Here is a 57,671-nt window from a genome sequence, read left to right on the forward strand (position 1 = left end):
CGCATCTTCCATAGCACTTTTTGCCCGTGTAGGCGGTGGTATTTACACCAAAGCTGCCGATGTTGGAGCCGATTTAGTTGGTAAAGTAGAAGCAGGAATACCTGAAGATCACCCATTGAACCCTGCAACCATTGCAGATAATGTGGGGGATAATGTAGGGGATGTGGCCGGAATGGGTGCCGACCTTTTTGAATCCTATGTAGGTTCTATAATTGGTACTATGGTATTGGGTGCGGTTTTTGCCGGATTGCCGGAATTTCAAGCTGCTTTTGATGGCCTTGGTGCCGTATATTTACCTCTGGCCTTAGCTGCCATAGGTATCATAATGTCAATCATCGGTACATTCTTCGTACGGGTTAAAGATGGAGGAAACCCTCAAACCGCATTGAATATTGGTGAGTTTGGATCAGCTGGTTTAATGTTGATTGCTTCATACTTTATCATCAACGCAATGTTGCCCGAATCTTGGGTGGAAGGCGGGAAAGAGTTTACAGCTATGGGAGTTTTCTGGGCGACTATTGCTGGACTTGTTGCTGGACTTTTGGTAGGTAAGGTTACCGAATACTATACAGGAACAGGAAAAAAACCCGTAAACTCCATTGTACGTCAATCAGAAACAGGGTCTGCAACTAACATTATTGCAGGTCTTGGTGTTGGAATGATGTCCACGGCCATCCCAATTATTTTGATTGCTGCAGCAATTTTGGTATCTCACTACTTCGCTGGTCTGTACGGAATTGCCATTGCGGCCGTAGGGATGTTGGCGAACACTGGTATTCAGCTTGCAGTTGATGCTTATGGACCTATCTCGGACAATGCAGGAGGTATTGCGGAAATGGCCGAATTGCCAAGTGAAGTCCGTGAGCGTACCGATAAATTGGATGCTGTTGGAAACACCACAGCGGCCATTGGTAAAGGTTTTGCCATTGCGTCTGCTGCATTGACCGCACTTGCACTTTTCGCAGCCTTTATGAAGACAGCTGGAGTTACATCCATTGATGTGTCACAGCCTGATATTATGGCGGGACTCTTGGTAGGAGGTATGCTTCCGTTTGTGTTCTCCGCTCTTTCCATGAATGCGGTGGGTAGAGCTGCCATGTCCATGATTGAGGAAGTACGCCGTCAGTTTAAGGATATTCCAGAATTGAAAGCTGCCTTGGCCGTTATGCGTAAGTATGATTCGGACCTTTCCAAAGCAAGCAAAGAGGATATGGAGACTTTTGAAGCCGCAGATGGTAAAGCAGAATATCAAAAATGTGTGGAGATTTCCACACAGGCATCCATCAAGGAAATGGTGTTGCCGGGATTGTTGGCCATCGCCGTTCCAGTTGCCGTAGGGTTTATTGGCGGAGCTGAGATGTTGGGCGGACTTTTGGCAGGTGTAACCACCGCTGGAGTTTTAATGGCCATATTCCAATCCAATGCTGGAGGTGCTTGGGACAATGCCAAAAAGACCATTGAAAGCGAAGGCCGTAAAGGTAGCGATGCCCATAAAGCAGCCGTCGTAGGTGATACTGTTGGTGATCCTTTTAAGGATACGTCGGGTCCTTCCTTGAATATTTTACTCAAATTGATGTCAGTTGTGGCCTTGGTGATAGCTCCTAGTTTGGTGAGCCTTGCTCCAGCTGATGAAGTAGGTATGATGAAAGCGGATGGTACTATGATCACCATTACAGAAGAGGGCATGAAAGAAACAAAGGCTGTTGAAAAACAGATCCGAGTAGAGGTAAGCAATACTGAAGATGGAGCTTACAAAGCAGTTGTTACTTCTAGTGCAAAAGTTAATGGGGAAGTAGTGGAGGAAACCAAAGAGCTTATGGCCGACACCAAAGAAGAACTAGAAAAAAAGATACAAGCATATAAGAGTGCCGAGGCAAAGGATTAGCTCGCGCTTTATAGCAAAGCTGGAAAAACCACGCCCAATGGCGTGGTTTTTTTATGCTGTCACATCGAGCGCAGTCGAGATATATTAGTTTAATTTAAACGTAATGGGAATGGAATACGGTACCTTAACAGGTGTTCCTCTTTGTTTTCCCGGCTCTAGTCTCGGTAATTTTGAAATAATTCGTGCGGCCTCCTTTTCCAGACTTTCGTGAGGCCCTTTTAGTCTTACATTCCCAATGCTACCATCTTTTTGTACTGTAAAAATAACGCTTACCCTGCCTTGAAGTCCCATTTCTTGGGCAATTTCCGGATAACGGAAGTTTTTGCGAATGTGTTTTAGCATCTGTGATTGAAAACACGCTCGCTTGTCTTTTTCGGTCTTTTCATTTTCACAACCAGGAAAAATGGGGGCGTTTTCAATCAGGACAAAAGGGATTTCTTCTGGAATGTCGTTGTCTGCAACTTCAATACTTTCAACGGGAGCAATTTCGGTGTCTTGATCAGGCTCCGAAGCTTCTATTACAGTTTCTTCAATATCATCTTCGTCATCCGCAATTTCAATTTTTGGTGGTGTTTTTATTTTAGGTTTGGGTGGGTCAGGTAGTTTCAGTTTCAGAATGGTCGCATCTTCGATTAATTCTTCATCAACTTTTAAACCACTAACATCCCACGAATCATTGTTGTGATAGGTTTTCCATTCCAAGGCCAAATAGGCCATCAGAAGTACCAAGGTCATCCCTACAAAAAAGAAGAGTAGGCTGTTTCGTCTTACATCAAGTTGTGGATTTTTTTTCGGTTCCATAATTTTCAAAGTTTTTGGCCTAAAAAGGCATAGTTAATAGCAGTGGGCTCATCCCAATCCTAAACTACTTTGAAAAAGAACCAAAGTAAACCACTAATGAGCGAACGGGTTATTTGGTTGAGGGAAATGGAAAACTAATTTTTATTCCACTACGGCCTGATAGATTAAAGCCCGTAATTTTCCATGATCATCAATATCCCCCGAGGGAATCAATTGTGTAAAGTAAACCACTACCAATTCTTCTTTTGGGTCTACCCAATAGGAGGAATGATAAGCACCACCCCATCCATATTCACCAACGGATCCTGGGGTGCCCCTAGCTCCTAAATCTTCCACAATGGAAAAACCCAAGCCAAACCCAGTGCCTCCCACCCATGGAAAGGTTGCTTTGCCCAAGTGATTTACCGTCATAAGTTCAACGGTTTTTGGGGAAAGGATGCGTTTTCCATTCAATGTTCCTTTGTTGAGCATCATCTGCAGGAATTTAGCATAGTCCATTGAGGTACTTAAAAGTCCAGCTCCACCGGAAAAACTCTTTCGAGGGCCTTCCACATAAGCGCCTTGCCCAACCATGCCACCAGGGTTAGGTGCGCGCTCCAAACCATTCTCTGAGGGGGAATACACTACGGCCAAACGTTCTTTTTTAGCTTCGGGAAGGTAAAAATGAGTATCGGTCATACCCAATGGGTCAAGAATGTTTTCTTGTAAAAAAACATCTAAAGTTTTTCCTGAAACCACTTCGATCAAAGCACCAAGAATATCGGTGTTGTAACCGTAAACAAATTGTTCCCCAGGTTGCGACTCAAAAGGCAGGTCTGCCATTCGGGTTACTGTGGCCAAGATAGGTTCTTCCCGATCGGCAAAATACCATCCTTGGATTTCAGCTTTTTCCCAGAGATCGGCTGCGGTTCCTTCCCCATAAGAAACCCCAGAGGTATGAGTTAGTAAATCGCGGATGGTAATGGGTCTATTGGCTTTAACAATGTCGTAGGAGCCATCATCCTTACTTACGGCAACCTTGGTTTCCATAAAAGCGGGAATATATTTTCCGACCGGGTCGGTAATCAATAGTTTCCCTTTTTCTTGAAGCATCATAATACCTGCACTTACAATGGCTTTGGTCTGGGAGGCTATCCTGAACATGGAATTATTGGTCATGGGAATATCGTTCTCTAAATCATTCTTCCCAAAAGATTCAAAATAGGCAACCTTGCCTTTTCGAGCTACAAGAATTGTGGCTCCCGGTAATTCATCCTCATGAATATAATCCTGAAAGGTTTGGGATAAAATTTCCAAACGTTCGGAAGACATACCCGCTTCTTCGGGCGAAACTTTGATGAGTTCTTGGGCATTAGTGGTAAAAAAGAGGAGGAATGCAAACAGTAAAGTTGCATATTTGGTTGGTTGCATTGTTTTCATGTGACTTAATATTGGTTTGTTTAGCGTGCAAAAGCATCTAAATATACCTAATATTTTGTCCGCAAAGAAGAATTGGGAAAGGTAGTCGAGTAAAAAAGTCCCTACTCGAACAATCCATGGATTTCCCCATCAATACGGTTGATGACTTCGCCCAAATCTTCCGGATTGTCCACAAAGTCAAGATTGTCCACATCAAAAATCAACAGTTTCCCTTTTTCATAGGTGTTTACCCATGCTTCGTAGCGTTCGTTCAAGCGGCTGAGATAATCAATGGAAATGGAATTTTCGTAATCACGACCACGTTTGTGGATTTGGCTAACCAAGTTGGGGATGGAACTACGCAAGTAAATTAAAAGGTCCGGGGGCTGTACCAAGCTTTCCATTAACTCAAAAAGACCTTTGTAATTTTCAAAATCACGGTTGGTCATAAGGCCCATGGCATGCAGGTTGGGGGCAAAAATATGGGCATCCTCATAAATCGTCCGATCTTGGATCACACTCTTTCCACTTTCCCTGATCTTTAAAATTTGACGGTATCTACTGTTCAAAAAGTAAATCTGGAGGTTAAAGCTCCAACGTTCCATCTGGGTGTAAAAATCGTCCAGATAGGGATTGTCCACTACATCCTCAAAATGGGCTTCCCATTTATAATGTTTTGCAAGTAAGTTTGTTAAAGTCGTTTTTCCAGCGCCAATATTTCCTGCTACAGCAATATGCATGGGGTGTAAGTGTTTTAAGTTGGTGTTTATTGATCAGGGAGTTTTTAATCATCGCAATATACAAAGTATATCCGCTTGAAGAAAAAAAACTGGTTCAAATGGATGATCTTGCATTGGCTGCAAACAAAGTTTTATAATATGTTCCAAATACGTACTTTTGCGCTTCAGAACGAGGAAAGATTTGACTGATTGCAACCTCGGCACCTTTAATTGGGTACACGAAAAATGCTAAAGCAGTTCATGCCAGCTCCAGTTGGCATCTCTTCATCAAGGGTTTGGAACTTCTTCGCACTTTTTTGTCAAATCTTCAATTTTAAAAAAGAAAAATGGCGTATTTGTTTACATCAGAATCCGTTAGTGAGGGACATCCAGATAAGATTGCGGATCAGATAAGTGATGCATTGCTGGATAATTTTTTGGCCTTTGACCCCGAGAGTAAAGTGGCGTGCGAAACTTTGGTAACCACAGGTCAGGTAGTTTTGGCCGGCGAGGTGAAAAGTCATACCTATGTGGACCTACAGAGCATAGCCAGGGAAGTGATCAACAAAATCGGCTACACCAAGGGAGAATATAAATTCAGTGGCGATTCTTGCGGGGTTATTTCATTGATTCACGAGCAATCGCAGGACATCAATCAAGGAGTTGATCGCGGTACCAAAGAAGAGCAAGGTGCGGGCGACCAAGGAATGATGTTTGGTTATGCTACCACGGAAACTAACAACTATATGCCTTTGGCATTGGATATTTCACACAAAATTTTGGAGGTGTTGGCCGGTCTGAGAAGAGAAGGAGCCCGAATTCCATATTTGCGTCCCGATGCAAAAGCGCAGGTAACCATTGAGTATTCGGATGATAACATACCGCAACGGATAGATACCATTGTGGTGTCCACTCAGCATGATGAGTTTGACTCCGACGAAGCCATGTTGGCCAAGATAAAGGACGATATCATCAATATTTTGATTCCTGAAGTGAAAAAATTATTGCCTGAGAGCATTCAAAAATTATTTACGGACAACATCAATTACCACATCAACCCAACTGGAAAGTTTGTGATTGGAGGACCGCACGGTGATGCTGGTCTTACGGGAAGAAAGATTGTGGTGGACACCTACGGTGGAAAAGGTGCCCACGGAGGTGGTGCTTTTAGTGGAAAAGATCCGAGCAAGGTAGACCGAAGTGCTGCCTATGCAGCCCGGCACATGGCCAAAAACTTGGTAGCTGCCGGTGTTGCAGGAGAAATTTTAGTGCAGGTGAGCTATGCCATTGGAGTGGTTGAGCCCACATCTATTTTTGTAGATACCTATAAATCTTCCCATGTGGATATGTCGGATGGCGAGATTGCCAAAAAAGCATCGGAATTGTTCGATATGCGACCTTTTGCCATTGAAGAACGCTTAAAACTTCGGAATCCTATTTATTCGGAAACGGCTGCTTACGGTCACATGGGTAAACAATCCAGAACCGTTACCAAGGTTTTTGAATCTCCTTACAATGGAAGAATTGAAAAAGAAGTGGAACTTTTCACTTGGGAGAAATTGGATATGGTGGACAAGGTGAAAGAAACCTTTGGTTTATAGGTTTAAGCTATTTCATTGAATAAAAAAGGAGGCTGTCTTTAGTTGGATTTTGGTCAACCTGAACTTGATTCAGGTTCTCATACTGATTTGTTTGAGATTCTGAAATGAATTCAGAATAACGCATTTCCATACTTTTTGGATAGCTTTTTTATTGGCATACTCCCGTGAACTTTAGTAGCTTTAGCATATCAAAAAGAGAACATATGAGAAGTTCCGTTAGAATCCTGTTTCTAAGTATTTTAATGTTGTTTGTAACCGTGAGTTGCAAAAAAACGGTAAAGACCGAAGTCCAAGAGGTTGATACTTATGTAGCTGAGAATTACACCAAAAAAGAAGTGGACATTGAAATGCGGGACGGGATAAAACTGCATACCACCATTTACTCCCCGAAGGATACTTCCAAAGCGTACCCCATCATTATGCAACGTACGCCCTACAGCTCCAGACCTTATGGAGAGGGTAATTTTAGAACCAAAATAGGTCCTAACGAGCATTTGATGAAAGAAGGGAACATCATCGTTTACCAAGATGTTAGGGGAAGATGGCTCAGCGAGGGACATTACGAAAATATGCGAGCCTACATTCCGAATAAAACTTCCGATGACCAAGTGGATGAAAGCTCTGATACCTACGATACTATTGAATGGTTGGTGAACAATGTGGAAAACAACAATGGCAATGTGGGTGTTTGGGGAATATCGTATCCAGGATTTTATGCTACTTATGCTACCGTGGATGCGCATCCAGCGTTGAAAGCCGCTTCACCACAGGCCAGTATAGGGGACTTCTTTTTTGATGACTTTCACCACAATGGTGCTTATTTGTTGAGCTATTTCAGGGCAACTTCTTTGTTTGGAACACCGCGTCCCAATGGTGACCAGCCCATTGATACAGCTTGGTATACCTTGCCAGAACTTCCAACGGAAGACCAATACCAATTCTTTTTGGATGCGGGGCCGCTCAAAAATTTGGATTACTTTTTTGAATACGAAACCGCCGACACCCCTACAATGCGTCCCGAAGGAGTTACCGATGATTTCTTTTGGAACGAATTGAAGGAACATCCGAATTATGATGCTATGTGGCAAAGTAGGGGACTTATTCAGCACTTGAAAGATGTGAAGAGCAGCGTGGCCACGATGGTAGTGGGAGGTTGGTTTGATGCTGAAGATCTTTATGGGCCTTTGGAAACCTATAAAAACATTGAAAAGTACAACGAGAACAATTACAATACTATGGTCTTTGGACCTTGGGACCACGGAGCTTGGGCCAGGGACAAACAGCGCAATGCTGTGGGAAACTACTATTTTGGGGATTCCATTTCTTGGTTTTTTCAAGAAGAAATTGAGACGAAGTTCTTCAACCACTTCCTTAAAGGAGAAGGCGATAAGAATTCGGGATTACCCGAGGCTTATGTGTTTGATACCGGTAGAAAAGAATGGAAAAAGTATGATGACTGGCCACCAGAGAACGCCACCAAACAAACTATGTACCTGTCCGAAGATCAAGAACTCACTTCGGAACAAAAAGGAACCACGGGAATTCAATTTATTAGTAATATAAAAAAACCTGTTCCCTATTCCGAAGATGTAAAGACAGTTTTCACCCCAAGAAAGTATATGACCGATGATCAGCGTTTTGCCGCCCGTCGTTCCGATGTGCTGGTTTTTGAAACCGATGTGATGGAGGAAGACCTCACTTTGGCAGGAGATATTTTGGCTAAACTTAAAGTGGCCACCACGGGCACGGCTGCCGATTGGATTGTCAAGGTCATCGATGTGCACCCAGGGGATACAGAGACAAACGAAGAAATGCAGGACCACCTCAAAATGAGCAATTACCATTTAATGGTAAGGAGCGAGGTGCTCCGTGGTCGCTTCAGGAACAGTTTTTCGGAGCCAGAGCCATTTACGCCCAACAAAAAGACGGATGTGAACATCAAGCTTCAGGATGTGTTCCACACCATCAAGAAAGGACATAAACTACAAATTCAGGTGCAGAGTACCTGGTTCCCGCTTATCGATTTAAACCCACAGACCTATGTGGAGAATATCTTTAAGGCGGATGAGTCTGATTTCAAAACACAGACGCATACCGTTTTCACAGATTCCAGTGTTGAGTTTACCGTGTTGAAATAAATAGTAGAAGTTCGTGGACAGGCTCATGTGATGAAATTTTCCTAAAAGATTAGGAAAATCAAATTTTCCATCAGTATATTTGTCGTTCGAAGTTCAAACAAGTATTGATTAGTTATCAAGAAAGGTGGAGGGAGTAGACCCTTTGAAACCTTAGCAACCCTTGGCCCCCTAGTGTCGAGAAGGTGCTACATTCTATCCCAGTTGGGTATAGATAACGACAATCGACCATTTTCGATTTCATTTTCTTATAACTTTTTGATTTTCTTACGCCCACGGGCTAAGAGTTTGACTTTTTAATTTTTCGTTTTAACAATTAAAAAAACAAAGTCATGAGCGATCAAAAATTTTCTACCAATGCCCTGCACGCAGGACACGATGTAACAGCAAACGGAGGAACAAGAGCGGTGCCCATTTATCAGAGTTCTGCCTATGTGTTCAACGATTCCGACCATGCTGCCAACCTTTTTTCCTTGGCAGAGTTCGGTAACATTTACACTCGTATCAATAACCCGACCAATGATATTCTTGAGCAACGATTGGCCGCTTTGGAAGGTGGAATTGCCTCAGTCGTCACAGCTTCGGGCACCGGAGCTATAAACACGGCATTGTTGGTGTTGCTCAAGGCCGGGGACCACATTGTGGCTTCCAATAGTTTGTATGGAGGTACGTACAACCTTTTTAGCGTTACCCTGCCTCGTTTGGGAATCACCACAACATTTATAGATCCATCGGACCCGTCCAATTTTGGTAAAGCCGTAAAAGAGAATACCAGAGCTTTCTTTGTGGAATCCTTGGGCAACCCAAAGTTGGATGTACTGGATTTAAAAGCAATCTCCAAAGAAGCAAAAGCAGCGCAGGTACCATTTATTGTGGATAATACCGTTGCTTCACCAGCACTATTGAACCCAATCGAACACGGGGCCAATATCGTCATTCATTCCCTTACCAAATACATCAATGGCAACGGGACGGCTCTGGGTGGAGCTATAATAGATGCAGGTAATTTTGATTGGGCCAGTGGTAAGTTCCCGGAATTCACTGAACCTTCTCCGGGATATCACGGATTGGTCTATCACGATGCACTTGGAGCCGCGGCATATATTGCCAAGGTCCGGGTGGAAGGATTACGGGATCACGGGGCATGCTTGAGCCCTTTTAATGCCTTTCAGATTATTCAAGGATTGGAAACCTTGGAAATTCGCATGAAAAAGCATAGTGAAAATGCCCTGGCATTGGCACAATGGCTGGAAACCAGGGATGAGGTTGAGTGGGTAAACTATCCAGGGTTGGATTCCAATACCTATAAAGCCTTGGCAGATGAATACTTGCCCAATGGACAAAGTGGTATTGTTACCTTTGGTGTCAAGGGAGGGTATGAGGCCGCCAAGAAGATAGCCGACGAGACCAAACTATTTTCGTTGTTGGCCAATATTGGCGATACAAAATCCTTGATCATCCATCCTGCGAGTACAACGCACCAACAGTTGAGTGCAGAAGATCAGGGATCCGCAGGGGTAACCCAAGATTTGATCCGATTGTCCGTAGGCTTGGAAGATTTGTCCGATTTAAAGGCAGATTTAAAAAATGCCTTTGCAAGTCTTTAATCGGAGTTAATAATGTGATGGAATAGCTATGTTAAAGTATCTGAAAATAGAAAGGTTTAAAACACTGAGTGGCAGCGAGCAGGAAATAGAGTTATCCTACCAGACATTTGGGAAACCCTTGCATACGGCACCTATAATCTTGGTAAACCACGCGCTCACCGGTAATTCCAATGTGGCTGGGAAAGATGGATGGTGGTCCGATCTGATCGGGGATGGAAAATGTATCGATACAGAGAAGTACACCATTGTATCCTTTAATATTCCGGGCAATGGTTTCGATGGATTTATTATCGAAAACTATAAAGACTTTGTAGCCGGAGACATCGCCAGAATGTTTCTCTGGGGATTGGAGCAATTAAAGATCGATAAATTGTTCGCCATTATCGGCGGCTCTTTGGGAGGTGGCATTGCTTGGGAAATGGCCGCCATCAATACAAATATTACGGAACACTTGATTCCTGTGGCGTCTGATTGGAAATCTACGGATTGGTTGATTGCCAATTGTCAGATTCAAGAGCAGTTCTTGGTCAATTCCAAACAACCCGTACACGATGCCCGTATGCACGCTATGTTGTGCTATCGTACTCCGGAATCGTTCAAAGAACGATTCAAAAGAAGTACCAACGAGGAGCTTCAGGTGTTCAACGTGGAATCTTGGTTGATGCACCATGGTGAAAAACTGCAAGAGCGTTTTCAGTTGTCCGCATATAAGTTGATGAACCAATTGTTGAAATCCATCGACATTACCCGTAATGGGGAAGAAGCCTTTAAGGCTTTGCAGGACAGTGACACCAAAATTCATATCATCGGGGTAAATTCCGATTTGTTTTTCACAGCAGAAGAAAACAAAGAGACGTTTAAAAGGTTGGCCCAGGCCAACACCAACGTAACCTATGGCGAGGTGCAGTCCGTACACGGTCACGATGCCTTTTTGATGGAGTTCGAACAATTGGAAAAATTGTTGGAGACTGTTTTTCACACGAACACCGAGCGCATCAAAATTTTAAAGTTTGGTGGAAAATCTCTGGCCAACGGAGAAGGTATTGAGCGCGTGTTGAATATCATCAGGAAAAGGCATCAAGAAGAAGAGCATTTCGCAGTGGTAGTTTCTGCCAGAGGAAAGGCGACGGACCAATTGGAAAGCTTGCTCGACAAAGCAGCCAAGGGAGCTGATTTTCAGTCGGACTTAAAAAAGTTCACCAACTATCAGAAAAACAATTTTGTTGGTCTAGATATTGATGAGGAACTGACCACCATTGAAAAAATATTGAACGGGGTTTCCTTAACAGGGGATTACAGCCTCAAAACCAAGGATGAAGTATTGTCCTTCGGCGAACTGATATCAGGTAAATATGTGACTGCTGCGTTGAACGCAAAGGGAATCAAAGCAGAGCTCTTGGATTCTCGTAAACTCATCAAAACTGATGATAGTTATAGCAATGCGGAGGTAGATGAGGGACTTTCCAAAGAAAATGTGATTCGATATTTCCACAACCTGAAAGCTGGGACCATTTCTGTTGTTACCGGTTTTATCGCTTCCAACAAAGAAGGGGCGACCACTACTTTGGGAAGAAATGGAACCAACTATTCAGCAGCCCTGTTGGCCAACTTTTTGGACGCTGGCGAGCTAATCAACTATACCCACGTGGACGGTATTTTTACTGCCAATCCAGATTTGGTGCAAGATGCCAAGTTGATTGATGTGATTTCCTATGGCGAGGCGAACGAATTAGCCAATTTTGGCGCCAACATTCTGCACGCGAAGACCATAATTCCGTTGATCGAGAAAAATATTCCATTGCGCATATGCAACACCTTCAACGATGAAAGCGAAGGAACATTGATAGGGCCAAAAACTGACAATGGCGGAATTAAATCCCTTTCGGTGCTCGATAACATGGCCCTGATCAATTTGGAGGGTAGGGGACTGCTCGGAAAAGTGGGTGTCGACATGCGGATTTTTAGAGCTTTGGGCCAAAATGGCATTAGTGTCGGAATTGTTTCCCAAGGATCTTCGGAACGGGGCATTGGCCTTGTTGTGGACGAATCCAAAGCCGATAAGGCCAAAAAAGTGCTGGACCAAGAATTCGAGACGGATTATTCATCGCAAGACATCAACCAGATTTCGGTAGTTAAGGATGTCTCCGTTATCTCCATCGTTGGGATGGATTTGAGCAGCTTCCACAAACCGTTCAATGCATTGGCGAAAAACCAAATCACGCCCTTGCTGTTCAACAACACGGTTACTGGCAAGAATGTGAGTATGGTGGTGAAGAAATCCGATTTGAACAAGGCCATCAATGTGATTCATGGGCAGATCTTCGGAATTGCGAGGAAAATCAATCTGGCATTGTTTGGACATGGCAATGTAGGAGGCACGCTGATCAGTCAGGTTTTGGATTCAAAAAGCAGTATTGAGGAAAGAAAAAGTATTGACTTAAAAGTGTTTGCCGTAGCAAATTCCAAAAAAGTACTTTTGGATGCTTCAGGAGTTGGTGCCGATTGGAAAGAACGTTTGGAAAAAGAGGGGCAACCCTATCAAATTGAAGATATTATAGCCTTTGCGAAACAATATCATTTGGAAAACCTGATCGCGGTGGACAATACGGCGAGCAATACATTTGTAGAGCAATACGAATTATTGATCGAGCACGGCTTCGACTTGGTTTCATCAAACAAGATTGCAAACACGCTGAGTTTTGAGAAATATAAATCGATTAGGAAGTGTTTGGATAAAAATCAAAAGCAATATCTCTACGAGACCAATGTAGGGGCAGGGTTGCCTCTAATTGATACCATCAAATTGTTACACCTTTCCGGAGAAAATATTACGCGAATCAAAGGAGTATTCTCTGGATCATTAAGTTATATTTTCAATACCTTTTCAGAGAAGGATGTTTCTTTTTCAGAAATTGTAAAGGAAGCTATGGAAAGCGGCTTTACCGAACCTGATCCAAGGGAAGATTTATCTGGTAATGATGTGGGAAGGAAATTGTTGATTTTGGCTAGGGAACTAGATCTTCAAAATGAGTTTTCCGATATTGATGTACAAAACCTGATTCCCGAAGAGCTTCAAACCTTGGATTTTGAAAAATTCATGGAACGCATCGGGGAAATGGATAAAATCTATAAGGAGGTCAAAGAGGGCCAAGAACAAGGGCACGTGTTGCGCTATGTGGGTGATTTGCATGGTGATTTACAGCAAGATAAGGGTGTTTTGGAGGTGAAATTGATTTCTGCGCCCAAAGAAAGTGCCTTGGGGCAGGTAAAAGGTTCCGATTCCATTATTGAGATCTATACGGAGTCCTACGGGGAGCATCCCTTGGTGATTCAAGGAGCTGGAGCTGGGGCGGCCGTAACGGCAAGAGGCGTATTTGGAGATATTTTAAGAATAGCAGAAAAGATATAACTTCGACTACGCTCAGTTACCGTGTTTTGGGTGCTGGTGGCTGAGCGTAGTCGAAGTCACCAATAATAATAAGTAATGGAGAAGAAAAAATTCGAGACAGAAGCGATAAGAACACAAATGGAGCGCAGTCAAAATTTGGAACATTCCAGTCCAATTTACATGACATCGAGCTTTGTTTTCGAAGATGCTGAAGATATGCGCGCATCTTTTGCGGAGGAAAAGGACCGGAATATTTATTCCAGATATTCCAATCCCAATTCGAACGAACTAATCGAAAAAGTGTGCAAGATGGAAGGTGCGGAGAATGGTTTTGCCTATGCCTCGGGCATGGCAGCAGTTTTTTCCACCTTGGCGGCCTTGCTGGATGCCGGCGATCATGTAATATCATCCAAGAGTATTTTTGGTTCTACCCATACCCTGTTCACACAGTTTTTTCCGAAGTGGAATATTGGCACCAGTTATTTTGATGCCAATGACCTTTCCACTATTGAAGGATTGATCCAACCCAATACCAAGATCCTTTATGCTGAAACACCGACCAACCCCGGAGTGGATGTGCTGGATTTGGAAGTTTTGGGGAAAATCGCCAAAAAACATGGACTCATATTTATTATCGACAACTGTTTTGCGACCCCTTACTTACAGCAACCTATAAAATTTGGTGCTGATTTAGTGATTCACTCAGGAACCAAGTTAATGGATGGTCAAGGAAGAGTGCTTGCTGGAATCACGGTAGGGAGCGGTGAGTTGATGGATAAAGTATATCGTTTTTCCCGTATCACCGGCCCTGCATTGTCACCGTTCAACGCGTGGGTGCTGTCCCGCAGTTTGGAAACCTTGGCGATTCGAGTGGACAGGCATTGTGAAAACGCCTTGAAATTGGCGACCTATTTGGAAGGTCATGATAAGATTGAATGGGTGAAATATCCATTTTTAAAATCCCATCCAAAACATGAAGTCGCCAAAAAACAAATGAAAGCTGGTGGTTGTGTTGTTGCTTTTGAGGTAAAAGGAGGTCTGGACGCAGGCAGGGAATTCTTCAATAGTATTGAACTATTATCCTTATCTGCCAATTTGGGTGATGCCCGAAGCATTGTTACCCACCCCGCATCCACCACGCACAGTAAGCTCACCACAGAAGAACGTAAGGCCGTGGGAATCTCCGATGGAATGGTCCGGGTGTCCGTGGGCCTAGAGCATATCGATGATATTATTGCTGACATTGAGCAGGCTTTAGGATAACCTTTCTTAAAATTGGTTTTAGAGGTAGATTGTTAATTTTCCCTATATTCGTGCGATGCTCTCCAAGAAGACAAAATACGGACTCAAAGCACTTACCTATCTTGCAAAAGTCGAGGGACGGGAACCTGTCCAAATCGCCGAAATAGCCAAGCAAGAGAATATTTCCCAAAAGTTTTTGGAAAGTATTTTGCTCACGCTCCGCAGAAATGGACTTTTGGGCTCTAAAAAAGGTAAGGGTGGGGGGTACTACCTAATTAAGGACCCAGAAGACATACTCATGACCACCGTAATGCGGGTTTTGGAAGGACCAATTGCGATGGTTCCCTGTGTGAGCTTAAATTTCTACGAAAAATGTGATGACTGTCCGGATGAGGTGGAGTGCTCTGTTCATAAGCTAATGCTTCAAGTAAGAGACAGTGCACTGGATGTCTACCGGAACAATACGCTAGCCGATTTACTTTAATTCGTTCTTCAATTAAGGAATTTCAGATTCAAAATTCTCAAAATTCGCTATTTAACATCGATAATCTACTAAAACTATAGGGTAAAAGTAAATTTATGATTCATTTTGCTTTTTGTTCTGAAAAATAATTTTACTTTTGAAATTCCTACTAATCAAGTAGGGTAATAAAAGAATGTAAATGATTACTGATCAGTTGATAATAAAAAGCGACAAGGAGCAAAGTACTTATGCAAAGGACAACGCTTCGGAAAGCCCCAAAAGAAGTGTCGTAAAATCCATAAGTTGGAGAATTGTGGGAACTCTGGATACTATATTGATATCTTGGGTCGTAACAGGGACCTTAAGTATGGCTTTTTCAATTGGATTGGTGGAACTGGTCACCAAAATGGTGCTTTATTTTTTTCACGAGAGAATATGGAACTCCATCAAATGGGGTAAATAAAATTAATGGCAATGGCATTGACGCAAGAAGAAATACAGAATTTGAACCGCCAGTTTAAGGGCATTCCGCCAGAGGAAATCATATCATGGGCAATAAGTCATGGTAAAAAATCCGTGGTCACCACTAATTTTAGACCTTATGAAGTGGCCATCCTCCATGCAGTTACCGAAGTGGATAAAAGCATTCCGGTAATATGGTGCGATACGGGCTACAATACACCTCAAACCTATAAACATGCCGAAGAGTTGATTTCCAGATTGGGACTCAACATAAAATTATATGTACCAAAACAGACAAGTTCCCACCGCGATGCAGTTATGGGGATTCCACAAATAGATGATCCTTTGCACAAAGAGTTTACAGAACAGGTGAAGTTGGAACCTTTCCGCAGGGCAATGGCCGAGCACAAACCAGATGTTTGGTTCACAAACCTACGCAAAGGTCAAACCGCCCACAGGGATTCCTTGGATGTTTTGAGTTTGAGCAAAGACGGCGTACTTAAAGTGAGCCCATTTTACCATTGGAGCGATACCCAGTTGGATGCTTATTTAAAAGCACAGGGTTTGCCGAACGAACATAAATATTTTGATCCGACTAAAGTATTGGCGAATCGCGAATGTGGTTTGCATACCTAATAAAATAGTAATTGTCCCTTGAGCATAAGCACGAGGTAAAAACAAAATTGAACTTTGAGTACACTTACAGAAGAAATAAAAAAACCAGAGACCTTGAACGGTGTTGAAAGACCAAACGCAAATGCTCTGGAACATGAGGCAATTTATATTATGCGCGAAGTGGCGGCACAGTTTGAAAAACCTGTACTGTTGTTTTCCGGAGGAAAAGATTCCATCACATTGGTACGTTTGGCCCAAAAAGCATTTTGGCCCGCCAAAATACCTTTTCCCTTAATGCATATCGATACGGGCCACAACTTTCCCGAAACCATCGAGTTTAGGGACAGATTGGTAGAAGAACTAGGTGTGGAACTGATTGTACGAAACGTTCAGGACTCCATTGATGAGGGAAAAGTAGTTGAAGAGACTGGTAAATATGCCAGCAGGAATATGTTGCAGACCACAACCCTGTTGGATGCCATTGAAGAATTTAAGTTCGATGCCTGTATAGGAGGGGCCCGAAGAGATGAGGAAAAGGCAAGAGCCAAAGAGCGTATTTTTTCAGTGCGTGACGATTTTGGACAATGGGACGAAAAGAACCAGCGACCAGAATTGTTCGATATGCTCAACGGTGAAATCGAAATAGGACAAAATGTACGAGTGTTCCCAATAAGCAACTGGACAGAATTGGATGTTTGGAGCTATATCCAAAAAGAAAACATAGAAATTCCATCCATTTACTTTGCACACAAAAGGAACACCTTCCTGCGGGATGGTTTGATTTGGTCTGCCGAGGATGATGTGGTTTTTAGGGCCGATGATGAGCAAGTGGAAGAACGAATGGTACGTTTTAGAACCGTGGGAGATATGAGCTGTACCGCAGCAGTGGAATCCCATGCCGACACCATAGATAAGGTAGTCTCCGAAATCAGGGACTCCAGAATCTCGGAAAGGGGAGCTCGAATTGATGACAAACGTTCCGAAGCCGCCATGGAAAAGCGGAAGCAACAAGGTTATTTCTAAAAAACAAAAGTCATTTCCACGAAGGTGGAAATCTAAAAAGACAAAGCATTGGAAGTATTAAAAATAGCAACAGCAGGAAGTGTAGATGACGGTAAAAGTACCTTGATCGGAAGATTGTTGTACGATACAAAATCAATGACCGACGATAAATTGGAGGCCATTGAAAGAACCAGCAAACAAAAAGGATACGATTATCTTGATTTTTCTTTGGCCACTGATGGTTTGGTAGCAGAAAGAGAACAGGGTATCACTATCGATGTAGCCCATATTTACTTTTCCACACCAACCAAAAGTTACATCATTGCCGATACTCCCGGACACGTGGAGTACACGCGAAATATGGTTACCGGAGCTTCTACTTCTCAAGCATCCATTATTTTGATTGATGCTCGAAAAGGAGTGATTGAGCAAACACACCGTCACTTTTTTATCAATAACCTTTTGAGGGTGAAAGATGTGATTGTTGCCATCAACAAAATGGACTTGGTGGATTTTTCCGAAGAAACCTATAACAAAATCAAGGCCGATTTTTCAGAATTGATGGGGAAAAGGGATTATCAAGATCAAAATATAACCTTCATACCCGTTAGTGCCTTAAAGGGTGACAACGTGGTGAATCGTTCCAAGCAAACGCCTTGGTACAAAGGCCAAACACTCTTGGAGCATCTGGAGGAGTTGGACCAGAAGGATATTTATAACACGGGTACTCCACGTTTTCCCGTGCAGTATGTAATTCGTCCAAAAACTGAAGATTTTCACGATTTTCGTGGTTTTGCTGGAAAAGTATATGGCGGAGAGCTTAGTGTAGGCGACGAAGTAGTGGTATTGCCATCGATGACACAGTCCAAAATAAAGGCCATTTATTTTTATGATAAGGAATACCAAACAGCACCAAGACGATCCTCGGTTACCATTACTTTGGAAGATGAGGTGAATGTAAGTCGAGGGGATATGTTGGTAAAAGCCGGTGATTTGCCCACTGTGGATAAACAATTGACCGCTACCGTATCTTGGATGGACAGTGACAACTTTACACCAGGTGGAAAGTACATGCTTCAACATGGGGTGAATAAAGTACTCGCCAAGGTGGATGCCATTGAGCATAGGATTCATCCAGATTATTCCGGAATTGAAGAAAATGTAACTTCACTTCAAATGAATGATATTGCCAAAGTGCGCTTTAAATTGAACAAACCTATTTTTTATGATAGGTTCAAAGATCACCGTACCAACGGTTCTTTCATTATAATCGACAGTCGAACAAACACAACAGCAGGCGTAGGATTTATTGAATAATATTCTTTTACCTCGGTAGGAGAAAGGGGGTGCTTTTTTAATTAACTCTATAAAATAGATAGGAAAACTAGATTATGAAAAGTTTCAGAACAGAGATAGAAAACCCAGTCGTAGAAAAGGACATCATAGAATTGGAGAAAAAAATCCTAGAGTTCAAAGGTGGAAATGTAGATGAAGAAAAATTCCGAAGTCTTCGTTTGGCCCGTGGTGTTTACGGACAGCGTCAACCAGGGGTACAAATGGTTCGAATAAAGTTGCCTTATGGTAAAGTCACTTCCAATCAATTGCTTAGGATTTCTGATGTTTCTGATGAATATTCCCGTGGACGATTGCATATTACCACCCGTCAAGATATTCAGATTCACTACGTGGATTTGGAACGGACCCCCGAACTTTGGGCGCAATTGGAAAGGGATGAAGTAACCATTCGAGAAGCCTGTGGGAATACTGTTCGTAACGTTACGGCAAGTGAAACGGCAGGTATCGATGTAAACGAGCCCTTTGATGTTTCGCCTTATGCCCATGCCGTGTTCGAGTATTTCCTAAGAAACCCCATTGGGCAGGAAATGGGAAGAAAATTCAAAGTCTCCTTTTCTGCCAGTGATGAAGATACCGGATTGTCCTACATGCATGATCTTGGCTTTATTGCCAAAGAAAAGGATGGCGAAAGAGGCTTTAAAGTAATGTTGGCCGGTGGATTGGGATCGCAGCCACGCCTCGCCGATGAACTGTACAGCTTTTTGCCTACGGATAAAATTATTCCTTTGATGGAAAGCGTAATCCGTGTATTTGATAGATACGGAGAACGTAAGAGTAGGGCAAAAGCCCGTATGAAATTCTTGTTGAAGGATATTGGTCTAGATGGTTTTAAGAAATTGCTCGATGAAGAACAATTGGCCATCCCGCACAAAACCTATCCCATTAACTTTGAAGATTACCCCAAAGTAAACGTTGCTGAGGTCGAAGCTCCGGAAGTTACCATTGAGGACCAAGAAGCTTTCGAACAATGGAAATCCACCAACTTGGTGCCTCAAAAACAAGAAGGTTACGTGGCTATCGGTATCAAAGTGCTATTGGGTGATTTCTATACCGATAAGGCCCGTGAGTTGGCCAAACTGGTGCAGGACTATGCAGCTGGGGAGATTCGTTTGTCCCTCAGACAAAATATATTGATACCCTACGTAAAAGAGGAATTGGTCCCTTTCTTTTACCAAGAATTGAAGAAATCGGGTTTTGCCGAAGCAGGTTATAACAAGGCTTTGGATATCACAGCCTGCCCTGGAACCGATACCTGCAACTTGGGAATTGCCAGTAGTACGGGAATCGCCGATGAGCTGGAAAGAGTTATCAAAGCCGAATACCCACATTACATCAACAATCCAGATGTTGTCATAAAAATCAGTGGTTGTATGAACGCTTGCGGACAGCACAATATGGCCCATATCGGGTTTCAGGGAATGTCCGTGCGTACCAAGGATAAATTGGTGGCACCTGCCCTTCAGGTTTTGTTGGGAGGAGGAAATTATGGCGATGGCAATGCAAGATTTGCCGATAAAGTGGCCAAAATCCCAAGCAAGCGAGGGCCACAGGCCTTGCGTCTTATCTTGGATGATTTTGAAGCCAACGGAAACGGAGCGTCCTTCACCGATTACTACGAGGAAAAAGGACAGCATTATTTTTATGATTTCCTTAAACCTTTGACGGATGTGGACAATCTAACCCAAGAAGATTTTATTGATTGGGGCAACGAGGAAAAATATAAAAAAGAGATAGGAATCGGAGAATGTGCTGGGGTAATCGTAGACTTAGTGGCCACACTCTTCTTTGAGAGTCAAGAGAAAATAGAAAATGCCGAAGAGGCCATCAATGATGGAAAATGGGCAGCAAGTATCTATTACTCCTATCAATCCATTGTAAACTCTGCCAAAGCATTGTTGACAGCAGAGAAAGTTAAGGTCAATACCCATGCAAGTATCATTAGGGATTTTGATAAGCTGTATGTGGAAACAGGAAAAATTGGCTTTGAGGGCGGGTTTGATAAAATAGCCCTTCAATTAAACAAGAACAAACCATCCGAAGCTTTTGCAAAAAGCTATTTAGAAGATGCAAAAAACGTTTTGGAACTGTTGGAAGCATACAGAAAATTAGAGTTGGAACATGCGTAGTGGAAAGTTAACAGTAGTGGGCGCAGGTCCGGGAGATGTGGAATTGATCACCCTAAAAGGGATCAAGGCCCTGCAAAGTGCAGATGTGGTTCTGTACGATGCCTTGGTTGATTCCAGATTATTGGAGCACGCCCCACAAGCGGAGAAAATATTTGTGGGCAAGCGCAAGGGTTGCTATGCCTATCAACAAAAACAAATCAACGATTTGATTGTTGAACGAGCAATCCAAGGATTGCACGTAGTACGACTGAAAGGAGGAGACCCCTTTGTATTTGGTAGAGGGGCCGAAGAGATGGAACATGCATCAGCATTTGGGGTAGAAGTGGCCGTAGTGCCGGGAATTTCATCCTCGGTATCCGTACCGGCATCACAAAATATTCCCGTAACCAAAAGGGGGGCTGCCGAAAGTTTTTGGGTGATAACGGGAACTACCAAGGAACACAAGTTGTCCAGCGATGTATGCTTGGCCGCAAAATCCAGTGCAACGGTAATTATCCTTATGGGAATGTCCAAATTAGGGGAAATCATGCAGCTCTTTAAAGAAGAGGGGAAAAAGGAAACCCCAGTGGCCATCATTCAAAATGGTACCACGGAAAACGAAAAAATCGGTATTGGCACTGTTGCTTCTATTGAGCACAAGGCAAAGGAGCAGCAGCTGTCCAATCCCGCCATTATTGTTATAGGCGAGGTGGTCAACCATCGTCAAAAAATATTGGATATTCAAAATGAATATCAATATCAGGGAAAAAAATTGCTAGAGAAAATATAAAAATTGTCAGGTCGAAGTATGTCACCCTGAGCGCAGTCGAAGGGGACTTCAAGACCATTTTAATAGTAGAATTATGATCAAAACAGATATCATTATAATCGGAGCGGGACCAACAGGGTTGTTTACTGTATTTGAAGCGGGATTGCTCAAACTAAAATGTCATTTAATTGATGCATTGGCACAACCAGGAGGACAATGTTCGGAAATCTATCCGAAGAAACCCATTTATGATATTCCGGCCTACCCAGAGATTTTAGCAGGTACTTTGGTGGATAACCTTATGGAACAAATCAAACCGTTTGAACCTGGTTTTACTTTGGGAGAACGTGCAGAAACTTTGGATAAGCAAGAAGACGGTTCCTATATCGTTACCACAAACAAAGGAACAAAGCATCATGCCCCGATTGTTGTAATTGCGGGCGGACTTGGTTCTTTTGAGCCGCGAAAACCAATGATTCCAAATATTGGATTGTTTGAAAGCAAGGGAGTTGAGTATATGGTCAAAGATCCGGAGCAGTTCCGAGATAAAAAAGTAGTGATTTCCGGTGGAGGCGATTCAGCATTGGATTGGGCCATCTTTTTGGCCGATGTGGCTTCCGAAGTTTCCTTGGTACACCGTAGAAACGAATTCCGTGGTGCGCTCGATTCTGTAGAAAAAGCACGGGAACTGGCCAAATTGGGCAAAATTCAATTGTTCACCAAGGCCGAGGTAAAGGAAATCCATGGTAAGGATGACCTGCATGCCGTAGTGATCAAGTACAACGATGAAGAAAAGGAGTCAACCTATGTGGAAACCGATTTCTTTATCCCATTGTTCGGATTGTCCCCAAAATTGGGGCCATTGGGCAACTGGGGCTTGGAAATAGAGAAAAACGCCATCAAAGTGAACAATGCGAAGGATTATCAGACCAATCTTCCAGGGGTATTTGCCATTGGAGATGTCAACACCTATCCAGGGAAGCTCAAGTTGATCCTATCCGGATTCCACGAAGCGGCCGTAATGTGTCAATTTGCCTATCAAATCATCAATCCAGATAAGCGATTTGTAATGAAATATACCACCGTTGGCGGTGTACAAGGATTTGACGGTTCCAAAAAAGAGGCCAAAAAAGAAGTAGTGCAGAGTATCAATTAATTATTTGTTTTAGAAGAGAGGACGCCTCCCAGAAGCAATTTTGGGGGGTGTCTTTGTTTTTAAAGTATATTTGAATTTTACAAGGAAATGGACAGTCTTTTTACATTGCGCGATTTCTATGGTAAACTAAGTTTGCCCACTCCCGAGAACATAGGGAAAGATATCGGCCATTTCAATGTTTTTAATATTGCCGAGTACCGTACAAGGTTGAGCAAAGGTGAAATGCGGTACGATAGGCGTTCCTATTTCAAGATTAGCCTTATCAATGGAAAAAACCGTGCGGAGTATGCCGACAAGGTGATTCATGTTGAGGACAAGGCCCTTTTGTTTGCCTCGCCCTGGATTCCCTATAATTATGTGCCCCAAGATGAAGACCAATCAGGGTATTTCTGCGTTTTTACCGAAAACTTTTTATCTAAAGATAAAAGCGGAATCATTTTGGAAAAACTGCCCCTGTTTCAACCAGGAGGGTATCCCATACTCAACATCTCGGAGGAAAATTATACGGAACTGGAAAACCTCTTTAAAAAAATAGATAGGGAGCTTTCTTCCGACTACCCATTCAAATTTGATTTGATACGGGCCTATGTGATTGAATTGCTGCACATGGGACAAAAACTACATCCGGTCCAACCCTTGGAAAACGGAAAAAATGCCGCCATCCGTATCACCGATATGTTTGTGGAGCTATTGGAACGACAATTCCCGATAAACACACCAGCGCAAAGATTGTTGTTGAAAACCGCCAATGACTTTGCCGAGCGCTTGGCCGTACATGCCAACCACCTCAATAAAGTACTCAAAGAGACTACCGGCAGCACAACAACTGCGATAATCCATGCAAGAATATTTGAGGAAGCCAAAATACTGCTCAACAACACAGATTGGAACATTTCCGAAATCGCGTTCAGTTTGGGTTTTGAGGAAGTGGCCCATTTTTCCAATTTCTTTAAAAAACATGCGCAGCTATCCCCTTTAAAATTTAGGTCCACCGTCAAAGTTTGATTTTTACAAAAAACAGATTGATGCTTGCAACCCTACTGGGGCATGCACGGCTAATTTTGTTTTAAAATCAAATTGAATATACGCTATGTGTAATAATGGAGCCAACGTCACCCTGAACTTGTTTCAGGGTCACATAAAGATGCTCCTATTCAGTAGGATGAGATGCTGAAACAAGTTCAGCATGACACCAAGAACAACATTACGATATTAAACGGATAATCAGAAAATCAAAAATCAAATAAAATGAGCAAAGAGAAAATTGCATTGGTAACCGGTGGTAGCCGTGGACTGGGTGAGGATATGGCCATCAATTTGGCAAAGAAAGGATTGCATGTTTTGTTGACCTACCACAGTAACAAGGATGAGGCGGACAAAACGGTGAACGAAGTTGAAAAAATCGGTCAAAAAGCCTACGCGCTTCAACTGGATGTTGCCGATAACCAAAGTTTTGATGCCTTTGCGGATGAGGTCAAAAAAGTGATTGATTCCCATTTCGGGGCATCAAAGATTGATTTCTTGATCAACAATGCCGGGATAGGGATCAATGCCCTGATTAGTGAAACCACCGAAGAACAATTCGACACTCTTGTGGACATTCATTTCAAGGGAGCCTTTTTCTTGACCCAAAAACTGTTGCCCATCCTTGCTGATGGTGGAGGCATTGTCAATATTTCCAGCGGATTGGCACGGTTCTCCTTTCCCGGTTATTCGGTTTATGGATCCATGAAAGCGGCCATCGAGGCATTGACCCGATATCAAGCAAAAGAATTGGGAGTACGTCAAATAAGGTCAAATGTGGTTGCCCCTGGGGCCGTTGAAACAGATTTTGGTGGCGGAACCAATAAAAATGATGAAGCCAAAAGGACCGCTATATCCAATTTTACAGCCTTGGGCCGTGTTGGAATTCCTAGTGACATAGGCGGTGTGGTAGCTTTCTTGTGTACGGATGACGCAAAATGGATCAATGCGCAACGCATTGAGGTCTCGGGCGGAATGATGGTCTAAAAAACATCACATAAATTTGATAAAAACGGGTTGAGCGATCAATCCGTTTTTTTATTGTTGGTTTTCTAAAAATTCAGGGGCATTTTTTGCTTTTCACTGGGGAGTACCGTTTCTTTGCAGTTCAGTTCATTTATAAGTTGAAAGTGTTATCAAGAAAGGTGGAGGGATTGGACCCGTTGAAGCCTTAGCAACCCTCGACTTCGAGAAGGTGCTACATTCTACCCTTATCCTGAACGATTCTCGGGAAAGTACGGAGCAACATCCTGCCATTGGGGAAGGATAACGAAAAAATACATTATCAAAGTATTTACCGCACTTTTCTTGATACCATTACAGCCTTTTTTAAAGGAAGAATGTATTATGGAAAAAATTGAAGATATATTGCAGAAACGGATTTTGGTGTTGGATGGGGCCATGGGCACCATGTTGCAACGCTATAAATTCGAAGAGGAAGATTTTAGGGGAGAACGGTTCAAGGATTGGCCCAGTGATTTGCAGGGAAACAACGATTTGTTGTCCTTGACCCGTCCTGAGGCCGTCAAAGATATCCATCGAATGTTTTTGGAAGCAGGTGCGGACATTATTGAAACCAATACATTTTCGGGTACAACCATAGCCATGGCCGATTATGGAATGGAAGAATTGGTGTATGAACTGAATTATGAATCAGCAAAGATTGCAAAGCAAGTAGCAGAGGAATTCACCAAAAAAGACCCGGATAAACCCCGATTTGTGGCAGGGAGCATAGGTCCGACCAACAAAACGGCCAGTATGTCGCCAGATGTTAACGACCCGGGCTATCGTGCCGTTTCTTTTGATGAACTGCGAATAGCGTATAAACAACAAGTAGAGGCCCTGCTGGATGGAGGTTCAGATGTTTTATTGGTAGAAACTATTTTTGATACCCTAAATGCAAAGGCAGCCCTTTTTGCGATTGAAGAGGTAAAGGACGAACGCAATATTGAGATTCCCGTTATGGTTAGTGGTACTATCACTGATGCATCGGGAAGAACTTTGTCCGGACAAACGGCCGAGGCCTTTTTGATTTCTGTTTCCCATATTCCCATTTTGTCCATCGGATTCAATTGTGCCTTGGGGGCCAAACAATTGGTGCCCCATTTGGAGGTGATTTCGGCAAAATCGGAATTTGCCACATCGGCCCACCCCAATGCGGGACTGCCCAACGCCTTTGGAGAGTATGATGAAACACCCGAACAAATGGCTGCTCAAATTAAGGAGTATGTAGAAAAAGGTCTAGTAAACATTGTTGGCGGTTGCTGCGGGACTACCCCAGAACATATAAAAGCTATTGCCGACGTGGTAAAAGATTATAAACCGAGAAAACTTTTGACTCCAGCATAGTTTAAACTTATGGTAAAAGAGAACGAACAAAGATATCTGAAACTTAGTGGACTCGAACCTTTGGTCGTAACCCCGGAAAGCAATTTTATTAATGTAGGGGAACGTACCAATGTGGCAGGTTCCAAAAGGTTCTTGAGACTCATTAAAGAAGAAAAATTTGATGAGGCCCTAGATGTCGCGCGAGATCAAGTGGACGGTGGTGCCCAGATTATTGATGTGAACATGGATGATGGCTTGATAGATGGTAAAAAAGCCATGGTCAGATTCTTGAATCTTATTGTATCAGAGCCTGATATTGCCCGAGTACCCATCATGATAGATAGTTCCAAATGGGAAATTATCGAAGCTGGACTGCAAGTGGTGCAGGGTAAATGTGTGGTGAATTCCATCAGTCTCAAAGAAGGAGAAGAAGAATTTATCCGACATGCCAAATTGATCAAACGATATGGTGCGGCAGTTATTGTTATGGCCTTTGATGAAGTTGGCCAAGCCGATAATTTGGAACGTAGGATTGAAATTGCCAAACGATCTTATGATGTGCTGGTCAACAAGGTAAAATTCCCTCCAGAGGACATTATTTTCGACCTGAATATTTTTCCGGTCGCCACAGGAATGGAGGAACACAGGCGCAACGCTATCGATTTTATAGAAGCAACTCGGTGGGTAAAGGCAAACCTTCCTTATTGCAGTGTCAGTGGGGGAGTGAGCAACGTTTCGTTCTCGTTCAGGGGAAACAATCCTGTACGGGAGGCCATAAATTCAGCCTTTTTGTTCCATGCCATTAAAGCTGGGATGAACATTGGGATTGTAAACCCTACCATGTTGGAGGTCTATGATGATATACCCAAAGACTTGCTCGAACATGTGGAAGATGTACTGTTGGATAGGCGAGACGATGCCACCGAACGCCTATTGGAATTTGCAGAAACCGTTGTGGGAACCGCAAAGGAAAGCAAAGTAGACCTTTCGTGGAGAGAAGAACCGCTACAAGACCGCATTACCCGTGCCCTGGTCAAGGGGATAGACCAATATATTATTGAAGATGTGGAAGAGGCACGTCAAAAGGCAGCCAAACCCTTGCACGTGATTGAAGGGAACTTGATGACGGGCATGAATGTGGTTGGGGACCTGTTCGGAAGCGGAAAAATGTTTCTGCCACAAGTAGTGAAATCCGCAAGGGTGATGAAAAAGGCCGTTGCCTACCTTACCCCGTTTATTGAAGCCGCGAAGGATGAAAAGTCAAAACCGGCCGGAAAGATATTAATGGCGACGGTGAAGGGAGATGTGCACGATATTGGAAAGAATATCGTAAGTGTCGTATTGGCATGTAACAACTATGCCATTGTGGATATGGGAGTGATGGTGCCGCCCGAAAAAATCATCAATAAGGCCAAGGAAGAACAAGTGGACATAATCGGGTTGAGCGGATTGATCACACCTTCTTTGGACGAAATGGTGTTTTTGGCCAAGGAGATGGAGCGCCAGAACTTTGATGTGCCTCTTTTGATCGGGGGAGCAACAACCAGCAAGGCCCACACTGCGGTAAAAATCGACCCGCAATACAGTCAGGCTGTGGTGCACGTCAACGATGCCTCAAGAGCAGTGACGGTGGTAGGTGATTTGCTTCAGGATGAGACTTCCGGTAACTATAAAAAGGCCATCAAGCTGGATTACGAGAGTTTTCGGGACAAATTTTTGAGTAGGACCAGACAGAAGGAATATTTGACCGTGGAGCAGGCAAGGAAGAACAAGCTTCAAATCGAGTGGGATCCATCAGACATAAAAAAACCAAACCAATTGGGGATTGAGGTCTGGGAAGATTTCGATTTAAACAAATTGGAAGAATTTATCGATTGGTCCCCGTTCTTCCGGAGTTGGGACTTGCACGGTAAATATCCCGATATTTTGACCGATGAGGTCGTTGGTGAGCAGGCCAAAGAACTCTTTAAAGATGCCAAAGAGCTTTTGAACCAAGTGTTGGATGAAAAGCTATTGAAGGCCAAGGCCATTTTCGGGTTGTTTCCTGCCAATCAAATTGATGAAGATGACATTGAAGTGCGTTTATCACCTCGAGCGAAGTCGAGAGGTGGTAATCAAAAAGAGGTTTCTTCAGATTTCTCGACTGCGCTCGAAATGACAGATGAAGCAGAAACCTTCATTTTTAGAACTCTTCGTCAACAATTGAAAAAACGTGAAGGAGTTCCCAATATCGCATTGGCTGATTTTATTGCCCCCAAGGATTCCGGAATTCAAGATTACATGGGTTGTTTCTGTGTAAGCACTGGATTTGGAACCCAAGAGTTGGCCGCAGAGTTTGAAAAAAATCACGATGATTACAATTCCATCATGATCAAAGCTTTGGCGGATAGATTTGCAGAAGCTTTTGCGGAATATCTTCATAAAGAAGTTCGGACTAAATATTGGGGCTATGCAGTGGATGAAAATTTGGGCAATACGGAGCTGATCAAAGAAAAATATCGTGGTATCCGACCAGCACCCGGTTACCCTGCCTGTCCCGACCATTTGGAGAAGCTCACTATATGGGAGATGATGGACGTGGAAGAAAAAATAGGGGTAAAACTGACCGATAGTCTGGCCATGTGGCCCGCTGCAAGTGTGAGCGGCTACTATTTTGGACATCCACAGGCCAAATATTTTGGATTGGGAAAAATAAAGCAAGACCAAGTTCAGGATTTTGCGGAGAGAAAAAATATGAAACTGGAGGTGGCCCAAAAATGGCTGGCTCCCAATATTGTTGATCAATAACCAATGAAAATTACCGACTATATAAAAAGGGCGAACGGGGAAACCCTTTTCAGTTTTGAGATTGTGCCACCCATAAAAGGAAAAAGCATTCAAGAGCTCTACAAAAATATTGACCCTTTGATGGAGTTCAAGCCCCCTTTTATTGATGTGACCACCTCTAGGGAAGAATACATTTATAAGGAGAAGGATGGTCTGTTGGATAAAAAACTGACCCGTACACGTCCGGGAACTTTGGGCATCTGTGCCTCATTAAAGCATAAGTACAATGTGGATACCGTTCCCCATGTACTTTGTGGTGGTTTCACGAAGGAAGAAACGGAATACCTTTTAGTGGATTGCCAGTATTTGGAGATAGAAAATGTAATGGCGTTGCGAGGCGATGCCCGAAAAGAGGAAAAATATTTTACCCCAACAGAAGGTGGACACCAGTATGCCACGGAATTGGTAAAGCAAATTCAGGATATTAACGAGGGTAATTATTTGCACGATACCATCGAATCAACTGATTTGAGCAGTTTTTGCATTGGTGTGGCGGGTTACCCCGAAAAGCACATGGAAGCCCCATCCTTACAATCCGATTTAAAACGTTTAAAGCAAAAAGTGGATCTAGGAGCCGATTATGTGGTAACCCAGATGTTTTTTGACAACCAAAAATTCTTTGATTTTGTTAAGGCTGCCCGTGAAATGGGCATCGATGTTCCGATTATACCAGGAATAAAACCCATTGCCGTTAAAAGACACCTTCAGCTATTGCCACAAGTATTCAGTATAGACTTGCCACAAGATCTGATTGATGCTGTCGAAGCTTGCAATAACAATAAAGAAGTGCGTCAGGTTGGAGTGGAATGGGCCATTCAGCAATCCAAAGAATTGAGGGAAGCTGGGGTTCCTGTACTGCATTACTACTCCATGGGAAAATCAGATAATGTAAAGGCTATCGCCAAGGAGATTTTTTAAAGTTCTCATTTTGAGGGAGCAGAGCAGCCGAAGAATCTTGGGATAGATAAAAAGATTCTTCACCACCTGCCCATCCGGTAGGCGGGCGCTCAGAATAACAAGCTTGATTTTTGCTTTATTTTCCATTCGATGAGCAAAGGTGTTTTTTTATTTTGCTACTTTAGCGCCCCATGAGGTGCCTACTTAGCCTATTAGTATTTTTGACTTCATTTTTTGGGTTGTGCCAAACGGATGATGCTCCAAAGGATTTTGTATTGGATGCGAACCAATTCTATGGTTCCATTCTTCTGCACAATCCGGATATTTCACATTTGATCACCAATCATCCAGGAGGGGTAATTTTGGGTGTCAGCAGAAAAACATACGGGCACAAAGAATGGGAGACCGATTTTGGGTATCCGGATACAGGTTACACATTTGTCTATCAAAACACCAATAATTCAACTCTCGGGGAACATTTTGGGGTGTACGGGCACTATAATTTCTATTTCTTTAAAAGAAACGTTCAGTTACGGGTGGCACAAGGGTTGGCATACACTAACAACCCTTATGACAAGGATAAAAATTTTAGGAACAATGCCTACGGCAGCCATATTTTGAGCAGTACTTTATTAATGCTGAATTATCATAAGGAAAATATTTTTGCAGGATTGGGGGTCAATGCTGGACTTTCATTCATTCATTATTCCAATGCAAATTTTAAGGCACCCAATACATCGACCAATACATTCGCCATAAATTTTGGATTGACTTATAATCTTGACGAGGAAACCAATTATGAATACCTAGTACCGGAACCTAAAGGGATAATAACAGAGCCTATACGTTATAACTTGGTACTCCGCGGCGGAGCCAACGAAAGTGATGTAATCAATATGGGACGTTATGGCTTTGCCACTATATCTGCTTATGCCGATAAACGTTTGGGCAAGCGAAATGCTATTCAATTGGGAACGGATGTTTTCTTTTCTAACTTTATAAAGGAGTTGATCAGGTATCAGTCTATTGCATTCCCAGAGTTGGACGTGGATGCGGATACCGATTATAAAAGAGTGGGACTTTTTCTTGGTCATGAACTCTTCGTAAACAAAATGAGTGTTGTGGCCCAGTTGGGATACTATGTATATTACCCTTTTGATTTTGAGGGAAGGATGTACAACCGAATTGGGATGAAAAGATATTTTGGAGATAAGATTTTTGGTGCCATCACATTAAAATCACATGGGGCTAAAGCAGAGGCCATAGAATTTGGAATAGGAATCAGGTTATGAAAATGTGGAAATACAAAATTCAAAGTGCAAAGTGTCACCTAGAGGGGACTTTAGGGGTGTTTTTGATGCTTGTTCCTTTTTTGTTTGCCTCTTGCAACGGCGATAATGTGCCGGACTGTTTTCAAAATGCAGGCGATTTGGCACGCCATACAGTAGATGTTCCTGAATTTAGTACCATTACTGTTTTTGAAAACCTAAATATGGTATTGAAACAGGGCGAGGAACAAAAGGTAGAGATTGAAACCGGGGAATATCTTATAAATGATGTTTCTGCCGTTGTAGAGGATAATCGCCTTGTCCTTAGAAACGAGAATGGTTGCAATTACGTCCGGGATTATGGATTGACCACCGTTTATGTTACATCGCCAAACATCACAGAAATTCGCAGTAGCACAGGGCTGTTGATTTCCAGCGAAGGCGTGTTGAGTTATCCAAGCCTAAATTTGGTTGCTGAAAGCTATTCGAATACTGAAAGCGAAACAACGGATGGCTCTTTTGATTTGAACCTTAATTCCACTACGGTAAAAATTGTGGTGAATGGGGTAGCTTACCTTAAGCTTAGGGGAAATACTGAAAATTTTAATGTTATCGTGGCCGCAAGTGATTCCAGAATTGAGGCAGAGGACTTAATCGCTGATAGGATTGGTATTAGTCACAGGGGTTCCAATGATGTCTATGTTAACCCTCAGCTACGGATAGACGGTGTTATTCGAGGGACAGGCGATGTGATAAGCGTTAATCGTCCACCAGAAGTGGAAGTGGAGGAACTTTACAATGGGAAGTTGATTTTCCAAGATTGATGAAGCTTTAAACAGTGACGTTGATCTTCAGTAATTTAAATATTACTCGTTAATTTCGAAACTCAAACCAAATTTTTGGGACATCTTTTCACGCATATCAAAAATCTGTTTTCAACATTTCCAAAAGTCAAACCATTGGAAGGATTGCACGGGCCGGAAAAAGCCAACGTCCTTTTCCATAACCTTGTAGCAGAGCAAAAAGTGCCAGGTTTGGCCGTTATCATTCTGGATAATGGTGAGAAAGTACTTCAAAAAGGGTATGGATTTGCCGATTTGGAAAACAGGGATAAGGTCGACCCTAAACGTACGGTTTTCCGCATTGCGAGCATTTCTAAATGCATCACGGGATTGGCTTTGGGCAAAATGGTGGAGGATGGGATTGTGGACTTGAATGAATCTTTTTACAACTATGTGCCTTACTACCCCAGAAAGAAATATGATTTCACGCTTCGGCAATTGGCAGGCCATACTGCGGGAATTCGCGGATATCGAGGAAAAGAATTTGCCTTGAATCAGGATTACTCCATCAAAGATGGAATAAAAGTCTTTAAAAATGACCCCTTGTTTTTTAAACCTGGAACTAGCTATCTCTACAATAGTTTCGATTATGTGTTGCTGTCCTTGGCCATGCAAGAAGCGAGCGGAGTACCGTTCCAAGATTATGTAAAAGAACATATTTTGATTCCCTTGGAATTAAAAAACACCTTTTCCCCAAAGGATTTTAATGTTAGTTCGAGTCTTTCGACTACGCTCAAGATAAACTCACAAGTCGAGAACAAAACCCAATTCTACACCAAACGAGCGTTGTGTTTTACCAAAGCCGTAGAGGTGAACAATACCTATAAATTGGCAGGAGGTGGATACTTATCAACCTGTGAAGATGTTGCCAAATTAGGTCAGTCCGTTTTGGAGCGCAAGTTGCTCAAAAAGGAAACTTATGATCAGTTGTTTACATCTCAAATTGTGGATGGCAAATCAACTTACTACGGTCTAGGGTTTCAAGTGAGTCAAGATAACAATGGCAGAAAATTTGTAGGGCACGTTGGAAGTAGCGTTGGGGCTTATACCAACCTTTTTATTTATCCCGAACAGGAAAAAGTGATTGCTATTCTCATTAATTGCACTGACCCAAAAGTCCAAAAAGAATTGGACCTAGCCATTGATGCCATTTTTGATGGTACGGTCTAAACCTTACTTGCCAACTCCTCCTCAATTTCCAGAGCATACTTTTTGCATAAGTCAAAAGTATCGGTAATGTCCTTCATGGTGGTTCTTGGGTTGATCAAACACATGCGTAGCACAATCTGTCCGTTTAAAATGGTGGTGACGAGTAACGCTTTGCGTGATTCCACTACTTTTTCAGAAATGTACTGGTTGATTTTGTCCAATTCCTTCTCCGAGTATTTTTTATTGATGGGATTGTACCTAAAATTGATGACGGCCAAGGTTGCAGGGAAAACCACTTCCCAACTTTTACTGCCCCTCAGCATGCTTTCAACTTCTTCGGCCAAATCAATATTATAGGTAATGGCATCACGAAACTCCTTTAAACCAAAGGTTTTTAGGGACATATAAAATTTAAGGGCCCTGAACCTACGGGTCAATTGGATGCCATGGTCATAAAAGTTGATTTCAGAAGTATTGCCTTCAATATCTCTTAAATATTCAGGTTTTTCGGTGAAGGTATGGCTAAGGTTTTTGTGGTTTCGCACCAAAAGACAACCCATTTCATAAGGCTGAAAAAACCATTTGTGGGGATCCACTGTCAAGGAATCGGCTTTTTCGATTCCTTTCATAGCGTGTTTGCCTTTTTGTGATAAAATGGCGGCTCCGCCGTAGGCACCATCAATATGGAACCAGATGTCCTCTTTTTTGCTAATTTTCCCCAATTCCACCAATGGGTCAACCGTTCCCGTGTTGGTAGTTCCAGCAGTGGCCATCAAACAGAAGGGATAAAGGCCTTCCAATCTGTCTTTGGCAATGCAGTTCTTCAGTTTGTTTACGGAGAACTTGAGTTCGTTGTCGGTAGGAATAATTCTAATTTGTTCTTTTTTGAAGCCCAACACCCGAATCGCCTTAATGTTGGAAGAGTGCGCTTGATCGGAAAGATAGATAACCGCTTTGGAGAAATCATCACCACATTTTATTCTTCGAGCGGTAACAACTGCGGTAAGGTTGGCCATAGAACCACCGCTAGTAAAAATACCGCCTCCCTTTTTCTTTGGAAACCCAAAAATTTTCAATAACCATTGAATGGTAACAATTTCCAGTTCAGCTGCGGAAGGACTGGCGGCCCATCCTCCAGAGAATATGTTGTAACCCGTTGCAAGTGTATCGGCCATTACGCTTACATAATTACTTGGACCGGGAACAAAAGAAAAAGACCTTGGGTGCGCCATGTTGGTGCTGTTGGTCATTACCTTATCCAAAACAAAATGGAGTACTTGTGATGGGTCGGAACCTTGTTCGGGAGCTTCTTCGAGGAACAAAGAATCCATTTCTTCACGTGAGCCCAGAGCTACGGGCAATTTTTGATCTTGTGTAGCGTGGTGTTCCACAATGGCATCCACAATCTGATAGCCATAGCTTTTCATTTCTTCTTTGGAAAGTTCCAATCTGGCGTTGTTCTTCTTCATGTGTCCTGTTTCAACTGAACCGCAAAAGTACCATATTTTCAACAGTTTTTCGTCAATTTCAGACCTTAGTCAAATCAAGCAGAATAGGAAAAGGTTAAGAAGTAAGTTCGGTAAACAAGCTCTCCAAATTTTTGTTCTTCCTGCTGAGTTGGAGCGTCTTTAATTTATTGTCGTGGGCAAAATCGAACACTACGGGTCGCATATCTTTTGAAGTGGTGAAGGTAATTTCATAAACAAAACCACCGGTATTCTTTACCTTGGAAACATTTGGCATTTGCTGTAGCAATTGTTCTTCCACGCGATAGTCAAATTCTACTTCAATGATCTGTTCCTCTTCTTCGCGAAGTTCCTCCAATTTTTTATCGGCCACCAGTTCTCCTTTGTTTATGATGATCACTCGGTCGCATACTGCTTCTACCTCCTTCATAATGTGGGTAGACAGCAATATGGTTTTTTGTTTACCGATTTCTCGGATCAGTTTTCGGATTTCGATCAATTGGTTGGGGTCGAGTCCCGTGGTGGGTTCATCCAAGATCAAAACTTCGGGGTCGTGCAGCAACGCAGCGGCTAGGCCTACACGTTGACGGTATCCTTTGGATAGCTGCCCAATTTTTTTGTGGGCCTCTGGGGTCAATCCTGTTTGCTCTATCACCTCGTTGATTTTGGATTTGTCCACCTTATAGACATCTGCGTTAAAGGCCAAGTACTCTTTTACATACATTTCCAAGTACAACGGGTTGTGCTCTGGCAGATACCCAATACTTTTTTGAACGTCCTTTGCTGCACTTAAAACATCGAACCCATTAACGGCAGCCTCACCATTGTCCGCTTTATAATATGTGGTCAAAATTCGCATCATGGTGGATTTGCCGGCACCGTTTGGGCCTAAAAAACCTACAACTTCTCCTTTGTTGATGGTGAAGGAAACATTGTTCAATGCTTTTTGGGAACCAAAGGTTTTAGTAATGTTCTGTACGGTGATGGACATTAAAATGGGTTTATGATACCCAAAAATACACTTTTAGATGTTTTAATCCTTGGGTTTCAAATTTGAGATATAGAACTCGTCTTGAGTTCCCAATATTTGCTGCAAATTTTTCTTTTGCACCCATATTTCTTCTTTTTCTCGCCCCGTAGCTCTGCTATGCAGCTCAAAAAGCTTTCATCTGGGCACAAAATCTTAAATTTTCGCTTGAATTTGACAACTCAAGACGAGTCCATAGCGATTTAAGACTTGGCGCAATAATCGTAGAAATAGGAATTCTTAAAAAAGCATGGTTTCTGTAAAATAATGTGCAGTGAAAATGCGCTTTTTAAAAAAAATCAAAAAAAATTTGGGAATGTCTGTGTGTTTCGGATTGAATACCTAAATTAGCCGACAATTAACAAAGAGATGACAAACACGTATTTCTGGAACCGTTTTTATTTTTACTTCTTTTTTCAAAGAGGCACGGGACTATTGTAGATACGTTTAAAGTATAACCAATTTATAAAGTCCCGATACAATCGGGGCTTTTTTTTTGCAATGGAATTAATAAAAGTTGCCATACAAGGAATAAAGGGGTCCAACCACCATCAGGTTGCCAAAGATTTTTTTGGAGATGATATTGATTTGCTAGAATGCAACTCTTTTGATGCGGTTGTGGATAATTTAATGATCGGTACTGCCGACAAAGGCATTATGGCCATTGAAAACTCCATAGCAGGTTCCATTATCCCCAATTATAATCTAGTATATCACAATAGTATCCATGTTATTGGTGAGCACTACCTAAACATCCACCATAATTTAATGGTGATGAAGGGAAAATCTTTTGATGATATCCAAGAAGTACATTCGCACCCCATGGCGCTGTTGCAGTGCAAAGAGTTTTTTAAGGCACATCCCCAGATTAAACTGGTGGAAAGTATGGATACAGCGGAGACGGCTAAAAGAATCAAAGATGAAAACTTGGAACACATCGCGGCAATAGCCCCTAAAATGGCCGCTGATTTGTACGATTTAGAAATAATTGCGGACAACATACAGACCATCGTGAACAATTCCACGCGGTTCATTATTCTTAAAAAGCAAAACAAAGTACTTCCAGAAGAGGAAATCAACAAGGCGTCGTTGCGATTCATAACCGACCACAAAAGGGGCAGTTTGGCAACCGTGTTGAACGTGATGAGCGATTGCAACATGAACCTTACCAAAATCCAGTCCTTGCCCGTAATCGAGACCCCATGGAAGTATGCCTTTTTTGTGGATGTAACTTTTGATAAATATGAGCACTTTGCCAAGACCAAATCTTTGATGCAGATCATGGCCGAAGATTTCAAGGTGTTGGGTGAATATAAAAATGCATTGTTGTAATGGTAACAGCAGATAGGCTAAATAGCGTACAGGAATACTACTTCTCCAAAAAATTAAGGGAAGTAAGGGGGTTGATTGACCAGGGCAAACCCATCATCAATATGGGAATCGGTAGTCCGGATTTGGCACCGTCACCACAGGTATTGGAAACCCTTCGGGATTCCATCATCGAGGCAGGGGCGCATCAATACCAAAGCTATCAAGGATTACCGCAGTTAAGGGAGGCCATTGCTGATTTCTATCAGCAAATGTTTGGTGTGTCGGTGGATCCTAGCACAGAAATTTTGCCTTTGATGGGCTCCAAAGAAGGAATCATGCACATTAGTATGGCCTTTTTAAATGAAGGAGATGAAGTGCTGTTGCCCAATCCAGGCTATCCTACCTATGCATCGGTCACCAATTTGGTGGGTGGAAAAGCGGTCAACTATGATTTGAAAGCAGAAAATGGCTGGTTCCCGGATTTGGAGGAGCTCTCCAAAAAGGATTTGTCCAAAGTGAAGCTCATGTGGATCAGTTATCCGCACATGCCAACGGGAGCTGCTGCGACTATAGAGCAACTGGAAGCATTGGTCAATTTTGCAAAAGCCAACGGGATTCTTTTGGTGAACGACAACCCCTACAGCTTTGTATTGTCCAGAAATCCAACCAGTATTTTATCCATAGCAGGGGCAAAAGATTGCACCTTGGAGCTGAACAGTTTGAGCAAGACATTTAATATGGCCGGATGGCGTGTGGGGATGGTTCTTGGAAGTTCGGAACATATCAATGCTGTGTTGAAAGTGAAGAGCAATATGGACTCCGGTATGTTCTATGGCATCCAAAAAGGGGCAATTGCAGCTTTACAAAGTGGCCCAGAATGGTTTGAAGCATTGGACAAAGTTTACACCAAAAGGAGAGAACTTATGTTCCAGTTGGTGGAAAAGTTGGGATGCACTTATGATAAAAATGCCGTTGGTATGTTTGTTTGGTGCAAGTTGCCCAATGGTGCTTTGCCATCAGAAGAATTTATAGACAAAGTATTGTACGATAAAGATATTTTTATTGCCCCAGGAACCATATTTGGGAGCAATGGTGAAGGCTACATTCGTTTTTCGCTTTGTGTAAAAGAAGAAAAGATCAAAGAAGCCATTGAAAGATTTTAGATTATGAAAATAGTAATCATAGGAGTTGGGTTGATTGGGGGTTCTTTTGCCAAAGATGTGAAAAAGCTTCACCCCGAAGCGGAAATTATTGGTGTGGATAAAAGCGATGTTCATCTGAATGAAGCCCTGGAACTTCAAATTATAGATAGAAAAGGGGATTACACTGATCTGGAAACAGCCGATATGGTCTACGTGGGGATTCCGGTAAATGTTTTGGTCACCGAATTGCCCAAAATACTGGATGCATCCGGAGATGAAACCGTGGTGATGGATGCAGGATCCACAAAACGGCTGATATGTGAACAGGTGAGCGATCACCCCAAACGAAGAAATTTTATGGCTTGCCACCCTATTGCAGGTACCGAATTTTCAGGTCCAGCAGCGGCATTTGAAGGATTGTACACAGGCAAGACCATGATTATTTGTGAAGTGGAAAAAACAGCCTTCAAGCTTCAGGAAAAAGCGTTGGCCATTTTTCAGGACATTGGCATGCGGATTCGATACATGAACCCCGAAGCACATGACAAACATATCGCCTACGTATCCCATTTATCACACATTAGCTCTTTTATGTTGGGAAAGACGGTTATTGAGAAAGAAAAAAATGAGCGTGATATTTTTGACATGGCGGGGAGTGGTTTTGAGAGCACCGTTCGCTTGGCAAAAAGTTCGCCCGATATGTGGACGCCGATTTTTGAACAGAATAAAGACAATGTTGTGGAAACGCTGGAAGAGTACATTCAGAACCTGACCACGTTCAAACAACTGATATTGGACAACGATTTTGAAAATGTCCACCTAGAAATGAGTAATACCAATAAAATAAAACAAATACTAAAAGGAATACCACTTACAAAAAAATAGAGCGTATTATGGAAAACAAAAAGGAAATGAGGAAATGGTTGGATGACATGAATTTGGGTCATCCCTTGGTAGTTGCAGGTCCGTGCAGTGCAGAAACCGAAGAACAAGTGCTAAAAATAGCCCATGAGCTTAAGGATACCGATGTGAGCTACTACCGTGCTGGAATCTGGAAACCAAGAACTCGTCCGGGAAATTTTGAAGGAGTTGGGGCCATTGGATTAAAGTGGTTGCAAAAAGTAAAGGAGGAAACCGGCCTTAAAACCGCTACGGAAGTTGCCAATAGGGCACACGTTGACCTTGCCTTGGAGCACGATGTGGATTTGTTGTGGATTGGAGCCCGTTCTACGGTCAGCCCTTTTATCGTTCAAGAAATTGCCGATGCCTTGGAAGGAACCGATAAAATTGTTTTGGTAAAAAACCCTGTAAATCCAGATTTATCCCTTTGGTTGGGTGCCGTGGAGCGTTTGCACTCCGCCAATATTGAAAAATTGGGAGTGATCCACAGAGGATTCTCAACCTACGAAAAAACCAAATACCGTAATATTCCAGAGTGGCAATTGGCCATTGAGTTGCAGACCAGATTTCCAGATTTGCCCATCATTAACGATCCAAGCCACATCACAGGAAAGCGTGATATGATCTTTGATGTATCGCAAACTGCATTGGACTTGAACTTTGATGGTTTAATGATCGAAACACACTATGATCCCGACAATGCATGGAGTGATGCTGCACAACAGGTAACCCCAAAAAAATTGGTTCAGATCATGAAAGATTTACGTATCAGAAAAGAAACCGACGAGGAAGCGGAATACAAGAACAGTTTGAGCAACCTAAGAGCTCAAATTGATGTATTGGACAACCAATTGATCGATCTTTTGGGGAAAAGAATGAAGGTTTCCGACGGAATCGGTGAGTTGAAAAAACAAAAGAACGTAGCGGTACTCCAAAGTAACCGATGGAACGCCATTTTGGGCAATATGATCTTGGAAGGTGAACAAAGAGGATTGAGCGAGGAATTTATTTTGAAGATGTTCAAGGCAATTCATCAGGAATCCATAAACCACCAAGAGAAAATTATCAACGCTTAGCTTGATTTTTAATCAGGATTATTGAAGAACTATTTGTGGCTTTGGCTAAATTCCAGGGTTGCAAATAGTTTTTTTGTTTCAAACTGTAACAATTCCACAAAAGCATCATCTTTCAAGAGTAAAAACACGCTATCATGAAAAAAATGTACACACTAAGCCTTCTTTTGCTTCCCTTGGTCATGTTTTCGCAACGAATTATTGACAAGGAAGTTGGTGAATTCAACAAGATCAAGATTTTTGATTTGATCGAGGTCAATTTGATTCAATCCGATGAAAACAAAATCATGATCAAAGGCTGGAACGTCGATGATATTAAATGGACCAACAAAAACGGAGTTTTAAAGCTTCGTATGCAATTGGACAAAAAGTTTCAGGGTGAGGACACCCTGATTGAAGTCTACTATACCAATTTGGATGTAATCGATGGTAACGAAGGGGCCCAGATTACGTGCAACGAGATGGTAAAGAAAAGCAAAATTGAGCTCCGAGCGCAAGAAGGAGCTGCGATCCGTATAGGAATGGATGTGGATTATGCCGACATAAGGGCGGTGACGGGAGGTATTGTCCAAGCCTCTGGCTTGGCAAAAAACCAAACGATTGTTATCAATACTGGCGGTATTTTTGAAGGAAGAGCGTTAAGGACTACCACAACGGACGTTAAAATTTCAGCAGGAGGTGAGGCAGATGTATTTGCATCAGAACTTGTGGATATCAACGTAAAGGCGGGTGGCGATGTGTATGTTTACGGGAATCCGCAAACAGTCCGCAAAAAAACCTTTGTTGGCGGAAGGGTCTACATTAAGGATTAATGAAAATTTGAATCAATAAGAAAAGCCCTCCAAATTTTTTTGGAGGGCTTTTTATATCAATCGTTCTTCGTGTAAGCCAGTCTTCTAGAAGCTTTTCGCATTAATACATTGACCAGGTCCTCTGGACTGCTTCCAAGGCTTCCCCTTACTTTTTTATTGTAATTCCAAAGAAGGATACCATCCTCTGCATTATGAATACTCATGTTTACAATGGCGGAGTTTGTGGAACCCCAAAAACCTATTAATAGGCCTAAGGCAACCGAAGCTCCTTCGGACATAGGTTTGTTTGTTTCAAAATCACCTGAAATAACTGCGTCTACCTCTAGTATTTTGGCAAGCTCCATCGGTGTGTGTTCAAGAATGTTATCATAATCAATACCCAGTTTCAACAACTTTGCATTGGTTGTTCTCGGGTCTTGTACTCTGATCCGCTGCATTTTTCCTCTTTTTTTTCTTTTCAAAAACCAAGAGTACATTGCAGTTTGAATACTTTCACCTTCCGACCTTTCAAGCTTTGCCATTTGTTCCTCGTCCATATCCTTCATTTGTTTTGGTCGGAGTTTTACTTGGGTTTTAAAGGGGACCATTGCAATAATCTGATGATTTTCCGCTATTGCATCAAAATCAGGGTTTTCATATAAACTGGTTTGGGATAAAACGGAAAACGGAAGTAATAAAAACAAAATTTTTTTCATGAATTTTTATAAGTTGGTTAGTATTTATTGCGCAAACATAAGGTTTTCCAATAAGAAAATGTAAAGCCTTTCTTCTGGGACAAAGAAAAAAATAAAGTGAAAAGAAAAGCCTTTTGACAAACCAAAGTGTTTCGTATTGGGTGCTGTCTGCTAGGAAAATCTATTTTTTAAAGATGTAGCGGGTAATAAAAATACCTTGTCCGTCTCCTTTTCCACCTTCACTTTCAACACCGCTTACTACAAAGGCAAGCTCCCATCCATTGGAAACCATATCGTTGATCATGGAAGTGATAAGGGCATCATTGGCCGCAATGTTCTGAAAACGGATACCACCTATATTGTAGAAGTTCAATAGCTTGGTTTCCTCAAAATTCTTGACACGGATTTCGTTTCTTTTGGATTTGTTTCGAGTATTGTCATCCTCGGTTTGGATACTGGTAAACTCTTTGTAATCCTTATCTTCCAAGGCGTTTATGATTCTAGACCGTCCCAAACCGTTGGGTACTATGGATTCAACGCTGGTAACTACGTGGTACTGTTGTGCGTTCATGGTAAAAGTTGCTGCAAATAGCACCACTGCAGCCAAAATGATTTTTTTCATAATTAAAATGTTAATGATTGTTAAAACTCTTAATAAAGATATACGACGAAAAAGCAGGAATATTGTTTCTTTGTAATCAAAATGTGAACAAATAGTGGACGGAACTGTTTATAAATCAACGGGTAGCTGGTATACCGTAAAATCCTCGGAAGGGGCGTTTTACGAATGTCGTATTAAGGGAAAGTTCCGAACGCAGGGAATTAAAAGTACCAACCCCGTAGCTGTTGGAGACCATGTGGAGTTTGAGTTGGAAAAAATTGGAGATGAGACACTTGGTGTAATTTATAAGATAGGCGAACGTAAAAATTATATTGTTCGCAAGTCGGTAAAACTTTCAAAACAGACCCATATTATTGCCTCCAACCTTGATCAGGTTTTTCTGTTGATTACCCTTAACAACCCACCCACTTTCACTAGTTTTATCGATAGATTTTTGGTTACTGCAGAAGCTTACGATATTCCCGTAGTTCTTCTTTTTAACAAGATGGATGTGTACGGTCCAGAGGAGAAGGGTGAGGTTGCTTATCTAATTGACCTTTACACCAAAATTGGCTACCCTTGCATACAAATTGAAGCAAAAACAGCTAAGAATGTGGATAAGGTAAAGGAACTGATGGTGGGCAAGACCAGTATGTTTGCTGGTCACTCTGGTGTGGGAAAGTCCACTTTGGTCAACGCACTGGAACCCGGGATGCAATTAAAGACTGCCGAAATTTCCGAGCAGCATTTGCAGGGACAGCACACCACAACTTTTGCAGAGATGTACGATTTGTCTTTTGATGCCCGTATTATTGATACTCCTGGGATAAAGGGATTTGGCATTGTAGATATGGAAAAGCATGAAATCGGCAATTATTTTCCGGAGTTTTTTGCCTTAAAATCAGAATGTAAGTTTAACAATTGTCTTCATTTGGACGAACCTAAATGTGCAATAAAAGAAGCTTTGGAAAATGATGAGATTTCCGCAAGCCGTTATCGAAGCTATGTTCAAATGCTAATGGGGGATGAGGATAATCCATATAGGGAAAGATAATGAGAGCAGTATTGCAACGAGTTTCTAAAGCGAGTGTAACAGTTGATGGAAAGGTAGTTTCATCTATTCAAAAAGGACTTTTAGTGTTATTGGGCATTGAGGATGCCGATGGTCAAGAGGATATTGATTGGCTGACCAATAAAATTGTGAACCTCCGTATTTTCAATGATGAAAACAATATTATGAACCATTCTGTTACAGATGTTGATGGAGGTATTATCGTAGTAAGTCAATTTACGTTGCACGCCCAAACTAAAAAAGGGAACCGCCCGTCTTACATAAAGGCTGCCCAACCAGATGTAGCTATACCCATGTACGAGAAATTTGTTCAAGTTTTGGAACAGAAACTGGGTAAAAAAGTGGGTACGGGAATTTTTGGCGCCGACATGAAAGTTGAACTCCTTAATGATGGTCCTGTGACCATTACAATAGATACAAAAACCAAGGAATAATTACTTTTTGTCGAAAAAAATATCTTTCTTGTAGGAAATTGATCACTTTGCCGTTACCTAACTAACCATTTCCTAATAAACGAATGCGATTTTTTTTCTTTTCCCTATTTAGCTTACTTTTTCATTTTTCGTTTTCTCAAGCCTATAATGTAGGCTCCATACCAAAAGAGTTGCGCCAAAGCGCCGATGCAGTTGTACGCTTGGATAAAATGGACGTTGTGGTCGAAGCCTTGGACAAAATGACCGTCACCAGTAAAAGGGTGGTCACGGTATTGAACGAAAAAGGGAACGCGCATATCCATGCCTATGCCTTTTACGAAAAAAACGATAAGGTCTCTAAACTGGAAGCTATTATTTATAACGCACGGGGCAAGGAAATCAAAAAAATCAAAAAAAGAGACTTTTTAGATCAAAGTGCTATCGGTGGAGGAACGCTTTATTCCGAATCACGGATTTTGGTCATGCAATATACACCCTCGCAATACCCCTATACCGTTGAGTTTACCAAAGAGTATTCAACCCCTAACACCGCATTTGCTCCCAATTGGTCCTTTTTGGATGATTATCGGGTCGGAACCGAAAAGAGCGAGTTCTCTTTTACCGTAGAATGTGGCATACCGTTTAGACATAAGGAAGAAAATATAGAAGCATACCAGATTGAAACCATTGAGACTGCGAATGGTATAACCTACAAAGCCAAAAACTTAAAACCCTTGGAGCGCGAACCTTTGTCCCCTGCGTTTCGTGATTTTGTGCCCCAGATAAAAATAGCGATGAATGAATTTCATTTAGAGGGTATTAATGGCAGGGCCACCACATGGCAAGAATTGGGTAAATGGATGCACGATGAGCTTCTGGAGGGCAGGGATGAATTATCCGAATCCACGATTTCATATATTAAAAACTTGGTGGATGGAATATCCAATCCTCTGGAGAAAACCAAAAAAGTATACGATTATGTGCAAGAGAACACCAGATATATCAGTGTTCAATTGGGAATAGGCGGATGGATGCCCATTAGTGCATCGGATGTAGACCGTGTAAAATATGGGGATTGTAAAGGGCTTACCAATTATACCAAAGCATTGCTAAAGGCTGTTGGTGTGGAGTCGTACTATACCGTTGTGCACGCAGGTAACCAGATAAAGCATTTGGATAAGGATTTTCCCTCTATGCAAGGGAACCACGTTTTTTTGAATGTACCCCTAGAGAACGAGGAAGTTTGGTTGGAATGTACCAGTCAGACAACACCCATTAACCATTTGGGAACATTTACCGACAATCGGAATGTGCTTAAAGTGACTCCCCAAGGCGGTGAATTGGTCAGGACCAAAGAGAATCTTGATGAAGAGAATTACCAATTTACCCAAGCCAATTTTCAGTTGGGAGATGAAAAGGACGTAATCGGTCAAGTAAAAATATTTTCGAGGGGATCCCAGTACGATCAAAAATATTGGAGAACCATAAATACTCGATCTGAGCAAGAGGAATTCTACAAAACCTACTGGAACTATGTTCAAAACTTAAAGCTGGGAGAGGTTGCCTATCAAAATAATGAAGATGAAATCGAATTTGTGGAAAACGTGGAGTTCAAGGCCGACAATTACCTTTCCAGCGCTGGAGACAAACTCTTGTTCGCGCCCAATATCTCGAATAGAAATTTAGGTGTTCCCGATAGAGTAAGAAATAGAAAGATGCCGCTGGTCATATCCCGAGGCTATTTGGATGAGGATGAGTTTACCATCCATTTACCGGAAGGTTATGTTCCAGAAACCTTGCTGTTCCCCGTAAATGAAGAAACCAAGTTTGGTTCCTATTCTGTATCGGTGGAACCCAAAGAATCCGGTGTACTTGTTTACAAAAGGCGACTGCTCATAAAATCGGGAGAGTACCTAAAAGAAGATTACAAACTGTATCGAGATTTTAGAAAGAAGGTTGCTGGATATGACAACGGAAAAATCATTTTAACCAAAAAGGAATCATGAGATTAAGATTATTTTTTCTGCTTTTGCTGGTTCAGCAAATAGTAGTAAGTGCTAAAGAAGTAAAGTTTGGAAAAGTGTCCAAAGAGGAAGTGTCTGCAACACAGCACGCTATGTATCCTTGGGCCAATGCAGCCATACTCCACAAAAACGAATGGGTACGTTATAACTACCAGTACGAAACAGGTTGGAGCCTTGTTAGAGAGGTGCATTACCGCATAAAAATTTATAACAGGGAAGGATTCGATTGGGCCACACTTCAAGTTCCACTATACGCTGGGGGCAATAACAGAGAGGATATTTCGGGTGTTAAAGGGTTTACCTTTAATATAGTGGATGGTAAAGTGGTGGATACCAAATTGAAGAATGATGGTGTCTTTATAGAAGAAGTGAACGAATACCGCAACAAGGCATCCATTACCATGCCCGAAGTGAAAGAAGGTAGTGTGTTGGATATCGAGTACAAAATCGTTTCCCCTATGTATTGGAGTGTCGACGAGTTCAAGTTCCAGTACAATATTCCGGTGGATTACGCCCAAGTGCGTTTGGAGATTCCGGAGTATTTTCTATTCAAGCAGTACAGTCGGGGATTTCACCCCATAAAATTTGATCAATCCCAAGAGAATAGATCAATGAACGTCTCTTACAGAAGTTCTGATCAAATGGGCAGGTTAGGGCGTACCACTCATAAGAGCGGGACCCTAAATTTTGAGGAGAATGTCTATACGATGAAGGTTTCCAATGTTCCTGCACTACTGGATGAAAAATATACCAGTAACATCGACAATTTTAGATCTTCGATCAAATTTGAACTGGCTTCCACCCGTTTTCCTAACAAACCATTTAAAAACTATAGCTTAACCTGGGAAGATGTGGCCAAGTCCATTTATGACTACGATAGCTTTGGGGGGGAACTGAACCGGAAAAACTATTTTGATAATGATGTAGATCAAATTATCCAAGGACTTTCATCGGATTCGGAAAAGGCAATGGCCCTCTTTCAGTTTGTAAAGACCAAAATGAATTGGGATAATTTTGTGGGTGTTGGATGCAGCAGTCAAGGAATTCGAAAGGCCTACAAGGAAGGTAAAGGTAATGTGGCCGAAATCAATTTAATGCTTACGGCAATGCTCAGGTATGCCGGCTTAAATGCCAATCCTGTTTTAGTCAGCACAAGATCCAATGGTATTCCTTTGTTTCCAACCAGTGATGGGTTCAATTATGTAGTATCGGGCCTACAACTCGACAATGGGTTGATTCTTTTAGACGCCACTGAAAAAAATGCATTCCCAGACGTACTCCCCATGCGGGCATTAAACTGGTTTGGTAGGCTTATTCGAGAGGATGGCACTTCCAGGGAAGTAAACCTTATGCCCAAAACAAAATCACTCGATGCCATAGTGTTAAGCGTTGACCTAAACGAAGATGGTTCCATTCAGGGAAGGTGCAGGCAACAGTACACGGCAAACAATGCCTTTATTTTTAGGGAAAATTTTGGAGAAGGGTCTGAGGACACGTATTTGGATGAACTGGAAAAAAGATATGGCGACCTAGAAATCTCAGACTTTGAGCTTCAGAATCAATACGAGCTGTCCAAGCCCATTGTTCAAACTTTCACCTATACGAAGGAGTCAGCTTATGAGAAAATAGCCGGCAAATTGTACCTCTCGCCTCTTTTTCACCTCACTACAAGCGAAAATCCATTTAAAACCGAAAAAAGGGAATTTCCTGTCGATTACGGATATCCTTGGGCGGATAAATACATTATCACAATCAATATTCCCGAAGGATATGCCGTTGAGTCAGTACCGGAGCCCATCGCAGTAGCCCTTCCTGAAAACTTGGGACAATTCAAGTATAATATATCTGCTGAAAACAACATGATCAATGCACGTGTCGAAACCGAACTCAATACTCCTGTGATTCCGGCGGACTATTATTTGGATTTAAAGGAGTTTTACGCTCACATTATCAAAAAGGAAGCTGAAAAGGTAATCCTTACAAAACTATAACATGCCCATGAAAAGATTCGGTTTACTCTTGCTGCTCCTGAAAAGCATTGCCTTGCTGGGCCAACAAGTGGAATTCGGCGAGCTAACCGATTTAGAGTCCGGATTCAGGACCTATGAAAAAGATACAATCACCCATGCAGTTTATCTATACGAGAAAGGCGAAAACTATTTTGAGGTAAGGAGAGATTACGTCTGGTTGATAAAAAAATACCACGCCAAAATTAAAATTTTAGATAAACAGGGTTTCTCGGAAGCGGAAATAAGCATCCCCTATTACCACTCGGATAATGGTACCGAAAGAGTTAACGATATTAGGGCCATAACCCATACCAATGGGGCAAAGCACAATGTAATGGCCCATAATGTATTCGATGTTGAGGTGGGCGAGCATTGGTCGGAGAAAAGATTTACTTTTTCCAATGTGCAAAACGGTTCCATTTTGGAATATACCTATGAAATCCAATCCCCGTTTTTTTATAATTTGAATGGATGGGACTTTCAGGATGATATCCCCAAAATTTACACAGAGTACCACGCGAAGATTCCGGGGAATTATATCTACAACAGGTCATTGTTGGGCAACATTCCCTTAGATGTGAACGAAGCGACCATTAAAAAAAGTTGTTTCAGTATTCCTGGAATAAGTAAACAAGCAGATTGTGAGGTGCTTAGATATGTGATGGAGGACGTGCCGGCCTTCAAAAGTGACGAGGAATATATGTTGGCACCTTCCAACTATAAATCCAGATTGGAATTTGAACTTTCCGAATACCAGAGTTTTCGGGGCATTAAGGAGCGGTACACCAAATCATGGAAAGATGTAGACAAGGAATTTAGAACGGATGGGGACATTGGTGGTCAGCTTAGGAAGAAGAACTACTTTGAAAGGAACCTGCCCCTCGATATCCTTGCAGGAAAGGAAGAGGACCTCACCAAGGCCAAAAACCTCTACAACTTTGTTAAATCCCATTATTCATGGAACGGAAAGTTCGGTATTTTTAGGGACAACAAGGTAAAAAAGGCATTTGATGAAGGTGTGGGGAACGTTGCTGAAATCAATATTACCCTTATCAACCTGCTCAATGCGGCAGGAATGGATGCAGATTTGATGCTGTTGTCCACCCGGGCCCATGGTCTGCCCAAAAAAAGCCATCCAGTAATGTCCGACTTTAATTATGTAGTTGCCAAATTGGATATTGATGGCACCACCTACCTGTTGGATGCAACAGAAAAACAGCTGCCCTTTGGAATGCTACCGTTTCGATGCCTAAACTATTACGGTAGGGTAATGGACCTGGATGGGGAGAGCTATTGGTTCAACATTGATGCTCCCAAGGGCAACAGCAAAGAAGTAATGTTACGGTTAAACCTAAATTTTGAGAACGGTACTGCCGAGGGGAGCTTTGATGAGATATCAAGAGGTTATGAGGCCTATTTTAAAAATAACCATTTGGCAACTATTTCCGATGAAGAATATTTGGATGAGGTGGAGAACAGTACCAACGGCGATTTTTACATCAATCAATACAAGGTTGATACTGATAAATCCAATGAGAATATGTTGATGGAGCATTTTACCTTCGAACTCGAAAACCTGAATACCTCTAAAAACATATACTTTAACCCATTTTTGATTCGCTTTTTCCAAACGAACCCGTTTAAAAGCTCGGAACGAAATTATCCTGTCGATTTTGGGTACTTGCGAAATTATAAGTACATGGCCAACATTAAAATTCCCGAAGGTTATCGAATAAAGGATCTTCCTGAAAACAACAACATTGCACTCCCGGGGGGCAGTGGGGTGCTCCGGTTTAATTGTACCACATCCCAGGATAATATTATCGTGTTTTTTAATCTTCAACTAAGATCAACACAATACAAAAGTGAGGGTTATGCCTTTGTAAAGGAGTTGTTTGAACAGGCAGTAACCAGTATCAACCAAAGTTATTTGGTGTTTGAAAAGGAGTAATCAGGTATTGTTATTACCTTAGTGCCAACTTCAAAATTGGTTTCAGGTGAACATAGAAAATGCACAACAAGCTGTTGACGAATGGATCAAGAACCACGGAGTACGTTACTTTAACGAACTTACCAATATGGCCCAGCTTACCGAAGAGGTAGGCGAGGTGGCGCGAATTATTGCAAGGCGCTACGGGGAACAGAGTGAAAAAGAATCCGACAAGGCCAAGGATTTGGGCGAGGAACTCGCCGATGTGGTTTTTGTGGTACTCTGTTTAGCTAATCAAACCGGGATAGATTTGCAAGAAGCCTTTGATAAAAAACTGGACTTAAAGTCCAAACGGGACCACGACCGTCATCAAAATAACAAAAAGCTCAAATAAAGTTGCCTGCTTAAAGGGACATTAGGGCTGTTTTTTCTAGTTTTGACAATTCATTCAAACCCTAACGAATTGAGACTCCAACTTTCTGCACCCGACGATAGTAAAATTCAAAAAGCCATTGCAATAACCGGTTCCAAGAGTGAGACTAATCGGTCTTTATTGTTGCAGGCCCTTTTTCCAAATATCAAAATAGAGAACCTTTCCAATTCCGATGATGGAGAGGTCATGCAAAAAGGATTGTCCAAATCAACAGGCGAAGTGGATATTCACCATGCTGGTACTGCCATGCGGTTTTTAACGGCCTATTTTGCTTCACAAGAAGGAAAACAAGTGGTACTTACAGGTTCTCAGCGTATGCAGGAACGCCCCATAAAAGTTTTGGTAGAGGCACTTCGATCGTTAGGCGCCGATATTGATTACGCCAAGAAAGAAGGTTGCCCACCGCTCAAAATATCTGGAAAGAAACTGGAAAAGAGCCAAGTTTCCCTCCCGGCCAACATCAGTAGTCAATATATTTCTGCTTTGTTGTTGATAGCGCCCAGTCTGGAAAATGGGCTTGATCTGGAACTGATCGGAAAAATCACCTCTGTGCCCTATATAAAAATGACCTTGGCACTTTTAGAGCAAATCGGGGTACAAACCTCTTTTGAAGGAAATAAAATTAGTGTAGCGCCAAAAGAAGCAGTAGCAAACACCACTTTGGTTGTGGAATCCGATTGGAGCTCGGCCAGTTACTTTTATAGCATTGCAGCCATGTGCAAAGTGGGTACGGAGATTCAATTGTCTTCGTATAAACAAAGCTCTTTGCAGGGCGATAGTGTTTTGGCAGAAATTTATAAAGATTTTGGAGTGGAAACTACGTTTTCAAACAATATCATTCTTCTTAAAAAAACAACCGAAGTCAAATCGGACCATTTGGAATACGACCTTTCCAATGCTCCGGATACCGCACAGACCATTGCGGTTACTTGTTTAGGTTTGGGAATTGGTTGCCACCTAACTGGGTTACATACCCTTCCAATCAAGGAAACGGACCGTTTGGCTGCGTTGCAAACCGAGTTGGGTAAATTCGGGGCTACGGTTGACATTGATTCCGAAAGTTTGACCCTTAAACCACAATCAAACCTAAAAACTGGAGTTGCTGTGGATACCTACAACGACCATAGAATGGCAATGGCCTTTGGTCCTTTGGCCCTCAAAGTAGATTTTGTTATGAATGACGCAGAAGTGGTTTCTAAGTCCTACCCCGATTTTTGGAACGATCTAAAAACTCTCGGATTCGGTATCGAAGAACTGTAAACTACATTTAATCATCAAATTACTTGACATCCGCTATCGCGAGGTTGTATATTTGCCGTCTTTAAAAAATCGAAAAAAAGTCCACATGAAATTATCAAACTTCAATTTTGAATTGCCTAAGGAACTATTGGCAGAATATCCCGCGGAACACAGGGACGAATCCAAACTAATGGTGGTTCATAGGGATACTGGAAAAATTGAACATAAAATGTTCAAAGACCTGGTTAATTACTTTGATGAAGATGATGTAATGGTCTTGAACAATACCAAGGTGTTTCCTGCAAGACTTTTTGGTAACAAGGAAAAAACTGGTGCTAGAATCGAAGTTTTCTTGTTGAGAGAGCTAAACCAAGAGCAGCGTCTTTGGGACGTACTGGTAGATCCCGCAAGAAAAATCCGTATCGGGAACAAACTTTATTTTGGTGAGGACGAGAGTTTAGTTGCTGAAGTAATCGATAACACTACATCAAGAGGGAGAACATTGCGTTTTCTTTATGATGGTTCTTATACCGATTTTAGAAGAAAACTTAGAGAATTGGGGGAAACTCCACTTCCAAAATACATCAAAAGAGAAGTTACTGCTGAGGATGAGGAACGTTACCAGACCATTTATGCAAAGCATGAAGGTGCCGTAGCCGCCCCAACTGCAGGTTTGCACTTCTCCAAGCACTTGTTGAAGCGTTTGGAAATCAAAGGAATCGAATTTGCCGAAGTGACGTTGCACGTTGGTTTGGGAACTTTTAACCCAGTTGAGGTGGAGGATTTGTCCAAGCACAAAATGGATAGCGAGGAGTTGGTGATCGATGAAAAAGCAACAGAAATCGTAAATAACGCCAAAGCGAACAAAAGAAAAGTTTGTGCCGTTGGGACTACGGTAATGCGTGGATTGGAAAGTGCAGTATCATCCGAGCATACATTGAACACCCACGAGGGCTGGACCAACAAGTTCATCTTTCCTCCATACGAATTCAGCATAGCAAACTGTATGATTACGAACTTCCACTTGCCCAAATCAACATTGTTGATGATGGTCTCTGCATTTGCGGGTCACGATTTGATCAAAAAAGCATATAAGCAGGCCATTTTGGAAGGCTACCGCTTTTATTCCTACGGGGATGCCATGTTAATTCTGTAAATTGATTACCTAGATTTATCATAAACAAAACTTTCGTCAACCTGAACTCGTTTCAGGTTCTCAAATGGTAGGTTCGGATTAATCGTTATGGGATTCCGAAATACCTTGCCTGCCGGCAGGCAGGAATTCGGAATGACGCAGAAAGGGATTATAAGTACAACAGGTATCTAATTCATAAATAAATCCCGTTCGCTTTATGGCCAGCGGGATTTTTTCTTGTTTATCTTTAAGTGGTGGAAATCAAAAAAAAGGACATACGCGCATTGACAAAGGAACAGCTCCGACAGTTTTTTGTCGACCAGGGCGACAAGGCATTTCGAGGTAACCAGGTATATGAATGGTTATGGCAGAAATCGGCCCACGATTTTGATGCCATGACCAATATTTCCAAGGAAACCCGAAGCATGTTGGAGGATAATTTTGTCATCAACCATATTCGGGTGGATCAAATGCAGCGTAGCTCGGACGGAACCATTAAAAATGCCGTTCGCTTGCATGATGGGTTGATTGTGGAATCCGTTTTGATTCCAACAGAAACCCGTACCACCGCCTGTGTTTCCAGTCAGGTTGGCTGTAGTTTGGACTGTAGGTTTTGTGCAACGGCCCGTTTGAAGCGCATGCGAAACCTAAATCCTGATGAGATTTATGATCAAGTGGTGGCCATTGACAATGAGAGCCGTTTGTATTTCGACCGACCGCTGAGCAATATCGTTTTTATGGGCATGGGCGAGCCTTTGATGAATTACAACAATGTATTGAAGGCCATCGAAAAAATCACATCACCCGAGGGATTGGGTATGTCTCCCAAACGGATTATAGTTTCCACTTCTGGGGTGCCCAAAATCATAAAGAAAATGGCAGACGAAGAGGTGAAATTCGGCTTGGCAGTTTCACTTCATTCCGCTATTGATGAAGTACGTACGTCTATAATGCCCTTCAATGCCACATTCCCATTAAAAGATTTAAGGGAGGCATTGGAATATTGGTACAGCAAGACCAAGAACAGAATTACTTACGAATATGTGGTTTGGAAAGGAATTAACGACACCCAAGAAGCTGTTGATGCCTTGGTCAAGTTTTGCAAGTTTGCGCCATCCAAAGTTAATATTATTGAGTACAACCCCATTGATGATGGTGAATTTCAGCAAGCATCCAGCAAGGCGGTAGAAATGTACCAAAACACATTGGAGCGAAATGGCATCACGGTAACGGTACGTAGGTCCCGCGGTAAAGATATTGATGCAGCCTGTGGGCAGCTCGCGAATAAAAGCTAGGTTTTTCAATGTTCAATTAGTAATAAACAATTTTACAATAGACCCTTTGCCCGCAAGTAACATCCCCTGCAAATCACCGATACTTTTAGGGCTGTATCTTAAAACTTCAATTTCATTCCAACAACTCTTGCATTTTCCCTACTTTTAGGCATTCAAAACCAAACACCACACCTGTTACGTTGAAAATCGTTTCGCAGATAAGGGAGCCTATAGAAAATGAGATGCAGCTTTTTGAGGAAAAATTCCTCAAATCAATGTCTTCCAAGGTAGCACTGTTCAATAGGATTACCTACTACATAGTAAATAGAAAGGGCAAGCAGATGCGCCCTATGTTCGTATTTTTGACCGCCAAATTGTTGAATGGCGAGGTCAACGAGCGTACCTACACCGGAGCATCCATTATCGAATTAATCCATACGGCGAGCTTGGTGCACGACGATGTGGTGGACGATAGTAACAAACGCAGGGGTTTTTTCTCCATCAATGCATTGTGGAAGAACAAAATTGCCGTTTTGGTAGGGGACTTCCTTTTCTCCAAGGGACTGTTGGTTTCCTTGGAAAATAAGGATTATGACCTGCTCCATATTATTTCCAATGCGGTTAGGGATATGAGCGAGGGGGAATTATTGCAGATAGAGAAAGCACGACTTTTAGATATTACGGAGGATGTTTACTACGATATCATCCGTCAAAAAACAGCAACCTTGATCGCGGCCTGTTGTAGTATGGGTGCCTGTTCCGTGCGACCAGATTCAGAGGAAGTGGAAGCCTTCAGAAAATTTGGGGAGCTTTGCGGAATGGCCTTTCAAATCAAAGACGACCTTTTTGATTACGGTGCCGAAAAAATCGGGAAACCTACGGGAATCGATATCAAAGAACAAAAAATGACGCTTCCGTTGATCTACGCCTTGAACAACAGCGATAAGGAAAAGAAGAAGTGGTTGATCAACTCTATCAAAAAGCACAACAAAAACAAAAAACGGGTAAAAGAAGTGATTGAGTACGTAAAGGAAAAAGATGGACTCGAATACGCTGTGACCAAAATGTTGGAGTTTAAAGATGAAGCTTTGGCCATTTTGGACAATTATCCCGATTCTGAATATAAAAGTGCCCTCACACTTATGGTCAATTACGTGGTGGACCGAAAAAAATAAAAATTTAAAAACCTGAATATCAAATAAATACTGAAAATTTTTATTTTCAGGCAACCCTTCGTGAATTTATCCCGTCTATTAAGATAGAAGCACTTTTATAAACCAAACTTTGAAGATCATCGCGTTACATAGCAACGAAAAACAATTGATCAAAAAATCAATCAAAGGAGACCAACAGGCTCAAAAGTTGTTGTACGATAAATTTTCACCCAAAATGTTGGGTGTTTGCAGGCAATATATCAAAGACCTTCATTTTGCGGAAGATGTGATGATCAATGGATTTGTCAAGGTCTTTAACCATTTGAATTCCTATCAACATAAAGGGAGCTTTGAGGGCTGGATTAGAACCATAATGGTAAGGGAAAGCATCTCTTATCTACGCAAAAGACAATTTGTGGTTTATGACGATGATGCTGTGGAAGTGAACGGAGAGGTTTCATCCGGAAATGACAATCTCTTGGATGTGGAATATGTGCAATACCTTATCGATGAATTGCCAGAGGGCTACAAAGCAGTTTTTTTGCTTTATGCCATAGAAGGCTACGGGCACAAGGAGATTGCGGAGCTATTGGAAATATCCGTAGGAACTTCAAAATCGCAATTGTTCAAGGCCAGAAAGATGCTTCAAGAGAATTTAAGTTTAAACGGAATGTCGCCCAAATCAAAATCGGCGAGTAAAAAATAGCGGTATGGATAAATTGGAAAAACATATCAAAGGGAAGTTGGAGGAGCGAACCATTGCCCCGTCAGCGAATGCTTGGGACAAAATCGCTTCGCAAGTTAAGGAGCCCTCGCCAAGAAAAAAGAATACTTGGTTCCCGTACGCCATAGCTGCAAGTGTTATGGGTATTGTACTAGTGTCCGTCTTCTTTTTTACAAAGAGTAATCCTGAAGTGGAACAAATCCAAGTAGTGGATACCGAGACTAAAACGGAAACACAAACTCAGTTTGAAGATAGAAAGGTCAAAGAACTAGTGAAGGATGAGCAAACCGAGGTTGCTGAAACAAAGTCGGAACGTATTACACCAGAAAAAACAGAGGAATTTGTTCCAAAAACACCGGTTTCCAATACTGCAATTGCCGAGCGAGAAGTGAGACAACCCTTAAAGGATGAGATTATTATAAACTCGGATAAGTTGATTGCACAAAAGGTAGAGGAAGTAGTAGCACAGGTAGAGCTTATGGAAATTTCGCAGCAAGATGTTACCGATGCCGAAGTGGATTCACTTTTACGAGCGGCACAACGACAGATTTTGACCGATAAGTTGTTCTCCAAAAGTGGCTCTGTAGATGCCATGTCCCTGCTGGCCGAAGTGGAGGATGAACTGGACGAATCGTTCCGAGACCAAATCTTTGATGCCCTAAAAACGGGTTACTTTAAACTACGTACCGCAGTGGCAGACCGAAATCAATAAAATTATTCATCAATCAAAACAAACCTTCTACAACTTCCTGCCCAAAGCGGGCGGGAAGGAGGGAGGTTTATAATCCAAAACAATCATGAAAACAATTACATTTTATTCAGCAGTGTTATTCTTGTTCTTAGTTTCCCATATAGCTTTTGGGCAGGAGGACTATCAAAAGAAAATTGAGGCGTTGAAAATTGAAAAGCAGCGTATCATAGAACAGGAGAAAGACGCCCTTAAGTTCGAGGTTAGGGATATTAATCAGCGATTGGAGGATGGCGATATTTCTGAAAGCGAGGCCAAAACCTTAAAAGAGGAAGTTGCCAAACGGCGCGCTTTAAATATTGAGAACCGAGTTGCCATTATTGAGAACAAGATTGCTTGGTTGGAGCGCAATGAGGGTGAGGTGCTTATGTTGACCGAATCGGATACCCTAGAGGGAGACAGAATGCGAGTAGGGCTGCTTATTGATGGCAAACCTGCAATTACCTTTAATTCCAAAAGGTGGAAAAAAGAAATAAAATATGACAGACGTACTTACTCCGATTTTGTAATGGCCATTGGTTTAAACAATGCATTGATCGAGGGGCAATCGTTGAATGACTCACCCTATAAAATTGGAGGAAGCCGCTTTTTTGAAATGGGTTGGCAATGGCGAACCAGAGTTTTTAAAAATTCTAACTGGTTACGTTTTAATTACGGATTTTCATTTCAGTTTAATGGTTTAAAGCCAGACGGGAACAGGATTTTCGTTCAAGAAGGTGACCAAACAGTTTTGGAAGAGTTTGAATACGATTTGGATAAATCTAAATTTAGAATGGACAATCTTGTATTTCCAGTACATTTTGAGGTAGGTCCCTCTCGTTTCAAGAAATCGGAGCGTACTATCCGCTACTCGATAAGGGATCAGTTTAGGCTTGGTTTTGGTGGGTATGGAGGATTTAGCCTGGGTACCCGTCAAAAATTAAAATACAATAGAGAAGGTGAAAATGTCAAGGACAAGCTTAAAAGAGATTATAACAGCAGTGACCTAATTTATGGTGTGAGTGGGTATATGGGGTTTGATGGGGTATTGTTGTATTTGAAATATGACCTAAACCCCATTTTTAAAGATGCGGATATAAAGCAGAACAATATATCACTGGGCCTTCGGTTCGATATTTAACCATTTTGAATCTTGAAAATGGAGGCTGTCTGAAATGACGAGAATCGACATTTTGAACAGTCTCTTTTTTTATGAGGACAAGGCTCGCTCCATTTCTGGGGTAAACTCCTCTTTGTAGTACACTTTTTTGCAATGCGAACATTCCGCGTATCGCACATTATTGATGGTAAAAAGCGGAATCCAGAACAAATGGGCATAGTTGGGCTGGGCCACCACTGTTAAAGCTCCGGTTTGGTGACAATAAGGACAGGTAACGTTTGGAAGCGCTTTGGTTTCCTTTTTGCCTGGTCTTGTTCCGAAAAAAAGTATCATTTAAAACTTGTGTTAATCGTCTTCAAAGTTAGAACTTTCCT

Annotated in this window: 48 protein-coding genes and 2 riboswitches (1 of these 50 cut by a window edge); of the genes, 40 read left to right on the top strand and 8 right to left on the bottom strand. The window is 42.1% G+C overall.

Translation table 11 applies throughout. The annotated features are described in order from the left end of the window. Positions 1 to 1,885: the 3' portion of a sodium-translocating pyrophosphatase gene (locus tag MURRU_RS09600; RefSeq protein ID WP_014033266.1), read on the top strand. 518 nt of this gene lie to the left of the window's left edge; the window shows 1,885 of its 2,403 coding nt (coding positions 519-2,403); the start codon falls outside the window, past its left edge; the stop codon is at positions 1,883 to 1,885. Positions 1,886 to 1,969: 84 nt separating this feature from the next. Here the strand turns inward: MURRU_RS09600 and MURRU_RS09605 are convergent, their stop codons facing one another. The 3 genes from MURRU_RS09605 to MURRU_RS09615 all read right to left on the bottom strand — a co-directional run bounded on the left by MURRU_RS09605 (position 1,970) and on the right by MURRU_RS09615 (position 4,824). Further along, entirely contained in the window at positions 1,970 to 2,686 is a 717-nt protein-coding gene (locus MURRU_RS09605) for an energy transducer TonB (protein WP_014033267.1), read from the bottom strand. A gap of 141 nt (positions 2,687 to 2,827) precedes the next feature. Beyond that, a complete protein-coding gene (locus tag MURRU_RS09610; RefSeq protein WP_014033268.1) occupies positions 2,828 to 4,105 on the bottom strand; it encodes a serine hydrolase domain-containing protein in 1,278 nt (425 codons plus the stop codon). Between the two features lie 101 nt (positions 4,106 to 4,206). Then, positions 4,207 to 4,824 carry a deoxynucleoside kinase gene (locus tag MURRU_RS09615; RefSeq protein WP_014033269.1) on the bottom strand — a complete coding sequence of 206 codons (618 nt, stop codon included), beginning with the start codon at positions 4,822 to 4,824 and terminating at the stop codon, positions 4,207 to 4,209. 326 nt (positions 4,825 to 5,150) lie between these two features. Here MURRU_RS09615 and metK point away from each other — a divergent pair, with 326 nt between their 5' ends. The 21 genes from metK (at position 5,151) to MURRU_RS09720 (ending at position 33,058) form a co-directional block, all read left to right on the top strand. Further along, positions 5,151 to 6,404, top strand: coding sequence for a methionine adenosyltransferase (metK, locus tag MURRU_RS09620; protein WP_014033270.1), 1,254 nt, complete (start codon positions 5,151 to 5,153; stop codon positions 6,402 to 6,404). A 203-nt stretch (positions 6,405 to 6,607) separates the two neighbouring features. Continuing rightward, on the top strand, positions 6,608 to 8,542 hold the full coding sequence (locus tag MURRU_RS09625) for a CocE/NonD family hydrolase (protein WP_014033272.1): 1,935 nt from the start codon (positions 6,608 to 6,610) through the stop codon (positions 8,540 to 8,542). Positions 8,543 to 8,651: 109 nt separating this feature from the next. Further along, positions 8,652 to 8,760, top strand: a riboswitch (SAM riboswitch). A 111-nt stretch (positions 8,761 to 8,871) separates the two neighbouring features. Beyond that, the gene (locus MURRU_RS09630) at positions 8,872 to 10,146 is read left to right on the top strand and encodes an O-acetylhomoserine aminocarboxypropyltransferase/cysteine synthase family protein (protein WP_014033273.1); all 1,275 of its coding nucleotides are present in this window, start codon (positions 8,872 to 8,874) and stop codon (positions 10,144 to 10,146) included. A gap of 28 nt (positions 10,147 to 10,174) precedes the next feature. After that, complete coding sequence (gene thrA / locus MURRU_RS09635) at positions 10,175 to 13,555, top strand: bifunctional aspartate kinase/homoserine dehydrogenase I (RefSeq protein WP_014033274.1); 3,381 nt, start codon at positions 10,175 to 10,177, stop codon at positions 13,553 to 13,555. A gap of 75 nt (positions 13,556 to 13,630) precedes the next feature. Further along, entirely contained in the window at positions 13,631 to 14,797 is a 1,167-nt protein-coding gene (locus MURRU_RS09640; RefSeq protein ID WP_014033275.1) for a trans-sulfuration enzyme family protein, read from the top strand. A gap of 55 nt (positions 14,798 to 14,852) precedes the next feature. Further along, the gene (locus MURRU_RS09645; protein WP_014033276.1) at positions 14,853 to 15,260 is read left to right on the top strand and encodes an RrF2 family transcriptional regulator; all 408 of its coding nucleotides are present in this window, start codon (positions 14,853 to 14,855) and stop codon (positions 15,258 to 15,260) included. Positions 15,261 to 15,438: 178 nt separating this feature from the next. Continuing rightward, positions 15,439 to 15,702: a DUF2061 domain-containing protein gene (locus MURRU_RS09650; protein ID WP_014033277.1), complete on the top strand. Its 264-nt coding sequence runs from the start codon at positions 15,439 to 15,441 to the stop codon at positions 15,700 to 15,702. An 11-nt stretch (positions 15,703 to 15,713) separates the two neighbouring features. After that, the gene (locus tag MURRU_RS09655; RefSeq protein WP_014033278.1) at positions 15,714 to 16,337 is read left to right on the top strand and encodes a phosphoadenosine phosphosulfate reductase domain-containing protein; all 624 of its coding nucleotides are present in this window, start codon (positions 15,714 to 15,716) and stop codon (positions 16,335 to 16,337) included. Positions 16,338 to 16,430: 93 nt separating this feature from the next. Beyond that, positions 16,431 to 17,339 carry a sulfate adenylyltransferase subunit CysD gene (cysD, locus tag MURRU_RS09660; RefSeq protein WP_041801923.1) on the top strand — a complete coding sequence of 303 codons (909 nt, stop codon included), beginning with the start codon at positions 16,431 to 16,433 and terminating at the stop codon, positions 17,337 to 17,339. A gap of 48 nt (positions 17,340 to 17,387) precedes the next feature. Then, the gene (locus MURRU_RS09665; protein WP_014033280.1) at positions 17,388 to 18,635 is read left to right on the top strand and encodes a sulfate adenylyltransferase subunit 1; all 1,248 of its coding nucleotides are present in this window, start codon (positions 17,388 to 17,390) and stop codon (positions 18,633 to 18,635) included. Between the two features lie 74 nt (positions 18,636 to 18,709). Continuing rightward, positions 18,710 to 20,800 carry a HEPN domain-containing protein gene (locus tag MURRU_RS09670; protein WP_014033281.1) on the top strand — a complete coding sequence of 697 codons (2,091 nt, stop codon included), beginning with the start codon at positions 18,710 to 18,712 and terminating at the stop codon, positions 20,798 to 20,800. Next, complete coding sequence (gene cobA / locus MURRU_RS09675; RefSeq protein ID WP_014033282.1) at positions 20,793 to 21,569, top strand: uroporphyrinogen-III C-methyltransferase; 777 nt, start codon at positions 20,793 to 20,795, stop codon at positions 21,567 to 21,569. Before MURRU_RS09670 ends, cobA begins: the two co-directional genes overlap by 8 nt. 73 nt (positions 21,570 to 21,642) lie before the next feature. Then, a complete protein-coding gene (locus tag MURRU_RS09680) occupies positions 21,643 to 22,704 on the top strand; it encodes an NAD(P)/FAD-dependent oxidoreductase (RefSeq protein WP_014033283.1) in 1,062 nt (353 codons plus the stop codon). A gap of 87 nt (positions 22,705 to 22,791) precedes the next feature. Next, positions 22,792 to 23,709 carry a helix-turn-helix domain-containing protein gene (locus tag MURRU_RS09685; protein WP_014033284.1) on the top strand — a complete coding sequence of 306 codons (918 nt, stop codon included), beginning with the start codon at positions 22,792 to 22,794 and terminating at the stop codon, positions 23,707 to 23,709. A 243-nt stretch (positions 23,710 to 23,952) separates the two neighbouring features. Continuing rightward, positions 23,953 to 24,714, top strand: coding sequence for an SDR family NAD(P)-dependent oxidoreductase (locus MURRU_RS09690; protein ID WP_014033285.1), 762 nt, complete (start codon positions 23,953 to 23,955; stop codon positions 24,712 to 24,714). 143 nt (positions 24,715 to 24,857) lie between these two features. Next, a riboswitch (SAM riboswitch) is annotated at positions 24,858 to 24,966 on the top strand. A 108-nt stretch (positions 24,967 to 25,074) separates the two neighbouring features. After that, the gene (locus tag MURRU_RS09695; protein ID WP_014033286.1) at positions 25,075 to 26,076 is read left to right on the top strand and encodes a homocysteine S-methyltransferase family protein; all 1,002 of its coding nucleotides are present in this window, start codon (positions 25,075 to 25,077) and stop codon (positions 26,074 to 26,076) included. Between the two features lie 9 nt (positions 26,077 to 26,085). Continuing rightward, positions 26,086 to 28,842, top strand: coding sequence for a methionine synthase (gene metH, locus MURRU_RS09700; RefSeq protein ID WP_014033287.1), 2,757 nt, complete (start codon positions 26,086 to 26,088; stop codon positions 28,840 to 28,842). Between the two features lie 3 nt (positions 28,843 to 28,845). Beyond that, the gene (metF, locus tag MURRU_RS09705) at positions 28,846 to 29,799 is read left to right on the top strand and encodes a methylenetetrahydrofolate reductase [NAD(P)H] (protein WP_014033288.1); all 954 of its coding nucleotides are present in this window, start codon (positions 28,846 to 28,848) and stop codon (positions 29,797 to 29,799) included. 170 nt (positions 29,800 to 29,969) lie between these two features. Beyond that, positions 29,970 to 31,070, top strand: coding sequence for an acyloxyacyl hydrolase (locus MURRU_RS09710; protein ID WP_014033289.1), 1,101 nt, complete (start codon positions 29,970 to 29,972; stop codon positions 31,068 to 31,070). A gap of 137 nt (positions 31,071 to 31,207) precedes the next feature. Further along, positions 31,208 to 31,870: a head GIN domain-containing protein gene (locus tag MURRU_RS09715; RefSeq protein WP_245545030.1), complete on the top strand. Its 663-nt coding sequence runs from the start codon at positions 31,208 to 31,210 to the stop codon at positions 31,868 to 31,870. Between the two features lie 75 nt (positions 31,871 to 31,945). Further along, positions 31,946 to 33,058 (top strand): serine hydrolase domain-containing protein, encoded by a 1,113-nt coding sequence (locus tag MURRU_RS09720; protein ID WP_014033291.1) that lies wholly within the window; start codon positions 31,946 to 31,948, stop codon positions 33,056 to 33,058. On the opposite strand, the gene MURRU_RS09725 is transcribed toward MURRU_RS09720, so the two are convergent. Beyond that, positions 33,055 to 34,506: a pyridoxal phosphate-dependent decarboxylase family protein gene (locus tag MURRU_RS09725; RefSeq protein ID WP_014033292.1), complete on the bottom strand. Its 1,452-nt coding sequence runs from the start codon at positions 34,504 to 34,506 to the stop codon at positions 33,055 to 33,057. The two genes, MURRU_RS09720 and MURRU_RS09725, sit on opposite strands and share 4 nt — an antisense overlap. A 94-nt stretch (positions 34,507 to 34,600) precedes the next feature. Then, a complete protein-coding gene (gene gldA, locus MURRU_RS09730; protein WP_014033293.1) occupies positions 34,601 to 35,494 on the bottom strand; it encodes a gliding motility-associated ABC transporter ATP-binding subunit GldA in 894 nt (297 codons plus the stop codon). 537 nt (positions 35,495 to 36,031) lie between these two features. Here gldA and MURRU_RS09735 point away from each other — a divergent pair. The 5 genes from MURRU_RS09735 (at position 36,032) to MURRU_RS09755 (ending at position 40,768) form a co-directional block, all read left to right on the top strand. After that, positions 36,032 to 36,862, top strand: a complete 831-nt coding sequence (locus MURRU_RS09735) for a prephenate dehydratase (protein ID WP_014033294.1) — start codon at positions 36,032 to 36,034, stop codon at positions 36,860 to 36,862. Continuing rightward, a complete protein-coding gene (locus MURRU_RS09740) occupies positions 36,862 to 38,004 on the top strand; it encodes a pyridoxal phosphate-dependent aminotransferase (RefSeq protein WP_014033295.1) in 1,143 nt (380 codons plus the stop codon). Before MURRU_RS09735 ends, MURRU_RS09740 begins: the two co-directional genes overlap by 1 nt. 3 nt (positions 38,005 to 38,007) lie before the next feature. Further along, entirely contained in the window at positions 38,008 to 38,868 is an 861-nt protein-coding gene (locus tag MURRU_RS09745; RefSeq protein ID WP_014033296.1) for a prephenate dehydrogenase, read from the top strand. Positions 38,869 to 38,876: 8 nt separating this feature from the next. After that, complete coding sequence (locus MURRU_RS09750; protein WP_014033297.1) at positions 38,877 to 39,959, top strand: bifunctional 3-deoxy-7-phosphoheptulonate synthase/chorismate mutase type II; 1,083 nt, start codon at positions 38,877 to 38,879, stop codon at positions 39,957 to 39,959. 134 nt (positions 39,960 to 40,093) lie between these two features. After that, positions 40,094 to 40,768, top strand: a complete 675-nt coding sequence (locus tag MURRU_RS09755) for a head GIN domain-containing protein (protein ID WP_014033298.1) — start codon at positions 40,094 to 40,096, stop codon at positions 40,766 to 40,768. Between the two features lie 56 nt (positions 40,769 to 40,824). Here MURRU_RS09755 and MURRU_RS09760 read toward each other — a convergent pair whose 3' ends face one another. Further along, positions 40,825 to 41,463, bottom strand: a complete 639-nt coding sequence (locus tag MURRU_RS09760; protein ID WP_014033299.1) for a DUF2756 domain-containing protein — start codon at positions 41,461 to 41,463, stop codon at positions 40,825 to 40,827. Positions 41,464 to 41,623: 160 nt separating this feature from the next. Next, positions 41,624 to 42,064, bottom strand: coding sequence for a hypothetical protein (locus MURRU_RS09765; RefSeq protein ID WP_014033300.1), 441 nt, complete (start codon positions 42,062 to 42,064; stop codon positions 41,624 to 41,626). A gap of 94 nt (positions 42,065 to 42,158) precedes the next feature. Here MURRU_RS09765 and rsgA point away from each other — a divergent pair, with 94 nt between their 5' ends. The 13 genes from rsgA to MURRU_RS09830 all read left to right on the top strand — a co-directional run bounded on the left by rsgA (position 42,159) and on the right by MURRU_RS09830 (position 57,318). Next, a complete protein-coding gene (gene rsgA, locus MURRU_RS09770) occupies positions 42,159 to 43,097 on the top strand; it encodes a ribosome small subunit-dependent GTPase A (protein WP_014033301.1) in 939 nt (312 codons plus the stop codon). After that, entirely contained in the window at positions 43,097 to 43,549 is a 453-nt protein-coding gene (gene dtd / locus MURRU_RS09775; protein ID WP_014033302.1) for a D-aminoacyl-tRNA deacylase, read from the top strand. The genes rsgA and dtd overlap by 1 nt, the downstream gene beginning before the upstream one ends. Before the next feature lie 83 nt (positions 43,550 to 43,632). Continuing rightward, positions 43,633 to 45,534 (top strand): DUF3857 domain-containing protein, encoded by a 1,902-nt coding sequence (locus tag MURRU_RS09780; RefSeq protein ID WP_014033303.1) that lies wholly within the window; start codon positions 43,633 to 43,635, stop codon positions 45,532 to 45,534. Then, the gene (locus MURRU_RS09785) at positions 45,531 to 47,543 is read left to right on the top strand and encodes a transglutaminase family protein (protein WP_014033304.1); all 2,013 of its coding nucleotides are present in this window, start codon (positions 45,531 to 45,533) and stop codon (positions 47,541 to 47,543) included. The genes MURRU_RS09780 and MURRU_RS09785 overlap by 4 nt, the downstream gene beginning before the upstream one ends. A gap of 7 nt (positions 47,544 to 47,550) precedes the next feature. Then, a complete protein-coding gene (locus MURRU_RS09790; protein WP_014033305.1) occupies positions 47,551 to 49,512 on the top strand; it encodes a DUF3857 domain-containing protein in 1,962 nt (653 codons plus the stop codon). 46 nt (positions 49,513 to 49,558) lie between these two features. Next, the gene (locus tag MURRU_RS09795; RefSeq protein ID WP_014033306.1) at positions 49,559 to 49,885 is read left to right on the top strand and encodes a nucleotide pyrophosphohydrolase; all 327 of its coding nucleotides are present in this window, start codon (positions 49,559 to 49,561) and stop codon (positions 49,883 to 49,885) included. Positions 49,886 to 49,954: 69 nt separating this feature from the next. After that, positions 49,955 to 51,184, top strand: coding sequence for a 3-phosphoshikimate 1-carboxyvinyltransferase (locus MURRU_RS09800; protein WP_014033307.1), 1,230 nt, complete (start codon positions 49,955 to 49,957; stop codon positions 51,182 to 51,184). Positions 51,185 to 51,269: 85 nt separating this feature from the next. Then, positions 51,270 to 52,319, top strand: a complete 1,050-nt coding sequence (gene queA / locus MURRU_RS09805) for a tRNA preQ1(34) S-adenosylmethionine ribosyltransferase-isomerase QueA (protein WP_014033308.1) — start codon at positions 51,270 to 51,272, stop codon at positions 52,317 to 52,319. Positions 52,320 to 52,552: 233 nt separating this feature from the next. Continuing rightward, a complete protein-coding gene (gene rlmN / locus MURRU_RS09810; protein WP_014033309.1) occupies positions 52,553 to 53,593 on the top strand; it encodes a dual-specificity RNA methyltransferase RlmN in 1,041 nt (346 codons plus the stop codon). A 179-nt stretch (positions 53,594 to 53,772) separates the two neighbouring features. Beyond that, positions 53,773 to 54,747, top strand: coding sequence for a polyprenyl synthetase family protein (locus MURRU_RS09815; RefSeq protein WP_014033310.1), 975 nt, complete (start codon positions 53,773 to 53,775; stop codon positions 54,745 to 54,747). A gap of 109 nt (positions 54,748 to 54,856) precedes the next feature. Beyond that, positions 54,857 to 55,432 carry an RNA polymerase sigma factor gene (locus MURRU_RS09820; protein WP_014033311.1) on the top strand — a complete coding sequence of 192 codons (576 nt, stop codon included), beginning with the start codon at positions 54,857 to 54,859 and terminating at the stop codon, positions 55,430 to 55,432. A gap of 4 nt (positions 55,433 to 55,436) precedes the next feature. Further along, a complete protein-coding gene (locus MURRU_RS09825) occupies positions 55,437 to 56,162 on the top strand; it encodes a hypothetical protein (protein WP_014033312.1) in 726 nt (241 codons plus the stop codon). An 85-nt stretch (positions 56,163 to 56,247) separates the two neighbouring features. Continuing rightward, positions 56,248 to 57,318, top strand: a complete 1,071-nt coding sequence (locus MURRU_RS09830) for a coiled-coil domain-containing protein (RefSeq protein WP_014033313.1) — start codon at positions 56,248 to 56,250, stop codon at positions 57,316 to 57,318. A 69-nt stretch (positions 57,319 to 57,387) separates the two neighbouring features. Here MURRU_RS09830 and MURRU_RS09835 read toward each other — a convergent pair whose 3' ends face one another. Then, positions 57,388 to 57,630, bottom strand: coding sequence for a zinc-ribbon domain-containing protein (locus MURRU_RS09835; protein ID WP_014033314.1), 243 nt, complete (start codon positions 57,628 to 57,630; stop codon positions 57,388 to 57,390). Positions 57,631 to 57,671: the final 41 nt, after the last annotated feature.

Origin of the sequence: Allomuricauda ruestringensis DSM 13258 (genome assembly GCF_000224085.1) — a bacterium.
GTDB classification, from domain to species: Bacteria; Bacteroidota; Bacteroidia; order Flavobacteriales; family Flavobacteriaceae; genus Flagellimonas; species Flagellimonas ruestringensis.

What these genes read in the sequence shown, in the direction of transcription:
- MURRU_RS09655 (WP_014033278.1), top strand. Translation starts at nt 15,714, where the DNA reads ATGGCATTGACGCAAGAAGAAATACAGAATTTGAACCGCCAGTTTAAG.
- dtd (WP_014033302.1), top strand. Translation starts at nt 43,097, where the DNA reads ATGAGAGCAGTATTGCAACGAGTTTCTAAAGCGAGTGTAACAGTTGAT.
- MURRU_RS09760 (WP_014033299.1), bottom strand. Translation starts at nt 41,463, where the DNA reads ATGAAAAAAATTTTGTTTTTATTACTTCCGTTTTCCGTTTTATCCCAA.
- MURRU_RS09735 (WP_014033294.1), top strand. Translation starts at nt 36,032, where the DNA reads ATGGAATTAATAAAAGTTGCCATACAAGGAATAAAGGGGTCCAACCAC.
- metF (WP_014033288.1), top strand. Translation starts at nt 28,846, where the DNA reads ATGAAAATTACCGACTATATAAAAAGGGCGAACGGGGAAACCCTTTTC.
- MURRU_RS09650 (WP_014033277.1), top strand. Translation starts at nt 15,439, where the DNA reads ATGATTACTGATCAGTTGATAATAAAAAGCGACAAGGAGCAAAGTACT.
- MURRU_RS09670 (WP_014033281.1), top strand. Translation starts at nt 18,710, where the DNA reads ATGAAAAGTTTCAGAACAGAGATAGAAAACCCAGTCGTAGAAAAGGAC.
- MURRU_RS09630 (WP_014033273.1), top strand. Translation starts at nt 8,872, where the DNA reads ATGAGCGATCAAAAATTTTCTACCAATGCCCTGCACGCAGGACACGAT.
- MURRU_RS09640 (WP_014033275.1), top strand. Translation starts at nt 13,631, where the DNA reads ATGGAGAAGAAAAAATTCGAGACAGAAGCGATAAGAACACAAATGGAG.
- MURRU_RS09680 (WP_014033283.1), top strand. Translation starts at nt 21,643, where the DNA reads ATGATCAAAACAGATATCATTATAATCGGAGCGGGACCAACAGGGTTG.
- MURRU_RS09745 (WP_014033296.1), top strand. Translation starts at nt 38,008, where the DNA reads ATGAAAATAGTAATCATAGGAGTTGGGTTGATTGGGGGTTCTTTTGCC.
- MURRU_RS09625 (WP_014033272.1), top strand. Translation starts at nt 6,608, where the DNA reads ATGAGAAGTTCCGTTAGAATCCTGTTTCTAAGTATTTTAATGTTGTTT.
- MURRU_RS09785 (WP_014033304.1), top strand. Translation starts at nt 45,531, where the DNA reads ATGAGATTAAGATTATTTTTTCTGCTTTTGCTGGTTCAGCAAATAGTA.
- MURRU_RS09830 (WP_014033313.1), top strand. Translation starts at nt 56,248, where the DNA reads ATGAAAACAATTACATTTTATTCAGCAGTGTTATTCTTGTTCTTAGTT.
- metH (WP_014033287.1), top strand. Translation starts at nt 26,086, where the DNA reads ATGGTAAAAGAGAACGAACAAAGATATCTGAAACTTAGTGGACTCGAA.
- MURRU_RS09690 (WP_014033285.1), top strand. Translation starts at nt 23,953, where the DNA reads ATGAGCAAAGAGAAAATTGCATTGGTAACCGGTGGTAGCCGTGGACTG.
- metK (WP_014033270.1), top strand. Translation starts at nt 5,151, where the DNA reads ATGGCGTATTTGTTTACATCAGAATCCGTTAGTGAGGGACATCCAGAT.
- cobA (WP_014033282.1), top strand. Translation starts at nt 20,793, where the DNA reads ATGCGTAGTGGAAAGTTAACAGTAGTGGGCGCAGGTCCGGGAGATGTG.
- gldA (WP_014033293.1), bottom strand. Translation starts at nt 35,494, where the DNA reads ATGTCCATCACCGTACAGAACATTACTAAAACCTTTGGTTCCCAAAAA.
- MURRU_RS09825 (WP_014033312.1), top strand. Translation starts at nt 55,437, where the DNA reads ATGGATAAATTGGAAAAACATATCAAAGGGAAGTTGGAGGAGCGAACC.
- MURRU_RS09615 (WP_014033269.1), bottom strand. Translation starts at nt 4,824, where the DNA reads ATGCATATTGCTGTAGCAGGAAATATTGGCGCTGGAAAAACGACTTTA.
- MURRU_RS09790 (WP_014033305.1), top strand. Translation starts at nt 47,551, where the DNA reads ATGAAAAGATTCGGTTTACTCTTGCTGCTCCTGAAAAGCATTGCCTTG.
- MURRU_RS09710 (WP_014033289.1), top strand. Translation starts at nt 29,970, where the DNA reads ATGAGGTGCCTACTTAGCCTATTAGTATTTTTGACTTCATTTTTTGGG.
- MURRU_RS09780 (WP_014033303.1), top strand. Translation starts at nt 43,633, where the DNA reads ATGCGATTTTTTTTCTTTTCCCTATTTAGCTTACTTTTTCATTTTTCG.
- thrA (WP_014033274.1), top strand. Translation starts at nt 10,175, where the DNA reads ATGTTAAAGTATCTGAAAATAGAAAGGTTTAAAACACTGAGTGGCAGC.
- MURRU_RS09605 (WP_014033267.1), bottom strand. Translation starts at nt 2,686, where the DNA reads ATGGAACCGAAAAAAAATCCACAACTTGATGTAAGACGAAACAGCCTA.
- MURRU_RS09740 (WP_014033295.1), top strand. Translation starts at nt 36,862, where the DNA reads ATGGTAACAGCAGATAGGCTAAATAGCGTACAGGAATACTACTTCTCC.
- MURRU_RS09610 (WP_014033268.1), bottom strand. Translation starts at nt 4,105, where the DNA reads ATGAAAACAATGCAACCAACCAAATATGCAACTTTACTGTTTGCATTC.
- MURRU_RS09725 (WP_014033292.1), bottom strand. Translation starts at nt 34,506, where the DNA reads ATGAAGAAGAACAACGCCAGATTGGAACTTTCCAAAGAAGAAATGAAA.
- MURRU_RS09750 (WP_014033297.1), top strand. Translation starts at nt 38,877, where the DNA reads ATGGAAAACAAAAAGGAAATGAGGAAATGGTTGGATGACATGAATTTG.
- queA (WP_014033308.1), top strand. Translation starts at nt 51,270, where the DNA reads ATGAAATTATCAAACTTCAATTTTGAATTGCCTAAGGAACTATTGGCA.
- MURRU_RS09645 (WP_014033276.1), top strand. Translation starts at nt 14,853, where the DNA reads ATGCTCTCCAAGAAGACAAAATACGGACTCAAAGCACTTACCTATCTT.
- MURRU_RS09835 (WP_014033314.1), bottom strand. Translation starts at nt 57,630, where the DNA reads ATGATACTTTTTTTCGGAACAAGACCAGGCAAAAAGGAAACCAAAGCG.
- MURRU_RS09765 (WP_014033300.1), bottom strand. Translation starts at nt 42,064, where the DNA reads ATGAAAAAAATCATTTTGGCTGCAGTGGTGCTATTTGCAGCAACTTTT.
- MURRU_RS09695 (WP_014033286.1), top strand. Translation starts at nt 25,075, where the DNA reads ATGGAAAAAATTGAAGATATATTGCAGAAACGGATTTTGGTGTTGGAT.
- MURRU_RS09755 (WP_014033298.1), top strand. Translation starts at nt 40,094, where the DNA reads ATGAAAAAAATGTACACACTAAGCCTTCTTTTGCTTCCCTTGGTCATG.
- MURRU_RS09685 (WP_014033284.1), top strand. Translation starts at nt 22,792, where the DNA reads ATGGACAGTCTTTTTACATTGCGCGATTTCTATGGTAAACTAAGTTTG.